Below are 57,671 nucleotides of genomic sequence, written 5' to 3'. Positions count from 1 at the left end.
TCGTTGAGGCTGCCGATCGAAAAGGTGGGTTCTATGCTTCTACAAATAGAGGCGCAAGTTGGCGAAAGCGCAGTTCGCATGTGACCAGCGGAAATTATTATCAGGAGATTATTGCAGACCCAGTTGATGAAAACACCGTGTATTCTATGGATACCTGGATGTCTGTTACACACGACGGTGGAAAGACTTTTAACAAGGTTGGAGAAGATACTAAGCATGTAGATAATCACTGTATGTGGATCAATCCTCATAATAATAAACATTGGGTTGTAGGTTGTGACGGTGGAATTTACGAAACCTTTGACGCTGCCAAAACATGGGATTTTAAAAAGAATCTTCCAGTAACACAATTTTATAAGGTAGCTGTAGATAATGATTATCCATTTTATAATATTTACGGAGGAACGCAAGACAACTTTAGTTTAGGCGGTCCTTCGAGAGTATTAACCAATCATGGCATTCGAAATTCAGAATGGTTTATTACCAATGGTGGTGATGGTTTTGAATCCCAGATCGATCCTAATAATCCGAACATAGTTTATGCTCAATCACAATATGGAGGGTTGGTACGATTCGACAAAAAGAGTGGTGAAACTGTTGGGATTAAACCAAAAGCAAGAAAAGGTGAAAATGCATACCGCTTTAATTGGGACGCACCGCTTGTAGTGAGTAGACATGTACCTGGGCGACTCTACTTTTCGGCAAATAAAGTATTCAGGTCAGATGATTATGGTAATAGTTGGAATGTTATAAGTGAGGATCTTTCACAACAAATTGATAGAAATAGTCTAAAGGTCTACGACCGAATTGTAAGTATAGATGCCGTTATGAAAAATGGGTCAACATCACTGTACGGAAGTATTGTCGCATTTTCTGAATCACCACTAAACAGAGATTTATTAGCGGCAGGTACCGATGACGGTTTAGTGCATATCTCTGAAGACGGTGGACAAACATGGCAGAAAATTTCGAATATTGACGGCGCTCCTAAGCAATCTTATGTCAACAGCGTACATCTGTCTAAACACAACGAAAATGTAATATATGTAGCATTTAATCACCATAAATACGGTGATTTCAAACCTTATATTTTTAAATCATCTGATAAGGGTGCGAGTTGGACTCCAATTCAATCAAATCTTCCAGAAAGAGGAAGTGTTTACGCCATAGAAGAAGATCATGTAGATGATAATCTCATCTTTGTAGGAACAGAGTTCGGTGCTTTCTTTTCGCCAAATCAAGGTAAAAACTGGAAACAACTTAAAAATGGTTTACCTACAATTGCGGTGAGAGATATTGCTATACAAGAGCGAGAAAATGATCTTGTACTAGGTACATTTGGGCGAGGGTTCTATGTGATGGATGATTATTCAGTTTTAAGAGACATAGAAAATTCTGAACCAAAGGATGAAGCAAAAATTTATCCTGTAAGAACAGCTTTGATGTGGGAATTTAGTAGCCCTTTAGGTTTGCCAGGCAAATCCTTTCAGGGAGATAATTTTTACACTGCGGAGAATTTAGGACCTGAAGCCGTTATAACGTATTACTACAATTCTGATTTTAAATCGCTAAAGGATAAACGACAAAAAGAGGAGAAAGAATTAATTAAAGCGAATAAAGATACACCGTACCCAAGTTACGATGCTTTAAAAGCTGAATCTGAAGAGTCTAAAGAAGAATTGGTGTTTACCATCAAAGATTCCGATGGTCAGGTCGTAAAGAAAGAATTCAGACCAGCGAAGAAGGGCGTTCAGCGCTTTCACTGGAATTTAAGATACACCCTTCAAAACCCAATTAATCTCAGCAAACCAAAATTTTATAATCCATTTGGTGGTAGAGATGAAGGAACCCTAGTAGCACCGGGGACTTACACGGTTGAAATGGCCGTAATGAAGGATGGTAATTTAAAGTCAGTTTCAAGTCCGGTGGCATTTGAAGTCAAAGCCTTAGATAATGTTGAAATGCCAGCTGAAAATAGAGCTGAGAAAGTAGCTTTCCAAAGAGAATTGGCGCAACTTCAAGCGGATATGGGCATCACTCAAAAATTAATATCTGAGTCTAGAGATAAGCTGAAATACATGAAGGCTGCAGTTAAACGCGCGCAGCAACCAATGGCCGATTTATCTACTAAAATTAAGGCTATCGAAGATCAACTCGATGCAGTTCAGTTGGCTTTATTTGGCGACCCGGTTAAACGTCGATTAGATATAGATCAACCTTTATCGCCTGCAAGTCGATTAGGATCTATTGGATATGAACAAAAATATTCCACCGCCACACCAACGCAAACACATCGCGATAGCTATGCGATTGCAAAAGCTGAAATATCAGCTATAAAATCTAAGATGGAGGTGATCTTTAATTCAGATTTAAAAGCATTAGAACAATTGTTAATCGCGAAAGGTGCACCTTATACACCCGGGCGAGGTTATGACAATAAAAATTAAAAAAATTGACACTATGAGAACCTTAATAATTCTATTTTTCTTTACAATAATTTCTTCAGGTTTTGCACAGAAAAAAGTGATGCAAAATGATGATAAAGCACTGTGGAACAGTATTCGAAATGTGAATATTTCTAACTCTGGTGATTACGTACTTTATGCTTTAGAGAAGGGCGAAAAAGATCAGTCGATTCAACTATTAAATATTGAAGGAGAATCTATAATGTCTTACGAGCGAAGTGAGGGAGGACGATTTTCTTATAATTCTGAATATGCTGTATTTGCTGTTAATGCCTGGAAGGACAGTATACGAGAAATGAAGCGTAGAAAAGTGAAGAAAAAGGATCTTCCGAAAGATACTCTAATGATCTACAATATTGAATCGAAATCACTTCAGAAAATCCCCAATGTAAAATCTTATAGCATGCCCGAAAAGTGGTCTGGAATCGTAGCTTACATGCTCGAAGCACCGAAGCCAGCTAAAAAGGATACTGCAAAATCCAAAGTAAAGGATACTTCAAAAGTTAAGATGAAGAAGCCTAAGAAGGTATCAAAAGACAATGGTTTTCATTTAGTGATTAGACAATTGAAGAGTGGTGAGGAGGATACCTTAAAATTTGTTCTTAGTTACAAGATGGCTAAAGAAGGGCGATTTCTAACCTATACAACCACAGGCGAAGATGATAAATCAGAGGCAGGTGTTTACAGATATGATGTAACAAAGGGAACAAGTACGTTGTTGTTTCAAAGTCATGCGAAGACCAAATATCCGCAACTTGGAATTTCAGAATCTGGAAATAGAATAGGTTTTGTTGTAGATGCAGATTCAACAAAGAGCTTAATTAAGAAGCCAAAACTATATGCTTGGAATCAAGGAGAGGCTATGGCAAGTATAATCGTCAATTCTGATGATAATCCTTCAAACTTATTAGTTTCGGCTGATCAAGCTTTGCGTTTTTCAAAAAACGAAGAACGTTTATTTTTTGGATTGCGAACAACACCAATTGTACAAGATACAACCCTTCTCGACGAGGAGATCGTTAATGTTGAGGTTTGGACCTACGATGAGCCTAGATTATACACCGTTCAGGAGTTAGATGTAAAGGATGATAAGAAGAAGGCCTACTTAAGTCTCTATGATTTTAAGAGAAATCAAATGGTTCAAATTGCCGATCCAAATTATGATCTTGCCCGATATGGCGATGAGGGTAATTGCGCCTATGCCGTAGTAGGGAATGGAACACCGTACCAACTTCAAAGTCAGTGGACGGCTCAACTTCCGAGAGATTTGCAACGTGTTGATCTCAATACAGGTGAACGTACAAACTTAGCAAGTAAAGTCTACGGCGGTTCATCAATTAGCCCGAAGGGTAAATACCTTTATGGTTACAGCAGGAAGGATAGCACTTGGTTTACCTACAATCTCAAAACTCTTAAATATAAAGCGCTAACCAAAGGGCGACAGTTTTATAACGAGTTGCATGACTATCCGGATGATCCTTATAGTTATGGCTCAGCAGGATGGACAGAGGACGACTCGAAATTTTTAATTTATGATCGTTTTGATATATGGGCTTTCGACCCTGAAACAGGTACTTCAGAAAACTTGACAAACGGAAGAAACTCAAAAAAGAGGTATCGCTATGTTCGATTAGATAATGAAGAGCGCTCTATTCCGAATAACAAAAAGTGGATGTTAAGTACTTTCAATGAAGACAATAAATATGGAGGTACTGCGAGTTATGATCCAAAACGAAAAGCATTAAAACAACTAGTAGAAGGGCCTTATACCTATGGTCGATTTACGATGGCCCAAAACGATAAAAGTAATCGCATGCTTTTTTCTAGAGAGTCCTTTACAGATTACCCAAATATATGGTCTACAAATACCAGTTTCAAAACACCGAAGCAAATTACAGATGCCAATCCACAACAGAGTGACTACAATTGGGGTACTGCCGAAATGGTAGAATGGGTATCGCTCGATGGTAAACCTTTGAAGGGAATGCTTATTAAACCTGAAGATTTCGATCCAAATAAGAAGTATCCAATGATCGTTAATTTTTATGAGAAGAGCTCAAACGGATTGTATCGCCATCGTGCGCCATCATACGGCAGAAGTACGATCAATTATCCGTTCTATGCCAGTAGAGGCTATGTAATTTTTAATCCAGATGTTCATTATCGCGATGGTTATCCGGGTGAAAGCGCATTTAATTGTGTTATTCCTGGTGTTACCATGTTAATTGATAAAGGCTTTATTGATAAAGATAATATTGGTGTTCAGGGCCATAGTTGGGGAGGTTATCAAATTGCATATTTGGTGACTAAAACTGATATTTTCAAAGCGGCAGAATCGGGTGCACCAGTTCCGAATATGATCAGTGCATATGGTGGAATTAGATGGTGGACAGGCTTAAGCCGTCAATTTCAGTATGAACATACGCAAAGTAGAATTGGTGGAACACCATGGGAATATCCGCAGCGCTATATTGAAAACTCGCCAATTTTCAATATTGATAAAATTAATACACCATTGCTAATTATGCACAACGATGCTGATGGCCATGTGCCATGGTATCAAGGCATCGAGTTTTTTGTGAGTCTGAGACGTTTAGGAAAACCGTCATGGTTCTTAAATTACAACGACGAACCACATTGGCCTTTGAAATGGCAAAATCGAATAGACTTCAATATTAGGATGTCGCAATTTTTTGATCATTACTTGAAAGGCGCTCCAAAACCCATGTGGATGGAACGTGGTGTTCCGGCCTTAGAAAAAGGAATCATCCAAGGTTATGAATACACTGAAAGTGACAAAGACTAACTATTTCAAATTGAATAAAACCAAATTAATGATGAAACAGATCACCTATATTTTAGCAACTATTATTCTTATTCTTAGTGTGTCTTGCAAAGAGAATAAGGACCAAACTTCTGAAACTGAAAATGAACCATTACCCGTAAAGGTTAAAGGAATCGAAGTAACCTACGCAACGGATTCTACAAGTTTGAAAGGTTATATCGCCTATGATGAGAATCAGAAAGGAAAACGTCCGGCCATATTGATCGTTCATGAATGGTGGGGACATAACGATTATGTAAGAGAGCGTGCCGACATGCTGGCCAATTTAGGATATACAGCTATGGCTGTTGATATGTATGGCGACGGTAAACAAGCAGATCACCCTGATGATGCCGGAAAGTTCGCCATGAGTGTTTTTACAAACCTACCTGAAGCCAAAGCACGATTTAACGCAGCGGTAAGTTTGTTGGAAGCCCATGAGAGTGTAGATGCAGATAAAATGGCGGCGATAGGTTATTGTTTTGGAGGTAGTGTGGTTTTAACCATGGCAAATAGTGGTGCAGATCTCGATGCTGTTGCGGCATTTCATAGCGGCGTAGCACTACCTGTAATGCCTAACGATCAGCTGAAGGCTCGTGTTTTGGTTTGTAATGGTGCAGCGGACCCATTTATTAATCCTGAGTCGGTGACTTCTTATACTAAGGCTATGGATTCTATTGGAGCGAAATACGAGTATATTTCTTATCCAGATGTGAAACACAGTTTTACATCTAAGGCGGCAGATGCCAATGGCGAGAAATTTAATTTACCATTGGCTTACGATGCAGAAGCGGATGAAAAATCATGGAACAGTCTTCAGGTATTATTGGATGAGGTGTTTTAGACGCCCCCTCACTACCGCCACGCTAAAGCGTGGTGGTAAAGAATAATAAGATTAAACCACAGTATTTTGCTGTGGTTTTTTACTTCCGATAATTGAAAGATTTGAATATTTCAGATATTTAAAAACACATGCTAGCGCTAATCTGTGACATGTGACGGTAACAGTTTAAAAGAAATTCTATGTCGCATTGTCGATAATTTTCGTCAAATATTTAAAAATTCTAAAGGAGGTATTGGTCACAACAGACTAATTTTTTCTTTCAATTCTTTTTCAGGGACTAATTTAAACGAAAGCTTTTCTTTCGCCTTAGCATTTGTTGTAAAATTTGTTCGTGCGAAGTATATGTCGTCTTGATTTGCTCCTTTAAACAGACCAATAACAGATACTTTCATGCCAACTGGCACATTGCGAAAAACTAACTTATTGTCTTCCCTGTAACTGTAGGGGAGTACTGAGTTGATCTCAGTAAAAACAAGTGAAGCATCTGGCGAAAAATCACCATCGTATTCAACGATCAAATTCATTATGGGTTGATTACTACGATAAAACCGATCACAGTTGATCCAACCTAATTTGGGTGTAGATAATACCAGATCTTTCATTAATCGTTCACTCCTTACCGATAAGGTGTCATAGCGTTCAACACCATTTTCTTCAGAATACTCAATTTTGAAAGTTTCACCGTCAATATCTTCGTACCACCATTTCGACCTACTGATGGTGTCTGTTGCAATATAGGTTACCGACCAACCAGATTCACTAACTAAAAATGATTCCTCTCTTATGGAAGGTGTCCAAACCATTTCGTCATTAGTTCTTGTGCCAATAAATAGGCTAGTTTCGTCTCTAAGTTTTCGGTCTTTGAAAACGATATCTAGGGTTTTATCGTCCTTCAATTTTAATTCGGTATCATCCTGAAATACCTTAAGATCGATCATTCCACGCGACTCAAGTAATTCGCCGTCGAGCGTTAATGTACTTAAATTAGAAGCAACAAAATCAGACTTTTTGTAAAACTCTTTGACTTTAATGGTGAGCTCTGATTCATTGTTTTTAAGTTTGAAAAGATCGTCTTTAAAATCTAGAATTGTGCCTTGTTTACAAGTAATTAAAGTGTCTTTATTTGACGGAATCTTATAAATTTGATAATTACTTTTTAAGGCATCATAAACCATGTTCTCAGAGGTGAGGTTTAATATGATCTCAACCCTTCGATTCTTTGATTTTTCTATTTCTGTGAGGCTTTTATTTACTAATTCACTTTCACTTTTAGAAATAATGTGAAACCTGTTTTTTAGTCCCTTCGAACTTAAATATTCTTTTACGGCAATTGCGCGTTCGCGGGATAACGCTTTATTGTAGTCAAATGAGGCATCAGAGTCGGTATGCCCAATAATACCAATTTCATTAACAGATTTACTGTGTTTAATTTTTGCAGTCAGCACATCCAATTTTTGCTTTGCTGCGGATGATAAGTTGTGGCTATCAGATTCAAAATAAATTAAATTAGATTGTGCCAAGCCCATAAAGGTCGATAAGATAAGTGCTAGGGTTAAAAGTGAATTTTTCATAGAACGGGTTAATGCTAAAAAAATGAATATGCTGTGATAAGCACAAAAATGATTCCACTTTTTTTAAAGTCATTAATCGTCGTGAAATTATGTTCAGAATTGATCTTTTACTTTTGAATTCGGTCAGAATTACTTTTTGGTCGCAGTGCATATGAATATAATGCCATTCCTATTATAACAATGCTTACAAAGATAAATGGACCCCATAAAATATCCATAGACCAAAACAACATAAAAAATGTTCCAATAGCATAAATTACAGCCGTAAATGCCGACCAGAAACTTGCTCTTGAATGCAATAGCTTAGCTCTTTCGGGCATCGATTTTCCTTTAATGAAGCATATATAGTGTACCCAAAATAATATACATGTTAATCCCACAAAAACGATTAGGAATTGTTCCTCGCCCATAGCATCTATTCTGTCACTGCTAATCGTGATAATTGAAATAATATTTAGCACATGTAACAATGACAGTGCAGAGACAGCAGACCAAACGGGATTGAGCTTGTTTGTTCTAGCGTATGTGGAGTAGGTGCTAAGAAATATTTTTTCGTAGAAATTCATTTTATCTCATCAAAATTTTTCATCATCTCATTGCCATATTTGAAAATCGCCGGAAACCCACCAGTATGCCAAAACATTACATTAGATCGTAAAGGAATCTTCTTTTTTTCTAACATATCTAACATGCCATAAAAGGCTCTACCAGTATAAACCGGATCTAACAAAATCCCTTCAGACGAGGCAAGTTCCTTAATGGCTTTTACCTCATTTTTTGTGACATTCCCATAACCGTCATGGTCGTAGTTTCTATTAAGTTTAATGTCGGATAATGTAATGGTCTTGTTGATTTGTAATGTCTTTAAGCCTTGGTTAACGATATTGAGCACTACCTCTTCTAGGGCTATACCATTTGTTTCATCTTTATCAATATTGATCGGAATTAATTCAAACGGTAAGTCATAGATCAATTGGCCTAGTGTGAGTCCGGCTTGCATACCACCAGAGCTCGAAGCAAAAAATATATAATCGAGGGTGATGTCGTTTTGTAGTATTTGTGTTTTTAGCTCATTCACAGCATTTACAAATCCAAGAGCACCGATGAGGTTAGAGCCACCATAAGGAATGACATAACATTTTTTACCCTTGGCTTCAAGTTGGGTAGTAAGTATTGGTGTATCTTCTCCTTTTCTGTGCGCTCCTGTAAAATGAATTTTGGCTCCTAAGATCGAAGAGAGTAAAAGGTTGCCTTGATAATTTTTGGGTTGGTCACCACCTAAAAGTAAATGACATTCTAAACCTGCAATAGCACAGGCAGCCGCAGTTTGCCGGCAATGATTAGATTGTTGAGCACCAGCTGTAATAACAGTATCACATCCTGAATCAATGGCTTGTTGAATTAAATATTCAAGTTTTCTGGTTTTGTTACCGCCAGTGGCCAATCCGGTTTGGTCATCTCTTTTAATATAGATCTTATAATCAGGAAATTTGGCCGACAGGTTTTTCAATTCTGTTAAAGGCGTTGGAAAAAATCCAAGGCTAAATTTGTTATTGATCATTGAAGAATGCATTCTGAAATATTGATTGATCGTAGTATCACAGAATCAGTTAATCCAGATCGAAGGTTGGTGTCACACACGAAATTAGTTGATCATCAACCGTAGCGCCTACATAACCATGACCCTTGAAGTAATAAAATTTGAATGTTCCGTTTTTTAAGACGGCTTCAATTACCATTAGATCTTCATATTCACAAAAAGGCGTTTTTAAGGTGCCCTCATAGGTAACGATCTTGTATTCGCCTTCGCCGCTTGCCGTTTTCCAAGTATGTCCTTCTTCAAAATTTTCATCATAACGAATGGTCTCAGTTTCGCAGCATTCTTCGTATTGATAAATCACACCGTCTTGTTCACGCAAGTATAAAGTTGCTGTGGTGCCGCCTAACCATTCTTGTGAAAATTCAACATAGGTTTTTCCATTAAGTTCTTTGGTGCCTTTTTTGGTTTCTACATACCGCGTATCGGCCCAAAAGAATTTCTTTTTTTTGATCACTAGAGGAAAGTAGCTGCCATCTTCGGTCGGATCGCAAAAGTTTTGACCTTCTTTTAATTGTGCGAAGGAATTTGTAACAGTAAATAGGCTAAATAATACTATTAGGATTGGTCTCATTTTTAATAGCTGTAGAAATAGTTTGAACAAGTTGCATTAGAAATCATAACCGATTTCATTCTTAAAGATACATATTATTCGAACATACTGGGCTATATTTTGAATAATGGTAGACCTTTATTTATAACTAAGAATCTAACCACTGTTTAAAAGCTGCAGCCTTATTCTTACCGATAATAATGTCAATTTCTGAAGGCGGAGTTACTTCAATATTTAGTTTACTATTACCAAATTTAGTTATGGTTTTAATAGCCGATATAGCTACGATCACTTGACGATTTACTCTAAAAAAGGAACGTTCATCTAGGTAGGAATAAATAAGATCTAAACTTTCATTAGAAGTAGATCGCTTGCCGTCTTTACGAACTATATATGTAATGGTATGATCGACATAAATATATGCGATATCATCCGTGAAAACAGGTAACAGCTCATTTCTAACATAGGTAAGAATTCGCTTTTTGGAGGTTTCTTTGTTTAGGTCTACAGTTTGATTTGAAGTCGTATCTGTACTAAGATTTTGCTGGTACTGCGATAAGGATTCATTCAACTTAGACAAACTAACCACCTCATCCTTAAGATCGAACAGTTTGTTAGATAATTGTCCGTCGTAGAAATTACTGATTCGGCGAATAATGATAAAAACGAACAATAAAATACTGAGTCCAAGGAGGGTAAAAAATAAATATAGATTACGCTGCCATTGAGCAGTAAGTGCGTTTAGTTTTTCTGTATTAAAATGTCCAACAACGATCCAGTCTGTCTTTGGAACAGGCGCCATATAGGCAATTTGATTTGTGAGTCCGGCGTAGTCAGCCGAATATTCATAGATGGCTTCGGCAGATTGGGCGTTCTTTACGGAAGACGCATTCTGGGTACCTTCCATGGTATTATTGATCTTTATAGCTTCTGGATAACTGATGATTTTCCCAGACCAATCTATCACCGATAAAAAGTGCATATCGGTATGGCTGTTGGCCGTCCAGTTCTGAATGATAGTTTGCATTTTTCTCTTCGAATTATCATCGTCGCTATTGATGCTGGCTAATGCGGCTACCTGATCAACATTCTGTTTTAAGGCCGAAATTTCACTTTCAATAAGTGGTAATGCCATCGCTTTAATAATTAATGGTGAAGCGATTAATGTGAAGGCCATAAATACAACAACACAAGCTAATCCGCCATAGAGATAAAATCGGTTGGTCTTCATAAATTGAATTTGAATCACTCAAAAATACGACATTGTCTTAGATTTAAGCGACGCTTAATATTGAAGTATTCCGTTTTAAATCTAAAAATTCACTTTCAAGCAGAATACAGATGTTTTAGCTATCAATTTTAAGTTTAATAACTAATTTTGTTCAAGTTGAAATGCATCAGAGGATAATAATGACGAACAGAAAAATAGTAATTATAGGAATTGTTTTAGGAGGTCTTCTTTTAGGAGTTCTTGGCATTGGTATGTTTGGTGTTAAGGATACCAGTCGTATTAAAACAAAGGCTAAACTTTCTACAAACGAATTATTGGATAGAACAACCAACAGCGACAGTTTACTATTAAATGACTATATTGAAAAAGCCATTGAAGTTACAGGGCCAATCAAGGACATTACAACCAAAGACAACAAAACTACTATACTCTTACATGGCGGACATGCGAGTAAATTAGTGATTTGCGAAATGCAAACCAACCAAAATAAATACATGGATCAATTATCTAAAGGCGACGTTGTGAATATCAAGGGTGTATTCAAAGGTGTATTGTTAGATGCTATTCTTTTAAATTGCATATTAATCGAAAAAAATAACAATGGTTAAACAGCTACTCTTCGGTTTCGCTTTTCTTTTGTTATCGTTTACAGCACCTGAGGAATATATTACTCGTCAGGGTACGGTGACCTTTTTTTCGTATACCAATGTTGAAAATATTCAAGCGACCAATAATCAGGTTTTGAGTTTATTCAAACCAAATGATTCTGCTATTGCTGTAAGTATTTTGATGCGAGCATTCGTTTTTGAAAAGTCTCTGATGCAAGAGCACTTTAATGAAAGTTATATTGAATCAGACCTCTATCCAAAGGCCACTTTTGAAGGATCTATCATTGATTTTGATCCTAGTTTTGAAGGCGAGCAAACGCGCATTGTTAAAGGTGATTTTACTTTAAAGGATGTAACAATGGAACGCGAGATCAAAGTGAAAATTACCAAATCCGAGACCGGCTATACTATTGAAGGCGATTTTAATGTATCTATTAAAGACCACAATATAAAAGTGCCGGGCTTATTATCTCCCAATATTGCAGAAACTATTAATGTATCGTTTAACTTTCAATATGAACCCTATGAAAACTAAAGTCTTTTATCTTTTAGCATTCACATTAGGTTGCATATCTCAGATACACAGCCAGAATCTTCTTGACCAATTGAATCGTGTAGAAACAGATTCGGTTTTTGAGGTTGCTGCAACCTTTAAAGCTACTCGAATTTCAATTGGCCATTCCGTAGAAACCCGAAAGAAAAATGTATTGGAAATTTCGGCAATGACGCGCTATTGGAACACATCTGCGGAAACAAGTAATTCATTTGTTGCTGATAAAATGTCGGCACGATTTGGATTAGATTATGGCATATCAGATCGATTGACTTTTGGACTCGGCTGGAGTACACAAGGTAATGTTTGGGACGGTTTCTTAAAATACAGATTGTTAAGACAACAAAACAAAGGTAATTTCGCCAGTATAACTTTATTGCAAACTGCTACGCATCGCGATATTGATGTGGCTTCAAGCAATATCTATAACGATGGTTCGGGTTCTTTAAATTTTGGTGATAAACTTGCCTTTACTACACAAGTGCTGATCGCTAGAAAATTTTCAAGAAACTTTTCATTACAGATCGCACCTACTTATGTGCATCGTAATACGTCTATTTTTCAAGGTGACCGCGACCAATATGCACTGGGCATCGGTGGAAGGTATAAAGTTGGGCGTCATGTCTCAGTAGTTTCAGAATATTATTATGTGATAAATCCTGTAGATAACCCAAATACTAACGGACCATTTTCACTTGGGGTAAATTGGGAATTAAGTGATCTCATGCTTCAATTTAAAATGACTAATAATGGTGCATTTGTAGAAGATACGTTTATCACTAAAACTCGAAATAATTTCAACTTTAGAGATGGTAATTTCTACTTCGGATTTCATGCAACCTTCTTTCTTCAGCTATAATTAATACTGAAGATCCATTTCCTATGAAATTATTAGTAATTCTTGGTTAAAGCTTTTCAAACCTACAATTTTAAAGGGCTTACTGCAATTCCTTTTTAAAGCCGTTTTTTCCGCTTCACTTCAATTTAGTTGTTAGAAGGTCCATTTGCACCCTTTATTTGCATTATCAAAATTTAAACAAATAAAACCATGAAAAAGATTTTTTTATTACTTCTAATTAGCTTAGGATTTTTCAGCTGTAGTACAGATGATGATTCTTACAATAATGATCCAACTCCAGAATCGAGTGTGGTTCGATTATTAAGTGTTAATGCTATTACTAATCAGATTGAATTATTAAACCTTGGTAATTCAACAGTTAATGTTGCGGACTATTATTTATGCCTCGGACCTGGTAGATATCCTCGTGTAGGTGATATTGCTGTGGGTTCAACTAATTTAGCACCAAATCAACGCGTCATTTTAAATTATGAATTAAATGAAGCGGCCGAAGGAATTTTACTTTTTACCACTAATACCTTTACATCAACAGATCCTGAGGTTTTATTAGATTATATTCAATATGGTGCGCCAAATCAGGTGCGTGTTGAAAATGCAGTAATTGCTGGTCGTTGGGACAATGAAGCTAACTTTATAGATGGAGGTTCGCCCTACACCTTTACAGGTACAGCCGATCAGTTTGGATCGGGTTTTTGGGAATCTACATTTATCGAATCGAGAGTAGTGCGCATTACTGAAGTTAATACAACGACCAATGAAATTGAATTGTCTAACTTCGGAAATGTGAGTGTAAATGTTGGAAACTACTGGTTATGTCTTGGTCCGGGTAATTATGAGCAAATATCAAATATTGCTAGCGGTACTACAGATCTTGCGCCAAATCAGACGGTGAGTATTACCTATAATTTAGGTACGGCTGAAGGCGTTGGAATATTCGCAACAAATACTTTCGGTTCTACAGATCCTGAGGTTTTACTAGACTATATGCAATACGGAGGAGCAAATCAGGATAGAGTAAATCAGGCTGTACAAGCGGGGCGCTGGGATAGTGAAACTAACTTTGTGCAAGGCGCATCGCCTTACCGCTTTAATGGAAATGCTGCAGATATAGGGGTGACATTTTGGGAATAAATTGCTGTGAAAAACTATTGCTTAGAAATGGAGCCCCTTTTCTCAAATCTGCAATAAACAACCTACTTATTCAATGTAAATGATTTAGAAATAAATCTTAGCTAATCATTTAGGGGATTAGTTAGCTAGAGTCTGCCCGACATGCTAGTGTCGGGCAGTACTTAACCAATATAAATTAACCATAATACATAAAACAATGAAATGTAAAATTACTTTAAATCGAGGATTGAAAACGGTACTAGGAATTGTCTTTAGTACAATGATCGGCATTGCTGCGAACGCACAAGCAGTTATTAGAGTTGAAAGCGTAAATACAGCTACTGACGAAATTTCGTTAATTAATCTGGGCGATGCTACACTAGATATAGGCTCTTATTGGCTTTGCCTCGGTCCGGGAAGTTATGTGCAGGTAAGCAATGCAGCTGTAGGTTCGACCAATCTTGCTCCTGGTGAGAATGTTTCCGTAGCCTATAATGTAGATCCTGTTGCCGATGGCTTTAGCTTATTTACAACTAATAGTTTTAGTTCTTCCGATCCAAATATCTTAATCGATTATGTGCAATGGGGTGCAGGCAATCAACCTAGAGTCGGACAAGCAGTAACTGCTGGTCGATGGGATAGTGCAAGTAATTTTGTTTCGGGTGAATCTCCTTATACCTTCACAGGTACAGCTACCGATTTTGGTTCGGCTTTTTGGGCCTCTACCCAAGATATTATTAGAATTTTATCTGTAAATACAGGAACGGATGAAATTGTACTTTCAAATTTTGGAACCACAACCGTAGATATAGGATCTTACTGGTTATGTCTTGGCCCAGGTAGTTATGTGCAAGTAAGTAATGCAGCTGTAGGCTCAACAAATCTTGCTCCTGGTGAGGATGTTTCAGTAGCTTATAATGTAGATCCTGTAGCCGACGGCTTTAGTTTGTTTACAACAAATAGTTTTGGTTCATCAGATCCTGATATATTAATCGATTATATACAATGGGGTGCTGGTAATCAACCTAGAGTTGGACAAGCAGTAACTGCAGGTCGATGGGATAATGTGAATAGTTTTGTCTCGGGGGATTCGCCTTATACATTCGCTGGAACCGCTACCGATTTCGGATCTGCTTTCTGGAATTCAACCTTAGGTATTGATGATTTCTTCGAGTCGAGCGTGAATATTTATCCAAATCCGGTAAATACAGAATTGAACATCAATATTCAAGATGAATCGATTTCAGAATTAGATTTAGACATTTACGATCTTTCAGGACGAAAAGTGATTTCTCAAGTCATTAATGGAGGATTAATCAATTCTATTGATCTTGTTTCGCTTCGAAATGGACTATATATGCTCACAATTTCAGACGGAACAAATGTTGTCCTATCTGAAAAGATTCTGAAGCGCTAATCATAAGAAACGTAATATTAGATTATGAGAAATAGTAAGCAAAATTTGATCTATACTATAGCTTGGCTTCTAATTGTTATCGTACCAATCATAATTTTTGGGTTTTTGATGAATTACTTTTTTAGCTAGTAATTCGATTAAAAAGGCTACAATTAAGTAGCCTTTTTTCTATATTTCAGTCTATAGCTGAAACTTTGAAAACTAATAAATTTCAAAGCAATAGCAATCTAGAGCCTCCTGATTTCGGGAGGTTTTTTATTTTTGAATATATGAATGATAATTTCACGAACGAATTCTTCGGAATTGGTATTCAGAACGGAAAAACACCAGAAAATCTAGGAGTACTATGGCGCTCGGCGCAAAACCTAGGTGCTAGTTTTATTTTTACCATTGGTAATCGCTATGCTAAGCAGGCCTCAGATACTCATAATGCGGTTAAAGCAATGCCTTATTTTCATTACGATACCTTTGATGAATTCTTCAATAATCTTCCTAAAGGGGCAAGGATAGTCGGTGTTGAACTTACTGATGAAGCAGAAGATCTCGAGACTTTTCATCATCCTAGACGTTGCGTGTATTTATTGGGAGCAGAAGATCACGGATTGTCAAAACAAGCCATAGAAAAAAGTCATTTCTTGGTAAAATTTAAATCGCAACTAAGCCTTAATGTGTCTGTCGCAGGCAGTATCGTAATGTACGATCGAGGTATTAATAAACCTCGTGTTTAATCTATTTACGCTTTCTAATTACTAGCATCACGGCTGCTACTGCAATTATACCTAACAGTAACCACAACCACACGTTTTTACCCGAATTTATAGCTATTGGAGCCGTATCACCAATTAATACTAAACCGGCCCAATATTGTGGTGAAGCAGTTCGCCCTTCGGCTTCAGATAAATACTTCAGTTTAGCAGCTTTAAGTGCCTTATCTTTATTTAATCCTTTAGAAATATTATCGTAAAAATGCTCCAAAATTTTTGCGCTAGACTGCTCATCGATCTTCCAAAGACTAGTTAAGATGCTTTCGCTTCCTGCATAATTAAAAGCATGCGCCAATGAGATCATACCTTCACCTGGTTGATAGCTTGGTTTGCCTGTTTCGCATGCAGTTAGTATGGCCAAATTAGAGGCTAAATTCTGATTGTAAATCTCGTAAGTATAAAGCGAATTATTCTCATCTTCTGCGCTTTTAGCGAAAATCAATCTTGAAAACTCTGGTGTGATATTATCAGATTCAGCATGGGTACCGATGTGAATAATTTTGTGCTCCTTGGCATTTTGAGTAAACACACTTTTGGAAGCATTTTCATTAAGGAATGAATTACCGTTAAACAACTTCGAATAACTCTGCGTCAATTGTTTGGCAAAGGGCTGTGGTAATAATTTCAAATAAGTGTAATCCATATCTACAGAATCTTTTATTGCGATTTTGTAGCTGGTTTTCATTTCATCACTAAATTCAGGAGCAAATCCAATGAAGTTAGAGTCGTAGCCTATTGGCTGGCTATTTTTATCAATTAGGAATAAGCTATAATTATAGGAAATATTATACTTCGATAGAAGACTATTGCTACCCATTTCTTTAAAATCGCTACAGACTTTATCCGTTAGTAATTCAAAACTAAGATTGAATAGTTCCTTGTCTGGTATAATTATAAGGTGTTCATTGGTTATGAGCGCTTCTATGGGTTTCCAAAGTTGATTATAAATGTCGGATTGAAGCTTAAATGTAGGTGTAATAAGCTCTGTTTTATTGTTGAGTTCGGCAATTCTAGTGGCAAGATTCTCGGTGTTGATCTCAACCATTTTGATGGATTTAGCATCTATAACGAAAGCATGCAGCGCCTCGTTAATGTACAAGTATCTAACCAAAGTTGAAGAAGCTGGTATTTTACGCTTTAGATCTTTTAACGATTGCGATATTGAAGCATATCGGAGCTCGTAATAGTTGGGATGGTTTCGTTTTAATTCTTCAAGAAAGTCTAACCATTTTTTTTCATTTTCAATGTAAATTTCAAAATTCGAATCTTCCTCGAGGTAAGCATTAAGTTGATCTTTTAGCGCCTTTTCTCTATCTAAAATCTCCTGAGGTAAATTGGCAGTTAATTCAGAAGATTTTGAATTAAGTCGACTACGAATTTTATGATAGATCATCGACTCATGATAACCGAGTAAATCGCTAAGAAAGTCTTCTTTATTTGTAAGTTTGAATAGCTCTAGGTTTAATTCTTTTGCAACCTTGAAAACACCAATGTTATCCTGAATTATTATCGCAGTTGAATTATCATTTGCAATAACAGATTTCTGATTTTCAAGTAACTTAATCGCATCGTCAAGTTCTTTAAGTTGCGCTTTTAAGAATGCCTCATTTCTGGTGGTAGTCAGTTTCAGATTTGTTTTTACTTTCAGAAGTATAGCACTTACTTTATTACTTTCAACACGAAGTGAATTTAATTGACTCTTCTCAATAAATTCGTTTGAATTAATCAATTCTATAGCTCTGTCACAGTATTTCAGGGCGTTTTGGTAGTCTCCATTCTGATAATAAATGTCCGCTAAATTCAATTCCTGATAGTATTCAAGAAGGGTCTTTTCACCTTGGTTTGCTTTTATATAATTTAAGGCATCATTTGCCATTGAAAGCGCCTTGTCTTTATCACCAGTTTCAGAATAAAAGTTTGAGGCGTTAACTGTGAAGTCTAGATACAGCTCATCATAATAGTTGCCAAGCGACGCTTTATAGTAGGCCTCGGCCTTTGCATAGTTAGATTTGGCTAAATCGAGATTGCCTAAATCGGAATGCACTAAGGCTTTATTGTAATAGGCGTCTGCCAGCCAATAACCATAATCACCATTTTTATTTTCAAAGTCTTTAATGCCTTCATTCAAAAGACTATCGGCCAGTGCGTAATTTCTCAGAGAAACTTCAATTTGACCAAGTAAAACCTTTCCTTTTGCAATTTCCGGACTTTCAGGTGCTAGATTCTTATTTTTTAGTTGGAAGGCATAGCTCAGCAATTGTTTTGCTTTTTTATAATCACCGATGTCTTTATAGAGTCCGGCATAATTTTCTATAGCCTGAAACAAAAATTCCTGAGCATAGGTGCGCCTAACATCACTAATATCTTCTTTTAAAAAGGCATTAAGGTTTTTAACCGTCGTTTGCATGGCGTCTATTGAGGCATCAACATCGCCTTGAATACTATAAATACCCGCAATATTATTGTTTAAGGATGCACATCTATAGAATTTATTCCAAGGTGTTTGTTCAAGCGATTTTAGCGTTTTATCAGCTTTCTTGTAATAATAAATAGCACTGTCGAACTTCGACGAATACCACATCATTCCGCCTAAAGAATTATAAGAAATATAATAACTATCTGCAGTTGAGGTTGTATCACTCTGCAAGGATTTAAGTCCTTGTTTATGATATTTTATTGCGGTAGTTATATCACCTAAGCGCGAATAGAATACACCGAGATTACTTTCAATTAGGGCTCGGTCTTTCCCCGTAGCTTCAGGCATTTGCTTCGTAATTTCTAAAGCTTTCAGGTTATAGTTTTTTGCCGTTTCAGAATCGCCGATAGACTCATAAAATGATCCTGTTTCTAAGGCTAATTGCCTAAGCGCTTTTTTATTTGTAGTAAGCGATTCAAACTTTTTTTCGAAAGCTTGGATGACATTTATTGCTGAACTCGTGTTGTTAACTTTTGATTCGATTTGGCCGAGATAATAAACATAATCGGTCACCTCATAGTATTTTTCTATTGCTATAAGCGAATCTATTTGCGCTTTGGCAAATTGCTGAGCTTTAGTATAATTTTTATCCTTGAGGTAACCATCTAATGTTTTGAGATTTGCCTCATTGGTGTTTTGAGAAAACAAAACATTAGTTGTACTCACTAATACTAAGAGTAAAAGTGCTATAATTCTAGACGTTTGCATGGTTAATCTAGTTTGTTGAGTAGGTCTTTTGCCTGGGTAGCATTAGATTTTTTAAGGTATTCGATAGCCTTTTCTTTATTATCTGACTTTAAATACGCCAGCCCGAGATAGTAAAGTGCTTCGTTTTTAAATGTTGAATGGTCTTGTTTAGTAACTTCTAACAAGTATGACAGTGCCTCTTTCTCTTGTTTTGAGGCCAATAAAGCAGACCCAACAAAGTAATTTAAGGTATCGTTTTTAGTTTTTGTATTGAGCTGATCTTTCCAAGTTTTAAGTGCGTCCTTATAATTACCTTGTTTGTAAGAAACCATTGCTTCATAAAACTCATAGTTGTCGGTATCACCCATCGTTGTTGGTAATCCTGGATCTGGTGAATAGTATTTTGCATACAGTCGCTCGTTTGAATTACCAGTTAAAAACCAAAAACTACCCGCAGCAATAATTAAGGCAGCTGCAACGGCAATTCTTCTTAAATTCAGTGACCTTACTTTGGTTTCTGAGTTGGACGCATTGGTTGAATTGTTTATCGCCTCGTCATGAAAGCGATCTAACTGCGCTTTCAGCGACTGTGTTTCAATTCCGATGAGAACAGTTTTAATGTCTTCAACTTTTGAAGCAAAACCTTCTTCGTTTTTAAGTTGGACTTCAAATGAAGAAAGGTCTTCTTCCGATAGTGATCCATTGAGATAAGCCTCGATCCTCTCGAATTCTTCTTGTGATATGTGATGTAAGTCGTCCATTGCTATTAATTTTTTTTAAGGGCTAATTGTCTTAACTTTTGCATACATCTGTATTTTTTGTTTCGAGTTGAAGCCGAATCTAAATTTAATTCCTCAGCAATGAGATTCATCGACATCTTTTCAAAATAAAACATACGCAGTAAGCGTTGGCATGCGTCGCCCAGATTCTTAAAGGCTAGCATTACATCTTCTAATCGTTCATCTTTTAAAATGTCATCATCAATACCATTATTTTCTTCATCTTTTATTTCAAAATGAGCTAATTGGGTAGCAGTGATGGTTTTTTTAAAGCCCTGTGAGCGCAACACATCCATCCACTTATTTTTTGCAATAGTGTACAGATAACCATTTATTGAGGATTCGCTCTGCGGAATAAACTTATCTTGTTTTACATTTTGCCAAACGGCTAGAAAGGCTTCTTGGAAAATATCTTTTGCATGATCTTTGGTGCCACTATTTTTGAGAATGAGCGCCTCTACCTTTGGATAATTACCAGAATATATCCGTTGAAGCGTGGCAGAATCATTTCGCTTGATGGCACCAACAATCTGTAGTCTGTGATCAACTTTGTATACTTCCCTCATGTTAATAGCTAAACATCAGAAAGATACAATTAATTCAAATGACTACCAATTCTTACATTTTATAATTTGAATTTTACGTTCAAAGGTTGCAATGATTACTTTTTTAATAAGTCTTTTCCTGCCAATCCACCGCCAATAACGATAAGGAAAATACCGGCCCATCGCATGAAATTAAATCCTGAAGAAGGCGCGTCCATATCAAATTCAAAAACAGATTTGCCATAAGCATCTTTATCTATTTTAATTCCTTTAGCATCCTTCGGTAATTCAATAATAAAGGTCTGTTGTAAGTTTCCGCCGTATTCTGGCGGACTGCTGACAAGCATGTATTTATGATCTGTTAATTCTGTTAATTGTGCATTTTTCTGGTCAGTGTCAACGATCCACTTTCCACGCTTATTGATCTCACATACACCATAAGCGTTAAGGCTTAAATTGAAAGAGCGATTCATATCATCTTTTTCTAGTTTGAAATCATCCAGGAAATAAGCCGGCATGGAACGTTCGATATCACGTTTCAATGCCGAAGGATTATTTCCGTAGTTACTATTCCATACTTGCCATTGTTGGGCGTTCATGTTCATGGATACCGTAAGTTTTGCATTGCCAATAGAATCTATTCGCATTTCTATTTTTTGTTGGGATTGAGCACCGATATTAAAGCATAACATAAGTGCGCATGCGGCTATGAGTGTTTTTATAGTTTTCATTTTTTTAATTTTATCTGATACTGTTATAGACTTGATTTATTATTCCTGAATTCTGATTGTACAAATAATCTGGTGCGCCGACCGCAACTATTCGTATTTCGCCCTGACGCCTGATGGCTTTGCCAATCCAGTTGAAAGTACCATTAGCAGAATAGGTTTGTCCTGCTACAGCGTTGCCATTAACTTGATATTGCATTTGCATTCCGAAACCAGAAAAGTATTGATTGATGGTTGCCATTCCTTGTTCGGCATTAGATACAGGAATATCATAAATAGTTACCGTAGTCATTTGATCTGGCGCTATAACCTGTGCAGTTACTATTGGCATTTGAGGAACCGGACTCATCATCGTTGACCATCCGGAAGGGATAGTGAATGATAATGGATTTCCAGTACGAAGGTTATTTTCAGGAATTCTAATGTTATTTCCACCGCCTTGGTTAGGTGATACTTGGCGTCCACCAGACCATGACGCAACAATATCATCTACTTTCTTTCGCATAAAATCATTGTCTTTCAGGTCCATTGAAGTTACACCTTGAGAATTCACATTATGAATATCTACAATAGTATATCTTGGGTCTCCTGCTTGAGATCGCTCAATAAATTCTTGTAACTGTTTCTGCCCCTGTTGAAAAGCTTCTTCTGCACTCATAATATTTCCTAATCCTTCGCCGCCAATTCCAGTAGCTTCAATGGCATAGTATTGACCATTCATTCTAAATCCAGGGTAAGCATGTCCAGGAACCATGTAAATGATCGGGTCTATACCGGCAGCAGAAAGCACGCTGGCGTAAAGAACACTAAGTTCTATACAAAGACCAGTATTTCCGGTGATGACTTCACGAGGCAATCGCACCTGCTGTACAATACTCTGTACGTCTTCAGTTGATTTCGGAATTCCTTTGGTACCGCTATATACCATGTGCGATTTACGAGTTGCTTCGTAAATACCACCTAAAAAACGAACGGCATCTTCGGGTTTACGAGTCACCGAAGCAGCTTCACCCTTTAATAATTTCTCCTGTAGATTTTGTGTGTAGTATTTTACCACAGGATCGTTTGGAGTAACAAAGCAAGCAATAAGTGCATCGTTATCGTACATATCTGCCCAAGAGCTGATCTCTTCAGATTTAATTCCTGTGTAGACATATTCATTTCTGTTGGTTAGTTTAAATGTGAAGTCCTCTTCAATGATATCGTCTTCTTCAGCATCATCCCATGAGATCTCAATTTCTGCCTTTTCTACAGATTCGGTAGTTTTTTCAGTAATATCATTTTCAAACTTAGGATAACATGGTACTACTAAAGTCTGACCAGGAAACATTTCACCAGAAACCGTTAATTCGGTCCAGTCAATATAATCAGGGACGCGATATTTAACGGTGACGTCCTCGAGAGTTTTTGAAGAATTATTGGTGATTTTAGCTTTGAACAAATAGTATTTTCCATCTAAAGCATCAGGGTTAGAATACACCCTGTGAGCAGCTGGCATTATGAATGCCGATTTTTCGATACTTATATCAATGTCTTCTGCACTACCACTTTTCGATCCTAAAAAGCTAACTGCAGTTAGAATAAGTCCGACAATACAAATTCCTATGGGAATGGCTAGTTTTTTCATTTTATAAATTATTTGATTCGTTTTCTTCTTATCGTCATTTTGAAAAATTGTCATCATATTAATACTACCTTTGCAATAAATTTTTGAGAATGCATAAAGCAGGTTTTGTAAATATTATTGGAAATCCCAACGTTGGTAAATCCACATTAATGAATGCATTTGTGGGTGAAAAGTTATCGATCATTACTTCTAAAGCGCAGACTACGAGGCATCGTATTCTGGGCATTGTTAATGGTGAAGATTTCCAAGTGATTCTAAGTGATACTCCAGGAATCATTAAGCCTGCCTATGAGCTTCAAGAGTCCATGATGGATTTTGTAAAATCTGCTTTTGAGGATGCTGATGTTTTGATTTACATGGTGGAGATAGGTGAGAAGGAACTTAAAGATGAAGCCTTTTTCAAAAAGATAACCAATTCAAAAATCCCTGTGATTTTATTGCTTAATAAAATTGATAATTCTAATCAAGAGCAACTTGAAGAACAAGCAGAATTATGGCAAAAAAAGGTGCCTAATGCAGAGTTTTATCCAATTTCTGCATTAAATGGATTCAATGTTCAGAATGTATTTCAAAGAATTATTGAGTTATTACCAGAGTCGCCACCTTTCTATCCGAAGGATCAACTTACTGATAAACCAGAACGCTTTTTTGTAAATGAAGCTATTCGCGAAAAGATCTTGATGCATTACAAAAAAGAAATTCCATATGCTGTTGAAGTTGATACTGAAGAGTTTCATGAGGATGAAAAGATCATTAGAATTCGTTCAGTAATTATGGTTGAACGAGATACGCAAAAAGGCATCATAATAGGTCATAAAGGTTTAGCCTTAAAACGCGTTGGTGTTGAAGCTAGAAAAGATCTAGAACGATTTTTCGACAAGCAAATTCATCTTGAATTATACGTAAAAGTGAATAAAAACTGGCGAAGTAATCAGAACCAGTTGAGGCGGTTTGGTTATAATCAGAAGTAATTAATTCATGGCGTGAATATCTTGACTGCGCAAGGTATCTCGCATAAAATGGTGCAGTTCGTGCATTTGATCGTTACCTGCACTTTTTCCGAGTCTACCACTAAAATATAAAGCAAACCACAGAACGACCATTAAAAAGGTTACAAATAACTGTATGGCATAGCTTTCGTCTAACGACCAATTCACATAGGTCCATATAGCAAAGCCAATAAAAAAACCGGCAACAACAAAGTGTAAGAACATAAACATGGTCCAGACCGTTGGGTTTGGCCCAAAGAGTCCATAAATAGTACTAATGTTTTTATCATCATAGTCTTCGTTGATCTCGAGATGTAACTGTGGCGACCAGAAGTGTTGTTTTGCTTTCGGAATCTTAATAAACACATGGTCGTCAACCCGTGTTACAATGAAGTCGGATTGTTTTTTGCCTTCAGATTCAAAGAGCGACAATAAACTTTCATGTTTGCGATCAACATTGAATTTAAATCGTGGCCTTAAGATAACTTCGTTCGAAAGTTCCATAGTTAATTTAATTGTCTTCAATTTACATATTTTCTATTAATCGGTTTCTAAGATTATATGCTACCTTTGCGGCAATAATTTAATTATGGGAAACATAGTAGCTATAGTAGGAAGACCAAATGTGGGCAAATCAACTTTTTTCAATCGACTCATACAAAGACGTGAGGCCATTGTTGATGCTGTTAGTGGTGTAACCAGAGACCGCCATTATGGTAAAACCGATTGGAATGGTAAGGAGTTTTCTTTAATTGATACAGGCGGTTATGTCGTTGGAAGTGATGATATCTTTGAAGCCGAAATCGATAAACAGGTAGAACTTGCTATTGATGAAGCCGATGCGATCATATTTATGGTAGATGTTGAGTCTGGTGTTACCGGAATGGATGAAGATGTTGCCAACCTTTTAAGAAAAGTTGAAAAGCCTGTGTTTTTAGTGGTTAATAAGGTTGACAATAATAAACGTGCCGAAGACGCTGTGGAGTTTTATTCGCTCGGTTTAGGAGATTATTTTACCATTGCAAGTATAAATGGAAGTGGTACAGGTGATTTATTAGATGCTGTTGTAGAAGCCTTACCCGAAAAGGAAGATGTAGAGGAGGAGCAACTACCACGATTTGCGGTAGTCGGACGCCCAAATGCTGGTAAATCGTCTTTCATTAATGCATTAATCGGCGAGGAGCGTTATATCGTAACTGATATCGCTGGAACCACAAGAGATGCCATCGACACGAAATACAATAGATTTGGATTTGAATTCAATCTTGTAGATACAGCCGGCATAAGAAGAAAATCCAAGGTTAAAGAAGATCTTGAATTTTACTCGGTAATGCGAAGTATCAGAGCCATCGAACACTGTGATGTTTGTTTATTAGTCTTAGATGCGACGCGTGGGTTTGATGGGCAGGTTCAAAATATATTTTGGTTAGCAGAGCGCAATAGAAAAGGCATTGTGATCTTGGTTAATAAATGGGACCTTGTTGAAAAGGACAATAAAACGGCAAAGGAGTTTGAAAAATACATTCGAAAGGAAATTGCACCTTTTACGGATGTTCCAATCGTATTTATTTCAGTGCTTAATAAGCAACGAATTTTTAAAGCTATTGAAACGGCTGTTGAAGTTTATAAGAACAGAACAAAACGTATTAAGACAAGTGTTTTAAATGAAGTTTTATTACCTATTATTGAGCATAATCCGCCACCAGCTTATAAAGGTAAGTACGTGAAGATCAAATATATCATGCAATTACCAACACCTCAACCGCAATTTGCATTCTTCTGTAATTTACCGCAATACGTAAAAGATCCCTACAAACGATTTTTAGAAAATCAGCTTAGAGATCATTTTGATTTTCATGGCGTTCCTGTTAGTGTGTACATGCGCAAAAAATAGTATCTTAGCTTTGCTATGTTGAAGTTAGGGCCATACTTAATCTTTCTATTCTATTTCGTTGCTTTTTTACCATGTAGCGGACAAGCACCTCCGCAGGTCGATGTTGTTGGTGAACAAATCTACTGTGGTGAGTCGCCTATGCCTATTGCTACTGAAGTAAGTATCTCTGATGGTTCTGGAGATCTCGAGTTTATTTATGTGCAAATTGTAACTGGTTATACCATTGGTGCAGATGTACTAACTTTAACAGGTAATCACCCAAATATTACATCGACTTGGTCTATTGAAACGGGACGACTTACATTAAATGGGCCGGCAAGTTATACCGAATTTGAAAATGCCATCCTCGATGTGAGATTTCAAACTTCGGAAGGCAACTTTACTGAAGACAAAATTTTCTCGGTGAACTTAGGTGAAGCCAATTTTCTTCCTGCCACAGGTCATTACTATCTTTATGTACCCGATATAGGAATCACCTGGTCAGATGCGAGAGATACTGCGGCGAGTCAGACTTATTTTGGTTTACAAGGCTATTTAGCGACCATTACTACACCTGAAGAAGTACAATTAACAGGTGAGCAAACACTAGGAACGGGATGGATTGGTGGTACAGATAGTGGTGTGGAAGGTACCTGGCGCTGGGAAACTGGTCCTGAAGCCGGACAAGTATTTTGGAATGGTGCCGTGAGCGGAAGTGCACCCGATGGCGTTTTTTCATATTGGAATCTCGGTGAACCCAACAATTTAGGTGATGAAGATTATGCGCATATCACAGACCCAGATATTGGTATTTTGGGTTCTTGGAATGATCTGCCAAATACCGGTTCTGAAGATCCCGACAGTCCCTACCATCCACAAGGTTATATTATAGAATTTGGGGGCATGGAAGGTGATCCTGATAATATAAATGTATCTGGTAGCACACGGATTGTTATGCCGCAGACTACTATTAATACAGTCGATGTGTGTGATGAAGGATTTGCTCAGATCAATCTTACGACCAATGTCGATGAGGTTTTATGGTTCGAAACAGAAACATCAACTGAAGTGTTCCACACCGGGTTAAATTATCAGGAGTATATAGATAGCAATACGACGTATTATATTTTGCCACTTTTTGAAGGGTGCACAGAAGGAAATAGAATTCCGATCACGGTAAATGCTTATATGCTGCCCATTGCAAATGATATCACCATAATTCAATGTGATGATGAAGTGGACGATGGCATTTCAAGTTTTAATTTGAATACCTATACCGATGATATCGTCCGAAACGAATTCGGTCAGGTAGTGCCCATTTGGGATATTAGTTTTTATGAGAATGAAATGCTAACCATACCTATTGATGGTAATAATTACATGAACAGCTTCAATAATCAAGTCATCTACGCAAAAGTATTAGATGAATCATCAGGTTGTTTCAGCAGTTCAGAAGTGACATTGCAGGTTAATTCTTCAAACGGTATTACGGCTAATCTCGAAGTTTGTGATGATTTCATTGTCGATGGCTTTGCATTTTTCGATCTTACAGAAGCAGACAGTCAAATACTAGCAAGTTCTCCAGTTAACGCCTCTCTTGGGTATTATGCTACCTATAACGAAGCCTTATTGAAGATCAATGAGATCGCCGAACCGTATTTTAACGAGGTCGCTTTTGAACATACCGTTTATGCCAGAGTAGATATTGACGACGTTTGTTATGCTATTAACGAAGTTCATCTAAGGGTGAAAGAATTACCAAATGTTAATCAGTATGAGGAAGTTTATTATTGTTTGAATACCTTCCCCGAAACTATTACATTAAGCGGTGGAATTTTAGACGATATTCCAAATAATTATGCCTACGAATGGTCTACTGGTGAAACCACAATTAATATTGAAATTAATCAAATCGGAGTTTACGATGTCTTTGTAACCCGACCAGCAGGATGTACAAATCGCCGAAGTATACGTGTTTTGCCTTCGAGTACCGCAACAATCGAAACCATAGAGGTTAGTGATGTTTCAGACAATAATACCATTACTGTTTTAGTGACAGGAGATGGAGAATATATCTACGCGCTTAACGACGAAAATGGTGTTTATCAAGAATCAAATGTCTTTGAAAATGTCCCCGCCGGCATTCATAATATCTATGTGAAAGACATTAAAGCCAATTGCGGTATTGTGTCAGAAGAGGTTTCGGTTTTAGGATTTCCGAAGTACTTCACACCCAATGGCGATACGGTTAATGACACTTGGCAAATCAAAGGCTTTTCTTCTCGTTTTCCTAATACAGCTTCAGTTAAAATATTTGATAGATATGGTAAACTATTAACTGTTTTAAATGAACAAAATCCGAGTTGGGATGGCGTTTATAATGGTCATTTACAACCTAATGATGACTATTGGTTTTTAGCTGAGTTAGTTGATGGAAGAACTTTCAGAGGCCATTTCAGCTTGAAGCGATAATCTTTTATTTCAGGGTCTAATCCCAGAGTATAAACAGCGAATCGAGTGCTCTTTCTACACCTTCAAAGTAGTTATTTCTCTTAAATTGTGGTATCATCAGATTATCAATAATTCGTTGACAATCGTCATCTGAAATTAATTGTTCAGTTCCTAAACCTGTAGAAATAGCTATTTTCTTTTCAAATTTTGAAATCGTTATTAGCAGGCCATTGTCTTTATCTTTTAAGCCTATTCCCCAAGCATTGGCAACAGCTTTACCAAATTGTTGAATTTCCATTTTTGAAGGTATCGAATCAATAGATAATACGGCAGCCTGATTCGTTGAGGTTTGTTCATATCGAATGATCTTTTCACTGAGGATTTGTTCTTCTACCGTGGTAAACAGATCTGAGGAATCGAATACGACTTTTTGATTAGGATTTTCAGGAATGTAAGATTTATTGATATCAGTTGAAGCAGGCTCATCCTTGCAGCCTAAAAAAAGAAATGCAGTAACTATGAAGACAATAAAAGATTTGTTTCGCATAAGATTATTTTACCATCCACCCGACGCACCGCCGCCACCAAAACTACCACCGCCGAAGCCGCCGCTAAAACCTCCACCAAAACTACCTCCGCTAGAGCCTCCACCAAAACCACCAATGCCACCAGATGAACCTTTTCGGTAACTGCCGCGTCCCATGTTACTTAGTATTATGGCTTCGAGAATACTTCTGCTATCATTATCTCTATTGCCTCCATTACCTCCTCGACCTCCGCCACGCCGTTTTGAGATGGCAATAATAAAAATGATAAAAAATATGAACAGAACAAAGAAAACTACAAATGGAAAGTCGCTATTATTATTTTGAGAATTCAATTGATATTCACCGCTCATCACTTCAAAAATAACGTCTGTAGCCCTTTCGAGACCACCATAGTAATCATTACGTTTGAAATGCGGAATGATCTCCCGATCTATTATCCGCCTGCTCATTGCATCGGTAAGTAAATGCTCTGTGCCTTTCCCTGTATTAATGCCAATCTTCCGATCATCTTTTGCCAGGAGAATTAAGATGCCATTGTCTTCCTTTTCCCGACCAATACCCCATTTTTCACCCCATTGGGCGCCCAGATAATTTATGTACTCACCTTCAGTAGAACTAATAATAGCAATTACAATCTCTGTTGATGTGGTATCGGCATATCGAATTAATTTTTGACGAAGATTTTCTTTTTCATTAGGACTGAGCAAATTGATCTCATCATAGACAATAAAATTTTCTTTTATTTCTTCTGGATCGGTTGGTAGAGGAGGAATTTCATATTGCGCAAAACCCTGCAATGAACTCAGCATGAAAATACCATGACATATTGAAAATACTATGTGTTTAAGCTTCTTCATTAGCCTTTAGATATGGTATTATCTAATTCGTTTCTATCACCGTGTTCCCAAGGGAAATGAGCTGATAGTACTTTTCCGGCTTCAGATATTCCCTCAATGAGACCTTGCTTAAAGTTTCCTGATTTGAAATATGTTGCAATTTTATCTCGAGTAGAATTCCAGAAATTTGAGTCTACATTTTTATTAATTCCTTCATCGCCAAAAATGACAAATGCTTTGTTGTCGACGGCCACATAAATAAGCACACCATTTCTTTGAATGGTATTGTCCATTTTCAAAAGGTGAAAAACATCTAACGCACGTTCATAAACATCAGCGTCGCACCCTTGTTCAATATGAACTCGGATCTCACCAGAAGTTTCGCGCTCTGCTACACGAATAGCTTCAATGATCTCCTGTTCTTCTTGTGCGCTAAGGAAATCTTCAATGTAGGGCATGTTTAATAATTAATCGTTCTTGAATTGAATATCGGGTACTTTGTCTGCACCAGGGTCGGCTTTAAATCTTGCCATTTCCTTGAATCCAAAGATTCCAGCTAATATCTTATTTGGGAATTTAGTGGTATAGATATCGTATTTATTAACGGCTTCGTTATAACGATCTCTTGCGATATTTATTCGGTTTTCGGTACCTTCTTGTTGTGCCTGAAAATCTCTAAATTGTTGTGTCGCCTTCAAATCTGGATAACGCTCAAATGTTGCTATTAGTCGACTGAAAGAGCCTTTTAATTGACTTTGAGCTTGTTGGAATTTCTCTAAATTTTCTGGAGTGAGATCACTAACATCAACATTAATTGAGGTGGCTTTAGAGCGCGCTTCAATTACCTCGTTTAAGACGTTTCTTTCAAAATCTGCAGCACCTTGAACAGTTTTAACTACTGTGCTATATAAATCGCTTCGTCTTTGGTAGGTGCTTTCTACATTAGACCACGCCGTTTTAGCATTAGCTTCTAATTCTACTGAAGTATTATTTATACCAACCGCCCATTGATAGATTCCAAATCCTACAATCGCAAGAACGACTAAAGGGATTAACCATTTTTTCATAATTGATTGAGTTTTAGTTTAAAGTTGTGTTTTTATTTTGATTAATTGTGCTTTAATACTTTCAAGCTTTTCGATAATCTCAAACTTCTCAAGCGATTTTTTCTTTTCCTCTTTTAAATGAATTTTAGCGCCTTCAAGTGTAAATCCTCTTTCTTTAACGAGGTGGTAGATAAACTTTAAATTTTTGATATCCTCAGGCGTAAACTTGCGATTGCCTTTAGCATTTTTCTTTGGTTTGATGATATCGAATTCCTTTTCCCAAAAACGAATTAATGAGGCATTAACATTGAATGCTTTGGCCACTTCACCAATGCCGTAATAGCGTTTTTCTGGTAATTCTATATGCATATTTTAATCGAGAGATTGGTTTTCTAATGATGCCTTTCTTAATAACTCATTAAACTCCTTAGCAGAAAGATTACCATAGTAGAAGTTTATTGGATTAATACGTTCACCGTCTTTAAATACTTCGTAATGAAGGTGTGGTGCTTCTGATCTACCGGTGCTTCCAACATATCCAATAAGGTCACCACGTTTTACACGTTGGTTAACCCGAACATTATATTTATATAAATGCGCATATAGTGAAACATAGCCATAGCCATGATCTATACGTATGTGCTTTCCATAACCCGACGAACTATTATCGGCTCGTTTTACGATACCATCACCGGTAGCATAAACTGGCGTACCACGAGGCGCTGTAAAATCCATTCCGAAGTGAAATTTACGGGCTTTGGTAAATGGATCAGTTCTATATCCGTAACCCGATGCCATTCGAGTTAAGCTTTCATTATTCACAGGTTGAATAGCTGGTATGGCTTGTAAAAACTTCTCTTTATCCTCAGCGAGCTTAGCGATCTCATCTAATGATCTTGATTGTACAACTATTGCTTTTTCAAGAATATCTAGTCGCTTGTTGCTTTCCGCAATGAGTTGGGAGTTGTCAAAACCTTCAAACTTTTTGTAGCGATTGATACCACCAAAACCGGCTCTTCTTTGTTCGGCTGGAATCGGATTAGCCTCAAAATAAAGTCTATAGATAGCATTATCGCGTTCTTCAACATTTTCTAAAGCAGCAATAGCGTCGTCCATACGCTTATTAAGTAATTCATACTGAAGTTCCATATTTTGGAGCTCTCTTGCTAACTGTCGCTCTTTAGGTGATTGAACATAACTACTAATAATAGCAAAAGATAAGAAGCCAAATAAACCTGCTGCCGTCAGAAAAACTGCAGCGTATTTAATTGTAGTTGCTTTTTTACGCTCTATTTTGCGGTAAGAAAGCGTATCAGCATCATAATAATATTTTACCTTAGCCATGTTCTAATTTATACTATTTTTGCAGGAAATATGCACTAATTGTGTTCCGCAAAAATTGCTTAACCTTCAAATATAAAGATTGTTTTGCAAATGTGGTAATAATAACGATACTGGCTATAATATAAGTATATGACGTCTCAAGAAATTCGTACTAAGTTTTTAGAGTTTTTTAAATCTAAATCGCACCTTATTGTTCCTTCGGCTCCGATGGTAACTAAAGATGATCCTACCTTGATGTTTGTAAACTCAGGGATGGCACCATTTAAAGAATATTTCTTGGGCAATAGTGAGCCTAAAAGTAATCGAATTGCTGATACACAAAAATGCCTAAGAGTCTCTGGGAAACACAATGATCTTGAAGAAGTCGGGTATGATACTTATCATCATACGTTGTTTGAGATGCTAGGTAACTGGAGTTTTGGCGATTACTTTAAAAAGGAGGCTATTGCTTGGGCTTGGGAGTTGCTTACTGAAGTTTACGGAATTGACAAGGATATTTTATACGTCACAGTATTTGAAGGCAGCGATGATGCAGATAATCTTCCGATGGATCAAGAAGCTTACGATCTTTGGAAAGCGATCATTCCTGAGGATCGAATCCTTATGGGGAATAAGAACGACAACTTCTGGGAAATGGGCGATCAAGGTCCATGCGGTCCATGTAGTGAAATTCATGTAGATATTCGTTCTGAAGAAGAAAAGGCTAAAGTAGATGGTAAGGACCTTGTAAATATGGATCACCCTCAAGTGGTTGAGATCTGGAATTTAGTTTTCATGCAGTACAATCGCAAGGCTGATAAATCCTTAGAAAACCTGCCAAATAAACATATCGATACTGGTATGGGCTTTGAGCGTTTATGTATGGTGCTTCAAGGGGTAAAGTCTAATTACGATACGGATGTATTTACACCTTTGATCAGAGAGATCGAAGCTATCACTAATAAAGATTATGGCAATGATGAGAAGGTAGATGTTGCAATTAGGGTTATTGCAGATCATGTTAGAGCAGTGGCTTTCTCTATTGCTGATGGTCAATTACCAAGTAGCACAACACGAGGCTATGTTATTAGACGGATTTTACGACGTGCGGTGCGTTATGGTTTTACCTTTTTGGATAAAAAAGACCCATTTATTTATCGCCTAGTCGATATTTTAACTAAGAAAATGGGTAAGGCCTTCCCTGAACTTAAAACGCAAAAACAACTCATTGAGAATGTTATTAAGGAGGAAGAACAGTCTTTCCTAAGAAAATTAGATCAAGGTTTAATCCTCTTAAATAGAATTATAGAAAACGCCTCTTCAAAGGAGATTTCAGGTGCCAAAGTATTTGAACTTAAAGACACCTATGGTTTTCCTGAAGACCTAACAGAATTGATTTTAAGAGAACAAGGTTACACCTACAATAAAGCCCAATTTGATCAAAAATTAAAAGAACAACAAGGCCGAGGACGCGAGGCTTCCGAATTAATTTCTGATGACTGGACGGTGCTGATCGAAGATGAAGAGCAAGAATTTATTGGTTACGATTCATTAGAGGCTGAAGTTAAAATTGTGCGTTACCGAAAGGTGACTACAAAGAAGGACGGCGAGATGTATCAATTGGTATTCAATTTAACACCATTCTATGCTGAAGGTGGTGGACAAGTTGGAGATAAGGGATATTTACAAGACGTCAACGGTGATGTTGTTTATATTTTAGACACTAAAAAAGAGAATAATGTCATTATACATTTCACAAAAAACCTTCCTGAGAATTTAGAAGACAGATTTCAGGCGGTAGTTGATGAGAAACAACGTTTTAGAACTGAATGTAACCACACAGCAACACATTTATTACACCAGGCGTTGAGAGAAGTTTTAGGAACCCATGTAGAACAAAAAGGTTCTGCTGTGCACTCTAAACATTTGCGATTCGATTTTTCGCATTTTTCAAAATTGACGACGGAAGAACTGCGAGACGTTGAGGATTTTGTCAATGCACGAATTGACGGAAAATTACCTTTGGAAGAGAAACGCAGCGTACCTAAAGATCAGGCTATTGCAGATGGCGCTATATCACTTTTTGGTGAAAAATATGGTGATACGGTAAGAACGATCCGTTTTGGTCAGTCTATAGAACTTTGCGGTGGAACTCATGTAAATAATACAGGTGATATTTGGCATTTTAAAATTGTATCTGAAGGTGCTGTTGCTGCTGGTATACGTCGAATTGAAGCTATTACCTATGATGCCGTAAAGGACTTTTATTTTGAAAATAACAGAGCTTATTTTGAAATAAGAGATTTACTAAAAACTAAAGATCCTCTAAAGGCAATAGAAAAATTAAAGGATGAAAATTTAACTCTCAAAAGTCAACTTTCTAGAATGGAAAATGAGTTATTGAGACATTGCGTGAATTTTTATTCAAATAGGTTCGAACATATTGATGGTGTTATGTTTTTAGCGCAAAAGATCAGCTCAACATATAATATGTTGAAATTAAAGGATATAGCCTACCGCTTAGGTGAAGTGTCTTCAAACACTTTCGTAGTGGTAGCGAATCAAAATAATGGTAAGGTTCAAATTGCCTGTTTCGTATCAAAATATATTGTAGAAAACAATAATTTAAATGCTGGTAAAATTATAAAGGAATTAAGTAGTTTAATTGGTGGTAATGGAGGTGGGCATGCAACATATGCTATGGCATCTGGAAAAAATCCAGATGGGATAGATGAGGCACTCGATCAGGCCAAAGCTTATATTTAATTGGATCTTCAAACACAAATACCATTACAACCTCAGAAATATGATCAGATCGATTATAATTCTGAAGTTGTTTTATTAGGATCGTGTTTTTCAGAAAATATAGGCGCTAAATTCTCCTATTTTAAGTTTCGAACCCGTATAAATCCATTCGGAATATTATTTAATCCCTTAGCTATCGAACGCTTCATTACGCGGGCAATAAATTCAGACTATTATTCTGAAGATGAATTACTTTTCAATAATGAGCAATGGTTGTGTTTAGATGCCCATTCAAAATTAAATAGCTCTAGTAAAGATGGGTTATTAAGTAAGCTGAATTCAAATTTAGACGATTCGTTGCAAAAACTCACCAATGCTACTCATGTCATCATCACCCTTGGTACTAGCTGGGTCTATCGACATATCGAAACGGATCGCATTGTCTCCAACTGTCATAAAATTCCGCAGAAACATTTTTTGAAGGAATTATTATCAGTTGACACTATTTCACAATCGCTCGATGCGATCATTAGTTTAGTTCGAAGTGTGAACCCGAAGGTAAATGTAATATTTACAGTTTCGCCGGTGAGACATTTGAAAGATGGATTTGTTGAAAATACACAGAGTAAAGCACATCTTATTTCTGCTGTGCATAACATGATCGATCATAGATTGCATCAGTATTATTTCCCGTCGTACGAGCTTATGATGGATGAGTTAAGAGATTATCGCTTTTATAAGTCGGATATGATTCATCCCAATGGAATTGCCATAGATTACATCTGGAACAAGTTCAAAATGGTCTGGGTAGCTGAAGGTGCTCATGCCATGATGGATGAAGTTGAAAGTATTCAAAAGGGTTTAAATCACAAACCTTTTAATCCAAATTCTGAGGCGCATCAGCAATTTTTGAAATCACTTGAAACCAGAATTAATCAGTTACAAGGAGCGTTTCCATTTATTAAATTTTGAACATTTAGTATCTTCATCGCAACTTTAATCATAAAAGTTCTAATTAAAGTATGCTAAAAAGTGTTTTCATTCCAAATAAAACCAATGCTTTTGCGTGGGGCAATGTACTATTCTTAATGCTTTTAGTAGCTCTAGGCAAAATTGAAGCTTACGCCGTGTTATTTGGTTATTTTTTAGAGACTATTGTGATTGGCGTATTTAATTGCTTCAAAATGTATACCTGCCATAAGCATAATGGTAAAGGTGAATCTGTAATGAAGTACATTTTATTTTTTATAGTTCATTATGGTTTCTTTATTGCGGTGCAATCTGTTTTTGTGTTCGCATTCTTCAGTTTTGATAATGATGGTTTTGTTAAGGAGCCCTTCCATCTCATCACAAATTTTAAGGCGGTATTTCAACTAGAAGGGATGCCTCTGATATTGACCTTTCTAACAGTTACTCAACTTGTAAAATATATTTTTGATTTCCTTCTACCAAAGAAATATTTAAAATATGAGGTTAAAGAAATCATGTTTAAACCCTACTTAAGAATCGTAATCCAGCAATTTACAGTAATACTTGCAGGATTCTTTATTATTATATCTAGTGGTTCAATAGCAGCAGCAATGTTACTCATTTTGATGAGAGGTATCGTAGATTTCATATTAGTAGGTATTAGAGAAAATAGCGAAATATTAGAGTATTTTGTAGAGAAGTCCTATGACGGTAAGACTCCAAAATCTGAATTGCGCAAACAAATATTACTTTTTACAGAATAGTCGATTATTTTTTTGAATTCGAATTTTTCAATTTAAGAAAGTGACTACTCCATTCGGCGTTTCACCTTTTAAAAAAACGATTTATCGAAAAAATCGGAAATAAACTTACAATAGTTTTAAATTAATGTGCTATTAATCAATTTTAAAACATCATTTGTTGACTTATTTCAAGAGACAGGTGATGTTTTTTTATGCCTAAGATTCAGATTTAATCTTCCGAAATTTTCACACTATCTGGTACTAGCACGGAGTAATCGCCATTATTTCTTATAACATCTCGCACAATCGACGAGGAAATAAAAGATGTTTTAGATGCCGTTAATAAGAAGACTGTTTCAATTTTAGAGAGCTTGCGATTTGTATGAGCAATGGCCTTTTCAAATTCAAAATCTGCTGGATTTCTCAGTCCGCGTAAAATAAATTTTGCATCGACTTCTTTACAATAGTCTACGGTGAGTCCGCTATAGGTGGTAACCTTTACTTTTGGTTGATGCTTAAACGCGTCTTCAATGAATTTTTTACGTTCTTCAAGAGTGAACATATATTTTTTGTCGGCATTAATGCCAATGGCAACAATGACTTCATCAAATAGTTTTACACCTCGCTTAATAATATCGTAGTGTCCTAAAGTTATAGGATCAAAGGATCCGGGAAATATAGCTCGTTTCATCTGTTGTATTTCCGAATGAACGGTTTATTATATCAAAGATAGTAATTCTAAAATCGTTAATTATTTAATGCTTCAGAGATCGCATTGTCAAAAAGATCCGCCATACTTATACCTGCCTCTGCGGCTTGTTGAGGTAATATACTCTCTTTTGTTAACCCAGGAACGGTGTTCATTTCCAAAAGATAGGGTTCGTCATCCTTGAAGATAAATTCGCTACGTGAAAAGCCTGTCATTCCGAGTATGCTATAAATCTGTTTGGCAACTTTTCTGGTCTTTTCTTCATAATCTTTTGAAATTCGGGCAGGAGTAATTTCCTGAGATTTGCCTTCATATTTTGCCGCGTAATCAAAGAAGTCGTTTTCAGAAACAATCTCCGTAATAGGTAAAACCGTTATTTCACCTTTATAAGATATCACACCAACCGATACTTCTACACCATCTAAAAACTGTTCAATGATGATCTCGTTGTCCTCTTTAAATGAATGATCTATGGCCGTTTGTAGGTCTTCCTTTTTATAAACCTTAGAAATACCAAAACTACTTCCAGAGCGATTCGCCTTAACAAAACATGGTAGTCCTACCTTGCTGATAATGGCATCTTCATTGATGGTGTCTCCTAGATTTAAATAAAAGCTCTCTGCAGTTTTTATACCATATGGTTTTAAAGTAGCAAGCAAATCTCGTTTATTAAAAGTTAGTGCTGCCTGATACATACTACAACTGGTATGCGGGATATTGAGCATTTCAAAATACGCTTGCATAAAACCATCCTCGCCCGGAGAACCATGAATAGCATTAAAAACACAATCGAATTTAATGCTTTCATCAGATAATAGAACCGAAAAGTCATTTTTGTCGATCGGATACTCATTATTGTCATCATCTACATAAACCCATTTCTCTTTGAAAATATGAACACGGTAAGCATTGTATTTATCTTTATTCAATGTTTCATATACCACTTTACCACTCTTAAGTGAAATTTCATATTCACTCGAGTAGCCTCCCATAATAATAGCTATGTTTTTCTTCATACCTAAGGTCTAATCCTTTTATGTAAAAGTATCATTTATTTTGAACAATCTAAATCTACTGTTCAATACGTATATTAATTTTATCGCGTTAGATTATTTATTAGATTTGTCCACAAGAAAACAGCCTATGAGTTTAGTTAAGTTTTTAACCAGTAAAGTGTTTTTCAAGCAAGTAGCTTTGGCCGTAGTTGCGGTTGTTGTACTTAGCTTTTTTATTTTGAAGTGGTTAGATGTAACTACAAACCATGGCGAATTTGTTACAGTTCCTGATCTGAAAGGGAAGTCATTAGAGACTGTTAAGATCGAATTAGATGACAATAATCTTGAAATGAAAATTCAGGATTCTGCTAATTTCAATCCCAAATATCCCAAGTATTCTGTGATTGAGCAAAATCCGGCCGCAGGAGCTCAGGTTAAGGAAAACCGTAAGATCTACTTAATTCTAAATCCATCTGGCTACCGTAAGGTTGAGGTGCCTAACATCTTAAAACGAACCTTCCGTCAGGCTAAACCACAACTTCAAGCTCTAGAATTCAAAATAGGCAATATTACTTATGTTGATAATATTGGTAAAGATGTGGTTTTGGGTATGAAGCATAAAGGCGAAACTTTAGAGCCGGGAACTTTATTACCGCTAACGTCTACAATAGATCTAGTCTTAGGGAACGGAAAGCGCTAGAACAATGACTGATATTCGTGATATTTCTGAAGAGGATGAACTCTACGAACATTATGCCTTCAAAGTAGAGAAAGGTCAGCAGCCCTTGCGTATTGATAAATATCTAATGAGCTTTGTTGAAAATGCTACGCGCAATAAGATTCAGCAAGCAGCAAAAGATGGGAGCATATTTGTTAACGGAAAGACTGTAAAGTCGAACTACAAGGTAAAACCAAACGATCACATCACCGTAAAGTTTGAACATCCACCACATGAATATTTATTGGTTGCCGAAGATATTCCTATTGATATCGTGTACGAAGATGACGAGCTACTTGTGGTGAATAAGCCCGCAGGCATGGTAGTACATCCAGGTCATGGAAACTACTCAGGGACTTTGATTAACGGACTAATTTTTCATTTTGAAAACCTCCCGAATAACTCAAGTGATCGGCCAGGTCTAGTTCACCGTATCGACAAGGATACAAGTGGATTATTAGTAGTTGCCAAGACCGAAAATGCTATGGCACATTTATCAAACCAATTTGCTGAAAAGACCAGTGAACGTGAGTATTTAGCCTTGGTTTGGGGGAATGTAGATGAAGACGAAGGTACCGTCGAAGGACATATAGGGCGTCATCCAAAAAATAGGTTGCAGAATACAGTTTATGAAGGCGATGAAGCCTATAAAGGAAAACCGGCTGTTACGCATTATAAGGTTATTGAGCGATTTGGATATGTTACGCTGGTAAGTTGTAAACTCGAAACCGGGCGTACCCATCAGATTCGCGTGCACATGAAGCATATAGGACATACATTATTCAATGATGAGCGCTACGGAGGCGAAAAGATATTGAAGGGAACTACCTTCACCAAATACAAACAGTTTGTCGAGAACTGTTTCAAAATTTTACCCAGACAAGCACTTCATGCAAAGACGCTAGGTTTTGAACACCCTTCCACTGGAAAATGGCTGAGTTTTTCTACAGAGCTTCCAGAAGACATGGAGCAATGCATTGAGAAGTGGCGCGGTTACGCCAAGCATCAAGATAATTAATAGTACTATTAGTTTTATTTGTTAAAGGTGGTTGAACAACTAACTACTTGTTTGTACCTTTGAAAGAGAATAAAAAAACTGATTATGAAACTCGTATTATCACCAGCGAAATCTTTAAATTTTGAAAGCGAAGTGCCAACGACCAAAACCACTGAAGGTTGTTTTTTAACCGAAGCTCAGCGTTTAAATAAGTTGTTAAAAAAGAAGTCAGCTCGAAGTTTATCTAAGCTGATGAATATCTCTGCAGATCTTGGTCAATTGAATTACGAGCGTAATCAGTCTTGGGAATTACCATTTACTGCCGACAATGCCCGACAAGCATTATACGCATTCAACGGTGATGTTTACCGTGGACTAGATGCCTACACTATAGATACTGAGAAGCTAGAACAAGTACAAGATACCGTAAGAATACTATCAGGATTATATGGTGTATTGAAACCTTTAGATCTCATTCAACCTTACCGATTAGAAATGGGTACTAGAATGGCCGTAGGTCGTAACAAAAACCTCTATGATTTCTGGAAAAAGAAGGTGACTCAATCCTTAAACGAGGAGTTGGAGGACGGTGAGTTATTTTTGAATTTAGCCAGTAACGAATATTTTAAAGCCATAGACAAAAAAGTCTTGAAGGTGCCAGTAATCACTGCCAGCTTTAAAGAATTCAAAAATGGTGAGTATAAAATGATCGGTTTCTTCGCAAAGTATGCACGCGGTTTAATGACGCGTTATATTATAGAAACTAATGCCCAAACCATTGAAGATATTAAAGGCTTTGATTACGAAGGTTACGGCTTTAGCGACGAGTTATCTACTGAAAAAGAATTGGTATTTGTGAGATAGTTGTTATCTTTAAAAAGTTAACAAATCTTTCATGATTCGATATTACTTGATTATTGCCCTCCAAGGGTATTGCCTGTATCATATTTATAAAAATCGAAAACCCTATTATTGGTATTTTCTGGTATTCTTCATTCCAGTCGTTGGTCCAATTATCTATTTCATCACCAATATTTATAATAAGCGCGATGCGGAAAAAATTCAAGGTGAAATTACGGCAATTATTAATCCAACGAAGAAAATACGGGACCTCGAAAAGGCTTTAGAATTTTCAGATTCTTATACTAACAGAATTGCTTTAGCCGATGCTCATGTTGAAAATGGTGATATGCCAAACGCCATAGTGAACTACAAACATACGCTTCAAGATACGGATCAAAATGAACTTTATGCCAGGCAGCAAATGGTCTTATGTTATTTTCAAATTGAAGATTATCAGGGCGTTTTAGAGCAAGCTGAAAAAATTGTGAATACCTCTGAGTTCAAAGGATCGAAGCAACAATTTTGCTACGGATTGGCCTTAAAAGAATTAGGTCGAATCGATGATGCCGAAATTCAATTAAAACAGATAGATAGGCCGTATTCAAATTATCATGAGCGTTTAGAATTAGCTAAGTTTTACATTGAAAATAATAGAACTTCCGAAGGCAAAGAACTACTGGAAGAAATTTCTTCGGAAGCAGCCCATATGACAAAACCTAACAGACGAATTTATAGGTCTACCATTATCGAAGTTGAGCGTATTCTGAAGTCCTTGTAATGTTCTTTCACAAGCATCCTTATGAACCATTTATTCAGGCAGATACCAAAAAACTAATCGTTGGTACTTTGCCACCTCCGCGATTTTCAACAGGAGATTTGTTAGAAAAGGATGTTGATTTCTGCTATGGCAGCTATTACAATTCACTGTGGTTGTTTATAGATAAAATCCACAATCTTAAATTGCGATTCGATAATTCTCAAGAAGCAGTTGAACAGCGTAAACAGTTTTTGATTGAACATAAAATTGGGGTTTGCGATATTGTACAAAGTGCTGAGCGCGAAAAGATTGATGCATCCGATCTCGGGATGAAAAATATTCAACTTAGAGACGTGATTGGTTATTTAAAACAGTATCAAAATATTGAAACGATATTATTCACTGGTGGAAATAGCAAAAACGGACCAGAATATTTTTTCAGAAGGCATTTGAAGGAATACAATTTGAAATTGGAAGTAATCAATAACGAAGTTCCGAGAATTCACCAGTTTCTTTTGAATGAACGAATCATAAAAACAGTGTCGTTAACTTCAGGATCTGGAGCAGCTAATATTTCAATAAGCAGGCTGCCTTTATACAAGCAAATGAAAGCTAAAAATCCCGACTTTAATACCTTCGATTTTAGGGTGATGCAGTATCGCGAGTATTTGTGACTTTTGGAATTACCTTATTCTTTTTCTTATCTAAGTAATGTCTTAATACGCCACCTTTTACAGTATTCACGTCAAACTCTACGATAAAGGCTTTTTCGTCAATTCGGTTAACAATGCGATACATTTTCTTAATATCAATACGGTTGATGATGGTATGAATGATATCAAAATCTTCCTGTTTACCAGAACTTCCTACGCCACGAGTACCTTTGTAAAGTGTCATGCCTGTACCGAGTTCTTCCATAATAGCCAATTCTATAGCCTCATATTTTTTTGACACTATAGTAACTCCAATAAAATCTTCAAATCCTTCAATAATGAGGTCGGTTACTTTTGCAGTAACGATGTAAGTAAGAATAGAGTAGAGGGCGACTTCAACGGAGAGAACCAAAGCGGTAATACTGAACAATATTATATTGAAGACCAAGATGATCTGACCAATACTTATCCCAAATTTATCGTTGAGGTACACACCCAATATTTCGGAGCCATCGAGTACAGAACCATTCCTAATGGAAATACCGATACCAGAACCTAGAAAGAGCCCACCAAAAATAGAGATCAATAATTTATCATCGGTAATGGTCTCAAAGTTTTCAAAATAGATGAATAATGCTAGACCTAGAATACTTATTATAGACTTAATTACAATCCGTTTAGATACTGTGTAGTAACCTAAAATTAAAAACGGAATACTAAATATAATGAGTAAATAAGATATGTTGATATCAACCTGAGTACGCACCAGTAGAGCAATTCCGGTGACACCGCCGTCTAAAAATCCATTGGGTAATAAGAAGGCTTTTAAGCCTATACTAGCCAGAACAATACCTAATAATAATTGGCCGTATTCTGAAATCTGTTTGAAGGTTTTCGAACTTTTCAAGTGTTGGTTTTGTTTCCAAAAAGATACAAAACCAAAATCGTATAATGTAACTCAAGCAAAAAAAATCCTCTGAGAACATCAGAGGATTATTAATATTAGTCGTCTTTGTGAGATTTACGACGCTTGTGTTTCATTCGTCGACCTTCATAACTTTCAACAAAAGCAGTATATTCTGCAATATCAATAGTTCCGTTGCCATCAGCATCCATCACATCAAATCGTTTTTGAATGCGTTCTTCTTTTGAAACTTCTTTTCGTGTCGTAAATTCTTCTAAAGATACAGTTCCATTAGCATCAGAATCTAAAGCCTTAAAGCGTTCGTCCATAACTTCTTGTTTTAGATCTTCGCGCTGGCGTTGATCTTTAAACTCTTCAGATGAAAGTTCGCCATCACCATTAGCATCTAGTTTTTGAAAAATCTTCTCAGGGTTTCCTCTTTTCTTGCCACCGCGATCTTGTGCATTCGTAAAGCTAATAGCACATAATGCCACAAGGCATAAACTCATTTTTAATGTTTTTGAAATCATAATATATCGTGTTTTTAATTAATGAACACTACTAGGACTTCAAGGTTTGAAAAAGGTTTAATTCAAGTTCTATTTTAGTTGTCTCAAACCTTCATACACAATAATACTTACCGCATTTGCTAGGTTGAGACTTCTAATATGTTCACTATACATAGGAATTTTGAAGAGTTTGTCTTCATGTTTTTTGATAAGTGGTTTGGTCAATCCAACCGACTCCTTTCCGAAGACTAAAAACATATTATCTTTATAAGTGATATCCCAATGCGATTGGGTGCCATGACTCGATAAAAAGACCATTTCAGCATTCGCATTTTTTGAAAAAAATTCTTCCGTAGACTCGTAATAAATCACTTCTAAGTGTTGCCAATAGTCTAATCCGGCACGCTTTAGTCGTTTATCATCTATTTCAAATCCGAAGGGCTTTACTAAGTGCAATCGAGAACCTGTAGCTAAGGCCAACCGACCGATATTTCCGGTATTATTTGGGATTTCGGGTTCTATAAGAACAATGTTCAGTGCCATACTTAGAAAATGAAATTAATCTTAGTTTAATATGGTTTTTATAAAATCATCAATCTTATCCGTACCGTTATTAGTAACATGCTTTATAAAGGCACTTCCAATAATTGCACCTTTTGCATGAGTTGTTGCCTGAGTAAAGGTTTCATTGTTTGAAATGCCAAAACCAACGATTTGCGGATTTTTAAGTTTCATGGCATCAATGCGTTTAAAATAATTAGCTTGTTCGTCTCCAAAACCACTTTTAGCACCAGTAGTACTGGCTGAACTCACCATATAAATGAATCCGTTGGAAATAGAATCTATATACTGAATACGTTCGTCTGAAGTTTGAGGCGTTATCAAGAACACATTGATAAGACCGTGTTTTTCAAAGATGGCTTTGTAATGCTCATCATATACATCAGCCGGAAGATCAGGAAGGATAAGCCCATCGATTCCGATGTCTTCACATTTCTTACAAAAAGCTTCTACACCGTATTGTAATACTGGGTTAAAGTAACCCATTATGATTAAAGGAATTGATACTGTATCTCTAATGTCTTTGATCTGATCAAAAAGTTTTTCAGTAGTCATTCCGTTTTTGAGCGCAGCCGTAGAACTCTCCTGAATGGTTGGCCCATCAGCAAGAGGATCACTAAAAGGCAGACCAATTTCAATCATGTCGACACCGCTTTTTTCAAGGTCTTGTATAATACCTACCGTATCATCGATGCTTGGGTAACCGGCTGTAAAATATATAGATAAGAGTTTTTTGTCTTCGTTTAGTTTCTTATTAATTCTGTTCATTTTCAAATTCTTTTTTCATCTTAACAAAAATCGCTTTTTGTTCATCATTCAGATTGTCTGCTGTAAATATTGAAATGCCTTTGGCACCTTTCACTTTTGATAATCGTATGGCTTTTTCTAAATCTTCAGGTTTTTGCAAGGCAGGGCTATATAAACCTGCATAAATTGGGAAATCAACTTTATTGACACCTTGCTCAATGGCAAAGCCAATCCAGTTCACATTTTCACGATAAAAATTATTGTAAACCATAGGGTAGGCTGCATCCAAATTAAAATCGTCCCAGGGTTGCCTTACCATTTGCCTTGACATTTCAGGAAATGGAAATACTGCGGCAGTCATTTTGTGATTTTTTGCATGTGCTATTTCTACCAATTCGTTAACCAATGACGACACAGCGTTCAATCGGTATTGGCGCCATTCGGTACTTAATTCAGGGTGTTCAAAATCTATGGGGTCCTTGCCGAAAATTTCTTTGAATCCTTCTCTTGCAATGGGATGGTAGCCATAATCAAATTGTGGCAATTCTGTAGTTTGAACCAAACCGTATTTCGGTTGTAGATCAGCGCCAAGAATAACGTCTACATAGCGAACGTAATCCAAATGTATTGAGGCCAATCCTTCTACTTCTGCTAGCTTTCGAACATTATTTTTTATATGTGCTCTTGCTTCAGGGTGAAATGGACTTAACCACTGGTAATAATCAACATAAGCTCTATATTCCAAGGAATTTTTGCCTTTTCTATTTACGGCATACCATTCAGGATGTTTGTTGGCAATAGTATCACCAGGTCGGTTTAAGGTCCACATCCAAGCATGAACTTTTATATTTTTTGAATTTGCGAGCGGAATCAATTCACGATAAAATTCAGGAGAACCACCAACCAAGATTTCTGAAATCCCTAGGGAGTCGTATGTGTTTAATTTGCGTTCCCATTTTTCACTATCAAATTCGCCGCCAGGATTTGTCCATGTGGCAAAAGTGAAACGCTGAGATACTGCAGGTTCTAATTCTTCCTGTTGTTTATTATTACAGGAAGTGAAAAAGACTAATCCTAAAATGATGATGACATATTTCATAATTCTTTTAGTTTTCCTTCCTGATTAATATAATAAACCTTTTCAGTTTTTGGTGATCTAAGTTCGTATTCAAATCCGAAATTGGTCTTAAAAAATGTTGCTTCAAGAGTTTCTGTTTCGGTAAACTTAGCAGTGACATTTCGGGCATTTCCTTGAGGAATATCTAGCAAGTACTTTAAGTCGCCATATCTTGTCTTTCGGAATAAGGCAAATGCTACTTGTTTTACTTCAAGATCTTCGTCATTTATAAATGAAACGTCTTCAACGTTATTTGATTCCGTGAATTGAAGAAATCCCCACTTCTCAGGTTCGTGCATATTAATCACCTTTTGATTGCTCCAAACCCAGTTATACTCTCGAAGGTATTTGCCGTCCTCTTTTTTACGATAATATTTACCATCGATAATATCATGGTCCCATTGCACTCTAGAAAAATTAACACGCCACTGTTCTCCTTCCTTCGGAATAGTTTTAGGTCGGTTTTTGAGTGCAATAAATGGTTTTAACGGAATGGCCATTTCAACCGTCCATGAGAAATCCGTATCGTTGGGATTATTCAAAGTGCCAAAACAATACACCTCAGTTTTGAGGTCATTTAAATTCCATTCAAAATTAGCATTTCCACCAACTCTGTAGGGTTTATTTAAATAAAGATCCCACACTGTATTGAGTGCATTGATCTCAATTTCGCCATAACCATAACCCGTTCCAGAAGGATCAATAAATACTTCAAAATCGTTGTTGTAATATATAATGGCATCGCGTTCTGTCAATGTTCCCCATATATGAGGTTCTTCTAATTGCGCATAAATGTAGAGGTAGTTATCGTCCCAAAGCATTTTTACTTGTGTATCGTATTTTGGGATTTTTTCGCCTTCAATATCAATAAATTTATCAGTGAATTCAGCTTTTGTCCAGCTAGGCTCACTCGCTTTCCCATCAATTATTATTGAATCTGTTGTTTTAGTGACAATGTAATGTTTAGGTATAACAATGTCATCACTCAGCGCTATTTCTATAACTTCTGACTGGGATGTTTGGCACGAAACACAAACCATGAAACTAAAAATATAGATCCAATATTTCATTTACAGTTTGAAATAATCAATATAATTCTGAAGATCTTTATCGCCTCGACCAGATAGACTGATCACAACAATATCTTCAGGTTTAAATGTTTTATACTCGAAAATTGCTAGAGCATGACTCGTTTCAATAGCAGGAATGATACCTTCAAGCTGTGCTAATTCTAAACCAGCAGTCATGGCCTCGTCATCTGTAGCCGAGTAAAATTCTCCACGCCCCGATTTATACAAATGGGAATGAAGAGGACCAACACCCGGATAATCTAATCCGGCCGAAATAGAATACGGCTCTGTTATTTGTCCGTCGTTGGTTTGCATCAATAAGGTTTTACAACCGTGAATAATACCTTCTTTACCTAGCACAGACGTAGCAGCGCTTTCACCTGAGTGAATGCCCTTACCAGCAGCTTCTACAGCGATAATACCTACATCTTCATTATCCAGGAAATGGTAATAGGTCCCAGCAGCATTACTTCCTCCTCCAATACATGCCACAACATAATCTGGTGCTTCGCGGCCTTCTTTTTCTAGGAGTTGCCATTTGATTTCTTCGGAAATTATAGACTGAAAACGAGTCACCATATCCGGATAAGGATGTGGCCCAATGGCAGAACCAATAATATAATGGGTGTCTACCGGATTATTGATCCAATCTCTGATGGCTTCATTGGTTGCATCTTTAAGTGTTCGGCTACCCGATAGCGCCGGACGAACTTCAGCGCCGAGCATTTTCATGCGCGCTACATTTGGCGCCTGACGCGCAATATCAATTTCACCCATATAAACTACACAATCAATTCCCATTAACGCGCACACAGTAGCCGTAGCCACACCGTGTTGTCCTGCGCCTGTTTCAGCAATGATTCGGTTTTTACCAAGACGCTTTGCCATTAATATTTGTCCGATCGTATTATTTACTTTGTGCGCACCAGTATGATTTAGATCTTCGCGTTTAAGGTAAACCTTGGTATTGTATTTTTCTGAAAGTCGCTTGGCATAATATAGTGGTGAAGGTCTGCCCACGTAATCTTTCAGAAGTTGATTAAACTCCTCCTGAAAAGAAGGTTCTGCCATAATCTTCAAATAATTCTGTCGTAGTTCTTCTACATTAGGATAGAGCATTTCAGGAATGAACGCCCCGCCGAACTCGCCGTAGTATCCTTTTTCGTTAATGTTGTAACTCATTTTTAAATTTTTCTAATTCATTAATATGTTTTAAGCCTGGTTCGATTTCAAATTTACTATTGACATCGATGGCATAGCAATATTCTGACTCTTGTTTACTGAGGAAAGATTGAACACTTTTTAATTCGTTCAGTCCAATTCCACCGCTTAAAAAATAGGGTTTAGTAGATGGGTATGCTTGCAATACATTCCAATTGAAGGTGTAGCCGTTACCGCCAGGGTGTTTTCCTTTAGTGTCAAAAAGGAAATAATCTACTATAGATTCGAAAGGCTTTAATACACTAAAATCAAATTCATCTTTTATAGAAAAAACTTTGATGATCTGAGGAAATATGATTCCTGAATCAACAAATAATCTTCTTAGATCATTGATGTATTCTGGTGTTTCTTCTCCGTGTAATTGTATCAAATCTAGTTGATATGCATTGACTTTTTCCAAAACCTTGTCTGGTGTTTCATTAACGAAAACACCAACCTTTTTAACGGATTTGGGGATCTCAGGAATTTCACCTTTAAAATTCCGTGGTGATTGCTCATAAAATATAAAGCCTAGGTAGTCGGGTTGCAATTGAGCCACCTGAGCAGTATTATATTTCATTCCACAGACTTTTAATTTCATTTTACTTTTGTTCTAGTTGGTTGATAAATGCCTTGGCACTTTGCCCAGGGTTATCAGTTTTCATAAAATTTTCACCAATCAAAAACCCTTTGTAACCATAAGTTTGTAATTCTTTAATTGCACGCACCGAGCTTATTCCACTCTCTGAAACCTTTACAAAGTCGTCTGGAATTATTGAACTCAATTGTTTGCTGGTATCTAGACTTACTTCAAAAGTTTTCAGATTTCTGTTATTTACACCAAGCATGTCTAATGAAGGCATAATAGACTTATGTAATTCTTCCTCATTATGAACTTCAAGTAAGACATCAAGATTTAAACTTTTTGCCAATTCTGAAAATTCTTTGATTTCCGATCTGCTTAAAATTGCAGCGATCAAAAGAATAACATCCGCACCATATGCTTTAGCCTCAATAATTTGGTAGGGGTCAATTATAAATTCTTTTCGTAGTAACGGTAGTTTTAAACTAGCTCGAGCTAGTAACAAATCGTCCAAAGCACCACCAAAATATTTACCATCTGTTAAGACCGACATCCCACAAACACCTGCTGCTTCATAACCCGATGCTACATCCTGAACATTTAAATTTTGGTTGATCACCGATTTTGAAGGTGAGCGCCTTTTGTGTTCTGCTATGATTCCGGAAGTGCTGTTTTTTAGCGCATTCGACAAAGAATACGTTTCTCGATGGAATAGTATTGACGCCTCAAGTTGATTGGTTGGAATCAAGGATTTCCTCAAGGCAACTTCATTACGCTTATCTGCAACTATTTTGTCTAAAATATTCATTGACTTAAGGCTATTAATTGATTCAAACTCTGTTTTGCTTTTCCTCCTAATAAAGAGGCTTTAGCTAATTCAAAACCTTCCTTGTGCGATATTTGATTAACAGTGGCGATGGCCAAGCCAGCATTGGCGCAAACAACATTGTTTTGGGCTTTTGTGCCTTTACCATTAATAATTTTGTTAAATAGCCTTGCAGCTTGCTTTACCGTGTTACCACCAAATATTTCCGATTGTTCTATCTGATCTACACCGAGATCCTTAGGCGAGAATAAAACTTCAGAAGTATTTGAAATGACTTTAGTTTTTCCTGTTAGTGAAATTTCATCATAACCATCGAGTGCATGAACCACAGCATAGTTTTTATCAGTTTCCTGATATAGATAACCGTAAAGTCGAAGTAATTCAAGATTGAAAACACCAACCATTTGATTCTTTGGGAAGGCAGGATTTACCATGGGTCCCAACATATTGAAAAAAGTTTTAACACCTAATTCGCGTCTGATCGGTGCAACATTTTTCATCGCAGGATGAAATAAAGGAGCGTGTAGAACACAAATCCCAGCTTCATCAATACTTCGTTTTAGGAAGTCTATATCATTTGAAAATTTTATCCCTAATTCTTCCATTACATTTGAAGATCCACAAGCTGAAGATACGCCGTAATTACCGTGTTTGGTGACTTTTATGCCTGCGCCTGCAGCTACAAAGGAAGAAAGGGTAGAAATATTGAATGTGTCTTTGCCGTCTCCTCCGGTTCCGCAAAGATCAATGGTATTATAGCCATCGAGATCAACAGGAATACACAATTCTAAAAGGGCATCTCTAAAGCCACGAAGTTCATCGATTGTAATACTTCGCATCATATACACTGTTAAAAAAGAAGCGATCTGACTTTGGTTGTATTCACCGTTTGAAATGTTAACCAACACGTTTTTAGCCTCTTCGCTAGAAATGCTTTCTTGATTTATAAGTCTGTTTAATATCTCTTTCATTTAAAAGATAAAAGATTTAAGATTATAGATTTGAGAATTTGTTAATTAATGAAAATAACATCTTCTGAACTTCTTCAATCTGATTAAAAATTATGATTGTATCCTCTTTTTTTAAGTAGCCAACTCTTTGAGAAATCAAAAGTTGTGTGTTTAATTCATTACTAGAACCATAGGCTATACTTAAAAAGTTTTTAAATTCTTTGTCGGAATTTCGTCCTGCACCTTCAGCAATATTAGATGGAATTGAAACGGCACTTCTCTGAATTTGACTCAGCAAACCGTACTTTTCTTCAGAAGGAAACATGGTACCTATTTTGTAAATATTCTCAACCAATTCCATTGACCTTTGCCAGACCTTTAATTCCTTATAATTATTCACTCTATGCTACTTTATCTAATTTGTCTCTGATCTCTAATCTCTTATCTCTCATCTCCTATCTCTTGTCTCATCAAATCAGAAACTAACTATTCACCCAGTTCTCTAATATTTTTTTTCCATTGGGCGTTAAAACCGACTCCGGATGGTATTGAACACCTTTCACATCGTACACTTTATGACGTAAGGACATTATTTGTCCATTAGTATCATAGGAGGTGGCTTCTAAACTTTCAGGGAGGTCATTACTTACTACCCACGAATGGTACCGACCAACTTCGAACGTTTTATCTAATCCGTTGAAAAGATTTTCATCCTCAACAGATAGCGTTACGTTAGTAGCTACACCATGATATACATTATCTAAATTTACCAGTGAACCTCCAAAAACTTCACCAATCGCTTGTTGCCCCAAACAAACTCCTAGGATACTTTTAGTTGGGGCGTAAGTGGCAATGATTTCTTTTAATAAGCCTGCCTCATCCGGAATTCCAGGTCCTGGTGACAGTACAATTTTTTCAAATGGCTCTACGTCTTCAATTGTGAGTTTATCGTTTCGTTTTACAGTTACCTCGCAATAGAGATCCTCGAGATAGTGTACCAAATTGTAGGTGAAACTGTCGTAATTATCAATAACTAATATCTTTTTCATATTAAATATCTTTTGCTAATTCTATGGCCTTAGTTAAAGCACCTAGCTTATTATATACTTCTTGTAATTCATTTTCAGGATTTGATTTGGCTACCAAACCAGCTCCAGCTTGCCAGAACAATTGGTGGTTTTTACTAAGGAAAGTTCTAATCATAATGGCATGGTTAAAATTCCCTTCAAAATCCATAAATCCTATAGCGCCGCCATAAAATCCTCTGCTTGTTTTTTCGTAACGTTCTATCAATTGCATCGCCATATGTTTTGGCGCACCACTAAGTGTTCCTGCAGGAAAAGTATCAGCAACCACTTGCATGGTGTCTGCATTTTTATGCTTTATTCCGGTCACCTTACTTACCAAATGGATGACATGCGAGAAGAATTGAACTTCCCTGTAATTTTCCACTGTGACATCATGGCTATGTCTACTAAGATCATTTCTGGCCAAGTCAACTAGCATCACATGTTCGCTATTTTCTTTGTCGTCATTGATCAGTTTTTCGGCGAGTTCAGCATCTTGAAGATCATTTCCGGTTCGCTTGAAAGTACCAGCGATTGGGTGAATTTCTGCTTTGTTGTCTTTCACAATCAGTTGCGCTTCAGGCGAACTGCCGAATATTTTGAAATTCCCGTAATCAAAATAGAATAAATATGGCGAAGGATTAATACTTCTAAGGGCGCGGTACACGTTGAATTCATCGCCACTAAATTTTTGTGAGAATTGTTTCGAAAGTACAAGTTGAAACACATCGCCTCTGGCACAGTGCTTTTTGGCAAGTTCCACCTGTTCCTTGTATTCCTCATCAGAAAGGTTAGAACTTATGTCGCCTTCATCATTGAAGCTGTAGGAAGCATATTGTCTGGTTTGAATGAGTTGATGAATCTCATCAATATTATTTTCGGTATCAAAACAGTGAGCAAAAATATAGGCTTCATTTTTGAAATGATTAATGGCAATAATATTTTGGTAAACCGCATAGTAAATATCTGGAATATCAATTGCATGCTCCTTTTTGGAGATATCAATGTCTTCGAAATATTTAACAGCGTCATAAGCAGTGTATCCAAAGATGCCATTATTTATAAATTTAAATTCTTTGTTAGAATCGACTTTAAAGCGCTGGGTAAATTTGTGAATTTCTTCAACTACACCTACAGTATCTACAAAGTTGTTTTTTGAACTCCCGTCAGGATAAGTTTGAGAAATGATTCCTTCATTAACCTGAATGGAGGCAATTGGATTACAACAGATGTAAGAAAAACTATTATCGTTAGCATGGTAGTCACTACTTTCAAGTAAGATACTATTTGGAAATTTGTCTCTTATCTTAAGGTAGATACTAACTGGCGTTATCGTATCCGCAAGAATTTTTTTGTAATGTGTATATAAACTAAATGTTTTCATTCACTTTTGAATTAAAAAAGGCTTGTCGTGAATGACAAGCCTCTTTTTATATTATAGATACCAAGGATTATTTCACGAACATAAGTTTGAGAAATTCCACCACCAAGTATTGTTTATTATCGTTTTCATTTGAATGTCAAATATAGAAATGAAAATATTTAAATTCAAGCAAATCAATTAATTTTTTGTTAATTATTAAATCGACTGCAAATGGATTAATAACTTTATAGCATGAAGCGAATATTATTCATTGTTCTGGTGAGCTTGTTGTCTTGTAAAAATGAGACGGCCAAGGTAGAAAAGGATTCGGCTGCGGTTGTAGAAGAAGACGTCGTTAATCTTAATGCGCAGTCTGAAATCGATTTGAGAATTTATGATTACGATGGTTTAGAACCTCTGATCAATAAGTCTGATGACAATGTTCATGTTGTAAATTTCTGGGCCACTTGGTGTGCACCTTGTGTAAAGGAGTTACCTTATTTTGAAACGATCAATGAAAAATATGCAGATCAAAATGTAGAAGTACTGCTGGTAAGCCTAGATTTTCCTCGAAACTACGATTCAAAGTTGAAGCCTTTTATGATAAAGCATGGATTAAAATCTGAGGTTGTAGCTTTTGACGATGTCGATCAGAATAGATGGATTCCGGCGATAAATGAAAACTGGACTGGTGCATTACCAGCAACTATTATTTACAAGGGTGATAAGCGTAATTTTTACGAACAGTCCTTTACATTAGAAGAACTTGAAACCGAATTACAGCAATTTTTAACTCCTTAGTTGAGCAATTAACATAAAACACAAAACCTAAATTTAAAAACAATGAGAACATTAAAATTACTAGTAGTATTGGTGGTAGCAATTACGACGACGGCCTTTACAATTAAATCTGATGGAACCGGTTATAAGGTTGGAGATGTAGCTACAGATTTTAGCCTAATGAATATTGATGGTAAAATGGTATCACTTGCAGATTTTACAGATGCAAGAGGATTTATCGTCATATTTACCTGTAACACTTGTCCATACGCAGTAGCATACGAGGATAGAATTGAGGCTTTAAACAAAAAGTATGCAGATAAAGGATATCCTGTTGTTGCCATAATGCCAAATGATACAGATATTAAGCCTGGAGATAATATGGAAGCCATGAAAGCGAGAGCCAAAGCCAAAGGGTTTACATTTCCTTATTTAATGGATGAGGGTCAGGAGATCTATCCGCAATATGGTGCAACAAAAACACCACATGTTTATATACTACAAAAAGAAAAAGAAGGCAATGTAGTGAAGTACATCGGAGCGATTGACGATAATTATAAAGATGCTGCACAAGTGAACACTAAATACGTAGAAAATGCTGTTGACGCTTTATTAGATGGCAAGTCGATCGAAGTTGACCAAACAAGAGCAATTGGTTGTTCAATCAAGGTGAAATCATAGCAAACAGAGCTATTTCAAAGAAATAATGTTAAATATTGAACCCGGAGTGTAACACTTCGGGTTTTTTTTCGTCTATTTCACAAGGAAATGTTAATTTTGTTTAATAAAAATGCTAGGAAAAGTGGATTTATTGCAAAATGATTGGACAAAACAGCTCGAAGAAGACAATAATTCGGTTGTTTTAGATGTTAGAACCCAAGAAGAGATCGATTTAGGCGTTATACCTGGAGCAATTCACATTGACATTTATAAAGGTCAAGGATTTATTGAAGAGGTAGAGGCTTTAGATAAAACCAAAAATTATTATGTGTATTGCAAAGCAGGTGGCCGAAGTGCTCAAGCTTGTGCAGTAATGAATCAGTTAGGGTTTCAAAATACTTATAATTTGGTAGGCGGTTTTAGTGAATGGCAAGGTGAGGTTGCTTTCAACGAATAAAACATTAAATCAAAAAATGAAAAAATTAGCTATTGTTGGCTGTCTTATTTTGGCAGTAAGTTTTGTAACAAGTTGTCTAGACAGTAAAATTAACGATACTGAAGTTAAACTTGTCACTGCAGAAGAAATGCAATCCATTTTAGAGATGGAGGATGTGCAATTGGTAGATGTACGCACTGAAAAAGAATATGAAAAGGAGCATATTGTGAATTCACAAAACATTGATTTTAATTCACCAACCTTTGATGAGGATATAGCGAAGCTCGATAAAGAGAAGCCAGTGATCTTGTATTGTAAAGGTGGTAATAGAAGCGCAAAATGTGCCAAGAAGCTGCAAGATGCAGGATTTGAAAAAATATACGATCTCGAAGGCGGTATTTCCAAATGGCGACATTCAGATAAAATAGAGATCGAAGTAAAGTCTTAATAAACCAACCGAACGAAAGTTCGGTTTTTTTATGCCAATTTATCTTCATTTTTTAATTCTTAAGGTTTTTATAAATTAGACGACTCTTAAAGAATAATAGAGACGCAACACTTACATTTGCGCTATAAGGTTTTTAATATGATTATTAAGAAAGCACTTCTTTACTGCATCTTGGCAGTTTGTTTTTCACTCAATTTGAATGCACAGATTTTGGAGCCAGTAAAGTGGGAATCTGAGGTCGAAAAGATTTCAGATACTGAATATAAACTGGTTTTCACAGCAAATATTGATAAAGGATGGTATATCTATTCTCAAAATAGGCAAGAAGAAGATGGCTTTGCCCCAGAAACTTACTTTGAATTTAGAGGACAGGATGATAACTATCAGCTTGATGGCAAGACTTCGGAACCCGAAGTAGAACCAATTTATGATAAGATCTTTGAAGAGAACGTAGTTAAATTCAAAGATCGGGCAATATTTGAACAGCGTATATCGCTTATTAATTCAAGTTTGAATCAGATTGAAGTATTTGTAGAGTACCAGACCTGTGATAATGCAAAATGTATTCCGGGTGATTTCACGTTTTATTTATCACTTGATGGTTCTGCCATAGAAAAGAAAGCTGTAGAAATTGATGAAAGGAGTAAGCAGCTAAGTGAAGGGTTAAATATGAATGTCACAGGATGGGAGAAATACGAAAAACAAACTGTTGAAGAGAAAAGTAATTTTACCATTTTTCTCCTTGGATTTTTAGGCGGTCTAATTGCCTTGCTTACACCTTGTGTATTCCCAATGATTCCGTTAACTGTTTCGTTTTTTACCAAGAGTTCTGGTGAGAATAAGAAAGGATTATTCAATTCTATTTTGTATGGGCTATTTATCTTTTTAATCTACGCCTTATTGAGTATTCCTTTTCATGTTCTAGATTCTGTTGACCCTGGAATATTAAATAATATTTCTACCAACGTAACGCTTAACATCATTTTCTTTATCATATTCATCGTTTTTGCCTTTTCATTTTTCGGCTATTATGAACTGACATTACCACAGTCTTGGAGTGCGGCTATGGATGATCGTGCTAATAAGATTGGCGGTTTTGTTGGAATCTTTTTTATGGCACTCACACTAGCCATTGTGTCCTTTTCATGTACCGGTCCAATTTTAGGAACACTATTAGGAAGTTCATTAACCGCTGATGGCGGAGCCATGCAACTTACTATGGGTATGAGTGGTTTTGGGTTAGCATTAGCTTTACCATTTACTCTGTTTGCTATGTTCCCGAAGTGGCTGAATACACTGCCTAAATCGGGTGGTTGGCTAAATACAGTAAAGGTGGTATTAGGCTTTATTGAATTGGCTTTAGCACTTAAGTTTTTATCTAATGCCGACCTTGTTGAACAATGGGGACTTTTAAAGCGTGAAGTGTTTATAGGACTCTGGATTATAATTGGCATCGGACTCGTATTATATTTATTCGGAAAAATCAAATTTCCACATGACGGTCCGTTGCAAAAACTCGGTAAGGGACGAATTACTACAGGTATTTTATTTGTGGCTTTTGTGATTTATTTGATACCTGGATTGACGAATTCGAAATGGGCAAACCTCAAATTACTTAGTGGTTTTCCACCACCAATGTTCTACAGTATTTATGAAAAAGCTTCAGAATGTCCTCTCGATCTGAATTGTAGAAAAGACCTTGATGAAGGTATTGAATTAGCAAAGGCTGAAAATAAGCCCATACTTTTAGATTTTACAGGTTGGGCCTGTGTGAATTGCAGGCAGATGGAAGAGCAGGTGTGGAGCAAATCAGAAGTATATGATATGCTTAAAGATAACTATGTTATTATTTCATTATACGTAGATGATCGAAGGGAACTTTCGGCTGATAAACAATTCGATTATATCAGATCGAATGGAACAGTAAAGACGATTGAAACCAAAGGTGATAAATGGACTGCCTTGCAAACCACAAATTTTGAGGATAACTCACAGCCATATTATGTGCTTTTGAATT

The 57,671-nt window shown here is 36.6% G+C and carries 57 protein-coding genes (2 of these 57 running past the window's edge); 25 read left to right on the top strand and 32 right to left on the bottom strand.

Annotated elements, in window-relative coordinates; genetic code table 11:
- The 3 genes in view from DDY94_RS12490 to DDY94_RS12480 are tightly spaced (at most 28 nt apart) and all read left to right on the top strand, a layout consistent with a single transcriptional unit that may run on beyond the window.
- Positions 1 to 2,447, top strand: the 3' portion of a protein-coding gene (locus tag DDY94_RS12490; RefSeq protein ID WP_111684459.1) for a glycosyl hydrolase. It extends 844 nt beyond the left edge of the window; only the last 2,447 of its 3,291 coding nucleotides appear in the window; the start codon falls outside the window, past its left edge; the stop codon is at positions 2,445 to 2,447.
- A 13-nt stretch (positions 2,448 to 2,460) separates the two neighbouring features.
- Complete coding sequence (locus DDY94_RS12485) at positions 2,461 to 5,271, top strand: S9 family peptidase (RefSeq protein ID WP_157957318.1); 2,811 nt, start codon at positions 2,461 to 2,463, stop codon at positions 5,269 to 5,271.
- Between the two features lie 28 nt (positions 5,272 to 5,299).
- Entirely contained in the window at positions 5,300 to 6,133 is an 834-nt protein-coding gene (locus DDY94_RS12480; RefSeq protein WP_232817870.1) for a dienelactone hydrolase family protein, read from the top strand.
- A 236-nt stretch (positions 6,134 to 6,369) separates the two neighbouring features.
- On the opposite strand, the gene DDY94_RS12475 is transcribed toward DDY94_RS12480, so the two are convergent.
- From DDY94_RS12475 to DDY94_RS12455, 5 genes are all read right to left on the bottom strand, one after another.
- Complete coding sequence (locus DDY94_RS12475) at positions 6,370 to 7,704, bottom strand: OmpA family protein (RefSeq protein ID WP_111684455.1); 1,335 nt, start codon at positions 7,702 to 7,704, stop codon at positions 6,370 to 6,372.
- Between the two features lie 107 nt (positions 7,705 to 7,811).
- Positions 7,812 to 8,270 (bottom strand): hypothetical protein, encoded by a 459-nt coding sequence (locus DDY94_RS12470; protein ID WP_111684453.1) that lies wholly within the window; start codon positions 8,268 to 8,270, stop codon positions 7,812 to 7,814.
- Positions 8,267 to 9,265, bottom strand: coding sequence for a D-cysteine desulfhydrase family protein (locus DDY94_RS12465; protein ID WP_111684629.1), 999 nt, complete (start codon positions 9,263 to 9,265; stop codon positions 8,267 to 8,269). Before DDY94_RS12465 ends, DDY94_RS12470 begins: the two co-directional genes overlap by 4 nt.
- A gap of 49 nt (positions 9,266 to 9,314) precedes the next feature.
- Entirely contained in the window at positions 9,315 to 9,875 is a 561-nt protein-coding gene (locus tag DDY94_RS12460; RefSeq protein WP_111684451.1) for a hypothetical protein, read from the bottom strand.
- Positions 9,876 to 10,002: 127 nt separating this feature from the next.
- Positions 10,003 to 11,085, bottom strand: coding sequence for a LytR/AlgR family response regulator transcription factor (locus DDY94_RS12455; protein WP_111684450.1), 1,083 nt, complete (start codon positions 11,083 to 11,085; stop codon positions 10,003 to 10,005).
- 179 nt (positions 11,086 to 11,264) lie between these two features.
- On the opposite strand from DDY94_RS12455, the gene DDY94_RS12450 reads away from it, so the two are divergent.
- The 6 genes from DDY94_RS12450 to DDY94_RS12425 all read left to right on the top strand — a co-directional run bounded on the left by DDY94_RS12450 (position 11,265) and on the right by DDY94_RS12425 (position 16,360).
- The gene (locus tag DDY94_RS12450) at positions 11,265 to 11,693 is read left to right on the top strand and encodes an OB-fold protein (protein WP_157957317.1); all 429 of its coding nucleotides are present in this window, start codon (positions 11,265 to 11,267) and stop codon (positions 11,691 to 11,693) included.
- Positions 11,686 to 12,228, top strand: coding sequence for a YceI family protein (locus tag DDY94_RS12445; protein WP_111684448.1), 543 nt, complete (start codon positions 11,686 to 11,688; stop codon positions 12,226 to 12,228). The genes DDY94_RS12450 and DDY94_RS12445 overlap by 8 nt, the downstream gene beginning before the upstream one ends.
- Complete coding sequence (locus tag DDY94_RS12440) at positions 12,218 to 13,105, top strand: DUF5777 family beta-barrel protein (RefSeq protein ID WP_111684627.1); 888 nt, start codon at positions 12,218 to 12,220, stop codon at positions 13,103 to 13,105. The genes DDY94_RS12445 and DDY94_RS12440 overlap by 11 nt, the downstream gene beginning before the upstream one ends.
- Positions 13,106 to 13,294: 189 nt before the next feature.
- Complete coding sequence (locus DDY94_RS12435; RefSeq protein WP_111684447.1) at positions 13,295 to 14,236, top strand: hypothetical protein; 942 nt, start codon at positions 13,295 to 13,297, stop codon at positions 14,234 to 14,236.
- A 196-nt stretch (positions 14,237 to 14,432) separates the two neighbouring features.
- Complete coding sequence (locus DDY94_RS12430) at positions 14,433 to 15,632, top strand: T9SS type A sorting domain-containing protein (protein ID WP_111684446.1); 1,200 nt, start codon at positions 14,433 to 14,435, stop codon at positions 15,630 to 15,632.
- 269 nt (positions 15,633 to 15,901) lie between these two features.
- Entirely contained in the window at positions 15,902 to 16,360 is a 459-nt protein-coding gene (locus DDY94_RS12425; protein ID WP_111684445.1) for an RNA methyltransferase, read from the top strand.
- A 1-nt stretch (position 16,361) separates the two neighbouring features.
- On the opposite strand, the gene DDY94_RS12420 is transcribed toward DDY94_RS12425, so the two are convergent.
- From DDY94_RS12420 to DDY94_RS12400, 5 genes are all read right to left on the bottom strand, one after another.
- On the bottom strand, positions 16,362 to 19,580 hold the full coding sequence (locus tag DDY94_RS12420; protein ID WP_111684444.1) for a CHAT domain-containing protein: 3,219 nt from the start codon (positions 19,578 to 19,580) through the stop codon (positions 16,362 to 16,364).
- Positions 19,581 to 19,582: 2 nt separating this feature from the next.
- Positions 19,583 to 20,320, bottom strand: coding sequence for a tetratricopeptide repeat protein (locus DDY94_RS12415; RefSeq protein ID WP_111684443.1), 738 nt, complete (start codon positions 20,318 to 20,320; stop codon positions 19,583 to 19,585).
- Positions 20,321 to 20,325: 5 nt separating this feature from the next.
- Positions 20,326 to 20,904, bottom strand: a complete 579-nt coding sequence (locus DDY94_RS12410; protein WP_111684442.1) for an RNA polymerase sigma factor — start codon at positions 20,902 to 20,904, stop codon at positions 20,326 to 20,328.
- A gap of 95 nt (positions 20,905 to 20,999) precedes the next feature.
- A complete protein-coding gene (locus tag DDY94_RS12405) occupies positions 21,000 to 21,614 on the bottom strand; it encodes a hypothetical protein (protein ID WP_157957316.1) in 615 nt (204 codons plus the stop codon).
- Between the two features lie 10 nt (positions 21,615 to 21,624).
- Positions 21,625 to 23,238 carry a hypothetical protein gene (locus DDY94_RS12400; RefSeq protein WP_157957315.1) on the bottom strand — a complete coding sequence of 538 codons (1,614 nt, stop codon included), beginning with the start codon at positions 23,236 to 23,238 and terminating at the stop codon, positions 21,625 to 21,627.
- Positions 23,239 to 23,327: 89 nt separating this feature from the next.
- On the opposite strand from DDY94_RS12400, the gene era reads away from it, so the two are divergent.
- Positions 23,328 to 24,209, top strand: a complete 882-nt coding sequence (era, locus tag DDY94_RS12395) for a GTPase Era (protein ID WP_111684439.1) — start codon at positions 23,328 to 23,330, stop codon at positions 24,207 to 24,209.
- On the opposite strand, the gene DDY94_RS12390 is transcribed toward era, so the two are convergent.
- Entirely contained in the window at positions 24,210 to 24,752 is a 543-nt protein-coding gene (locus tag DDY94_RS12390) for a GTP-binding protein (RefSeq protein ID WP_317047185.1), read from the bottom strand.
- Between the two features lie 64 nt (positions 24,753 to 24,816).
- Here DDY94_RS12390 and der point away from each other — a divergent pair, with 64 nt between their 5' ends.
- A complete protein-coding gene (gene der, locus DDY94_RS12385) occupies positions 24,817 to 26,121 on the top strand; it encodes a ribosome biogenesis GTPase Der (RefSeq protein ID WP_111684438.1) in 1,305 nt (434 codons plus the stop codon).
- A gap of 15 nt (positions 26,122 to 26,136) precedes the next feature.
- Positions 26,137 to 28,572, top strand: coding sequence for a T9SS type B sorting domain-containing protein (locus tag DDY94_RS12380; protein ID WP_111684437.1), 2,436 nt, complete (start codon positions 26,137 to 26,139; stop codon positions 28,570 to 28,572).
- 16 nt (positions 28,573 to 28,588) lie between these two features.
- Here the strand turns inward: DDY94_RS12380 and DDY94_RS12375 are convergent, their stop codons facing one another.
- The 6 genes from DDY94_RS12375 to DDY94_RS12350 are packed head-to-tail and all read right to left on the bottom strand — an operon-like array spanning position 28,589 to position 32,325.
- Positions 28,589 to 29,098, bottom strand: coding sequence for a TPM domain-containing protein (locus DDY94_RS12375; protein WP_111684436.1), 510 nt, complete (start codon positions 29,096 to 29,098; stop codon positions 28,589 to 28,591).
- A 9-nt stretch (positions 29,099 to 29,107) separates the two neighbouring features.
- On the bottom strand, positions 29,108 to 29,956 hold the full coding sequence (locus DDY94_RS12370; RefSeq protein WP_111684435.1) for a TPM domain-containing protein: 849 nt from the start codon (positions 29,954 to 29,956) through the stop codon (positions 29,108 to 29,110).
- Positions 29,956 to 30,393 (bottom strand): TPM domain-containing protein, encoded by a 438-nt coding sequence (locus DDY94_RS12365; RefSeq protein ID WP_111684434.1) that lies wholly within the window; start codon positions 30,391 to 30,393, stop codon positions 29,956 to 29,958. The genes DDY94_RS12370 and DDY94_RS12365 overlap by 1 nt, the downstream gene beginning before the upstream one ends.
- A 9-nt stretch (positions 30,394 to 30,402) precedes the next feature.
- A complete protein-coding gene (locus DDY94_RS12360; protein WP_111684433.1) occupies positions 30,403 to 31,002 on the bottom strand; it encodes a LemA family protein in 600 nt (199 codons plus the stop codon).
- A gap of 18 nt (positions 31,003 to 31,020) precedes the next feature.
- Positions 31,021 to 31,350 carry a MerR family transcriptional regulator gene (locus DDY94_RS12355; RefSeq protein WP_111684432.1) on the bottom strand — a complete coding sequence of 110 codons (330 nt, stop codon included), beginning with the start codon at positions 31,348 to 31,350 and terminating at the stop codon, positions 31,021 to 31,023.
- Between the two features lie 3 nt (positions 31,351 to 31,353).
- The gene (locus DDY94_RS12350) at positions 31,354 to 32,325 is read right to left on the bottom strand and encodes a M23 family metallopeptidase (RefSeq protein WP_111684431.1); all 972 of its coding nucleotides are present in this window, start codon (positions 32,323 to 32,325) and stop codon (positions 31,354 to 31,356) included.
- Positions 32,326 to 32,454: 129 nt separating this feature from the next.
- Here DDY94_RS12350 and alaS point away from each other — a divergent pair, with 129 nt between their 5' ends.
- Genes alaS through DDY94_RS12335 form a run of 3 tightly spaced genes read left to right on the top strand, consistent with a single transcriptional unit; the run spans position 32,455 to position 36,782 of the window.
- Positions 32,455 to 35,070: an alanine--tRNA ligase gene (gene alaS / locus DDY94_RS12345; protein ID WP_111684430.1), complete on the top strand. Its 2,616-nt coding sequence runs from the start codon at positions 32,455 to 32,457 to the stop codon at positions 35,068 to 35,070.
- Positions 35,071 to 36,021 carry a GSCFA domain-containing protein gene (locus tag DDY94_RS12340; protein ID WP_111684429.1) on the top strand — a complete coding sequence of 317 codons (951 nt, stop codon included), beginning with the start codon at positions 35,071 to 35,073 and terminating at the stop codon, positions 36,019 to 36,021.
- Positions 36,022 to 36,071: 50 nt separating this feature from the next.
- A complete protein-coding gene (locus DDY94_RS12335) occupies positions 36,072 to 36,782 on the top strand; it encodes a DUF6498-containing protein (protein ID WP_111684428.1) in 711 nt (236 codons plus the stop codon).
- A gap of 208 nt (positions 36,783 to 36,990) precedes the next feature.
- On the opposite strand, the gene coaD is transcribed toward DDY94_RS12335, so the two are convergent.
- Together coaD and DDY94_RS12325 are read right to left on the bottom strand one after the other, a co-directional pair.
- Positions 36,991 to 37,452, bottom strand: coding sequence for a pantetheine-phosphate adenylyltransferase (gene coaD / locus DDY94_RS12330; protein ID WP_111684427.1), 462 nt, complete (start codon positions 37,450 to 37,452; stop codon positions 36,991 to 36,993).
- Between the two features lie 56 nt (positions 37,453 to 37,508).
- The gene (locus tag DDY94_RS12325) at positions 37,509 to 38,486 is read right to left on the bottom strand and encodes a D-alanine--D-alanine ligase (RefSeq protein ID WP_111684426.1); all 978 of its coding nucleotides are present in this window, start codon (positions 38,484 to 38,486) and stop codon (positions 37,509 to 37,511) included.
- 127 nt (positions 38,487 to 38,613) lie between these two features.
- Between DDY94_RS12325 and DDY94_RS12320 the strand changes: the two genes are divergently transcribed.
- From DDY94_RS12320 to DDY94_RS12300, 5 genes are all read left to right on the top strand, one after another.
- Positions 38,614 to 39,165 (top strand): PASTA domain-containing protein, encoded by a 552-nt coding sequence (locus DDY94_RS12320; protein WP_111684425.1) that lies wholly within the window; start codon positions 38,614 to 38,616, stop codon positions 39,163 to 39,165.
- Positions 39,166 to 39,169: 4 nt separating this feature from the next.
- A complete protein-coding gene (locus DDY94_RS12315) occupies positions 39,170 to 40,201 on the top strand; it encodes an RluA family pseudouridine synthase (protein ID WP_111684424.1) in 1,032 nt (343 codons plus the stop codon).
- Positions 40,202 to 40,285: 84 nt separating this feature from the next.
- Positions 40,286 to 41,044: a peroxide stress protein YaaA gene (gene yaaA, locus DDY94_RS12310; RefSeq protein WP_111684423.1), complete on the top strand. Its 759-nt coding sequence runs from the start codon at positions 40,286 to 40,288 to the stop codon at positions 41,042 to 41,044.
- A gap of 31 nt (positions 41,045 to 41,075) precedes the next feature.
- Entirely contained in the window at positions 41,076 to 41,801 is a 726-nt protein-coding gene (locus DDY94_RS12305; RefSeq protein WP_111684422.1) for a hypothetical protein, read from the top strand.
- Positions 41,801 to 42,454, top strand: coding sequence for a uracil-DNA glycosylase family protein (locus tag DDY94_RS12300; protein ID WP_111684421.1), 654 nt, complete (start codon positions 41,801 to 41,803; stop codon positions 42,452 to 42,454). Before DDY94_RS12305 ends, DDY94_RS12300 begins: the two co-directional genes overlap by 1 nt.
- Here DDY94_RS12300 and DDY94_RS12295 read toward each other — a convergent pair.
- From DDY94_RS12295 to DDY94_RS12235, 13 genes are all read right to left on the bottom strand, one after another.
- Positions 42,423 to 43,340: a YitT family protein gene (locus DDY94_RS12295; RefSeq protein WP_111684420.1), complete on the bottom strand. Its 918-nt coding sequence runs from the start codon at positions 43,338 to 43,340 to the stop codon at positions 42,423 to 42,425. The two genes, DDY94_RS12300 and DDY94_RS12295, sit on opposite strands and share 32 nt — an antisense overlap.
- A gap of 95 nt (positions 43,341 to 43,435) precedes the next feature.
- Positions 43,436 to 43,846 (bottom strand): EF-hand domain-containing protein, encoded by a 411-nt coding sequence (locus DDY94_RS12290; RefSeq protein WP_198658953.1) that lies wholly within the window; start codon positions 43,844 to 43,846, stop codon positions 43,436 to 43,438.
- A 90-nt stretch (positions 43,847 to 43,936) separates the two neighbouring features.
- The gene (locus DDY94_RS12285; protein WP_111684418.1) at positions 43,937 to 44,389 is read right to left on the bottom strand and encodes a tRNA (cytidine(34)-2'-O)-methyltransferase; all 453 of its coding nucleotides are present in this window, start codon (positions 44,387 to 44,389) and stop codon (positions 43,937 to 43,939) included.
- 21 nt (positions 44,390 to 44,410) lie between these two features.
- Complete coding sequence (gene trpA, locus DDY94_RS12280) at positions 44,411 to 45,175, bottom strand: tryptophan synthase subunit alpha (protein WP_111684417.1); 765 nt, start codon at positions 45,173 to 45,175, stop codon at positions 44,411 to 44,413.
- A complete protein-coding gene (locus tag DDY94_RS12275; protein ID WP_111684416.1) occupies positions 45,162 to 46,253 on the bottom strand; it encodes a family 10 glycosylhydrolase in 1,092 nt (363 codons plus the stop codon). The genes trpA and DDY94_RS12275 overlap by 14 nt, the downstream gene beginning before the upstream one ends.
- A complete protein-coding gene (locus DDY94_RS12270; RefSeq protein WP_111684415.1) occupies positions 46,250 to 47,341 on the bottom strand; it encodes a carbohydrate-binding family 9-like protein in 1,092 nt (363 codons plus the stop codon). The genes DDY94_RS12275 and DDY94_RS12270 overlap by 4 nt, the downstream gene beginning before the upstream one ends.
- Positions 47,342 to 48,523, bottom strand: a complete 1,182-nt coding sequence (trpB, locus tag DDY94_RS12265; protein WP_111684414.1) for a tryptophan synthase subunit beta — start codon at positions 48,521 to 48,523, stop codon at positions 47,342 to 47,344.
- A complete protein-coding gene (locus tag DDY94_RS12260; protein ID WP_232817869.1) occupies positions 48,507 to 49,121 on the bottom strand; it encodes a phosphoribosylanthranilate isomerase in 615 nt (204 codons plus the stop codon). The genes trpB and DDY94_RS12260 overlap by 17 nt, the downstream gene beginning before the upstream one ends.
- Before the next feature lie 22 nt (positions 49,122 to 49,143).
- The gene (gene trpC, locus DDY94_RS12255) at positions 49,144 to 49,932 is read right to left on the bottom strand and encodes an indole-3-glycerol phosphate synthase TrpC (protein ID WP_111684412.1); all 789 of its coding nucleotides are present in this window, start codon (positions 49,930 to 49,932) and stop codon (positions 49,144 to 49,146) included.
- Positions 49,929 to 50,921, bottom strand: coding sequence for an anthranilate phosphoribosyltransferase (trpD, locus tag DDY94_RS12250; protein ID WP_111684411.1), 993 nt, complete (start codon positions 50,919 to 50,921; stop codon positions 49,929 to 49,931). Before trpD ends, trpC begins: the two co-directional genes overlap by 4 nt.
- 22 nt (positions 50,922 to 50,943) lie before the next feature.
- On the bottom strand, positions 50,944 to 51,300 hold the full coding sequence (locus DDY94_RS12245) for a four helix bundle protein (RefSeq protein ID WP_111684410.1): 357 nt from the start codon (positions 51,298 to 51,300) through the stop codon (positions 50,944 to 50,946).
- Positions 51,301 to 51,382: 82 nt separating this feature from the next.
- Positions 51,383 to 51,949 carry an anthranilate synthase component II gene (locus DDY94_RS12240; RefSeq protein ID WP_111684409.1) on the bottom strand — a complete coding sequence of 189 codons (567 nt, stop codon included), beginning with the start codon at positions 51,947 to 51,949 and terminating at the stop codon, positions 51,383 to 51,385.
- 1 nt (position 51,950) lies between these two features.
- Complete coding sequence (locus DDY94_RS12235; RefSeq protein WP_111684408.1) at positions 51,951 to 53,351, bottom strand: anthranilate synthase component I family protein; 1,401 nt, start codon at positions 53,349 to 53,351, stop codon at positions 51,951 to 51,953.
- Between the two features lie 231 nt (positions 53,352 to 53,582).
- Here DDY94_RS12235 and DDY94_RS12230 point away from each other — a divergent pair, with 231 nt between their 5' ends.
- The 5 genes from DDY94_RS12230 to DDY94_RS12210 form a co-directional block, all read left to right on the top strand.
- Positions 53,583 to 54,131, top strand: a complete 549-nt coding sequence (locus tag DDY94_RS12230; protein ID WP_111684407.1) for a TlpA disulfide reductase family protein — start codon at positions 53,583 to 53,585, stop codon at positions 54,129 to 54,131.
- 42 nt (positions 54,132 to 54,173) lie between these two features.
- The gene (locus DDY94_RS12225; protein ID WP_111684406.1) at positions 54,174 to 54,791 is read left to right on the top strand and encodes a thioredoxin family protein; all 618 of its coding nucleotides are present in this window, start codon (positions 54,174 to 54,176) and stop codon (positions 54,789 to 54,791) included.
- 109 nt (positions 54,792 to 54,900) lie between these two features.
- Entirely contained in the window at positions 54,901 to 55,227 is a 327-nt protein-coding gene (locus DDY94_RS12220; protein WP_111684405.1) for a rhodanese-like domain-containing protein, read from the top strand.
- Positions 55,228 to 55,243: 16 nt separating this feature from the next.
- Positions 55,244 to 55,654 (top strand): rhodanese-like domain-containing protein, encoded by a 411-nt coding sequence (locus tag DDY94_RS12215; RefSeq protein WP_111684622.1) that lies wholly within the window; start codon positions 55,244 to 55,246, stop codon positions 55,652 to 55,654.
- Positions 55,655 to 55,792: 138 nt separating this feature from the next.
- Positions 55,793 to 57,671, top strand: partial view of a protein-disulfide reductase DsbD family protein gene (locus tag DDY94_RS12210; RefSeq protein WP_111684404.1) — the 5' portion only. 98 nt of this gene lie beyond the right edge of the window; only the first 1,879 of its 1,977 coding nucleotides appear in the window; the start codon lies at positions 55,793 to 55,795; its stop codon lies beyond the right edge, outside the window.

Origin of the sequence: Winogradskyella tangerina (assembly GCF_003260205.1) — a bacterium.
GTDB classification, from domain to species: domain Bacteria; phylum Bacteroidota; class Bacteroidia; order Flavobacteriales; family Flavobacteriaceae; genus Winogradskyella; species Winogradskyella tangerina.
This window is presented reverse-complemented; position numbering and strand designations above follow the sequence as displayed.

What these genes read in the sequence shown, in the direction of transcription:
- DDY94_RS12275 (WP_111684416.1), bottom strand. Translation starts at nt 46,253, where the DNA reads ATGAAATATGTCATCATCATTTTAGGATTAGTCTTTTTCACTTCCTGT.
- DDY94_RS12380 (WP_111684437.1), top strand. Translation starts at nt 26,137, where the DNA reads ATGTTGAAGTTAGGGCCATACTTAATCTTTCTATTCTATTTCGTTGCT.
- DDY94_RS12360 (WP_111684433.1), bottom strand. Translation starts at nt 31,002, where the DNA reads ATGAAAAAATGGTTAATCCCTTTAGTCGTTCTTGCGATTGTAGGATTT.
- trpC (WP_111684412.1), bottom strand. Translation starts at nt 49,932, where the DNA reads ATGAATATTTTAGACAAAATAGTTGCAGATAAGCGTAATGAAGTTGCC.
- alaS (WP_111684430.1), top strand. Translation starts at nt 32,455, where the DNA reads ATGACGTCTCAAGAAATTCGTACTAAGTTTTTAGAGTTTTTTAAATCT.
- DDY94_RS12270 (WP_111684415.1), bottom strand. Translation starts at nt 47,341, where the DNA reads ATGAAATATTGGATCTATATTTTTAGTTTCATGGTTTGTGTTTCGTGC.
- DDY94_RS12375 (WP_111684436.1), bottom strand. Translation starts at nt 29,098, where the DNA reads ATGCGAAACAAATCTTTTATTGTCTTCATAGTTACTGCATTTCTTTTT.
- coaD (WP_111684427.1), bottom strand. Translation starts at nt 37,452, where the DNA reads ATGAAACGAGCTATATTTCCCGGATCCTTTGATCCTATAACTTTAGGA.
- DDY94_RS12260 (WP_232817869.1), bottom strand. Translation starts at nt 49,121, where the DNA reads ATGAAATATAATACTGCTCAGGTGGCTCAATTGCAACCCGACTACCTA.
- DDY94_RS12445 (WP_111684448.1), top strand. Translation starts at nt 11,686, where the DNA reads ATGGTTAAACAGCTACTCTTCGGTTTCGCTTTTCTTTTGTTATCGTTT.
- DDY94_RS12315 (WP_111684424.1), top strand. Translation starts at nt 39,170, where the DNA reads ATGACTGATATTCGTGATATTTCTGAAGAGGATGAACTCTACGAACAT.
- DDY94_RS12410 (WP_111684442.1), bottom strand. Translation starts at nt 20,904, where the DNA reads ATGAGGGAAGTATACAAAGTTGATCACAGACTACAGATTGTTGGTGCC.
- DDY94_RS12225 (WP_111684406.1), top strand. Translation starts at nt 54,174, where the DNA reads ATGAGAACATTAAAATTACTAGTAGTATTGGTGGTAGCAATTACGACG.
- DDY94_RS12355 (WP_111684432.1), bottom strand. Translation starts at nt 31,350, where the DNA reads ATGCATATAGAATTACCAGAAAAACGCTATTACGGCATTGGTGAAGTG.
- DDY94_RS12290 (WP_198658953.1), bottom strand. Translation starts at nt 43,846, where the DNA reads ATGAGTTTATGCCTTGTGGCATTATGTGCTATTAGCTTTACGAATGCA.
- DDY94_RS12400 (WP_157957315.1), bottom strand. Translation starts at nt 23,238, where the DNA reads ATGAAAAAACTAGCCATTCCCATAGGAATTTGTATTGTCGGACTTATT.
- era (WP_111684439.1), top strand. Translation starts at nt 23,328, where the DNA reads ATGCATAAAGCAGGTTTTGTAAATATTATTGGAAATCCCAACGTTGGT.
- DDY94_RS12405 (WP_157957316.1), bottom strand. Translation starts at nt 21,614, where the DNA reads ATGAAAACTATAAAAACACTCATAGCCGCATGCGCACTTATGTTATGC.
- yaaA (WP_111684423.1), top strand. Translation starts at nt 40,286, where the DNA reads ATGAAACTCGTATTATCACCAGCGAAATCTTTAAATTTTGAAAGCGAA.
- DDY94_RS12425 (WP_111684445.1), top strand. Translation starts at nt 15,902, where the DNA reads ATGAATGATAATTTCACGAACGAATTCTTCGGAATTGGTATTCAGAAC.
- DDY94_RS12465 (WP_111684629.1), bottom strand. Translation starts at nt 9,265, where the DNA reads ATGATCAATAACAAATTTAGCCTTGGATTTTTTCCAACGCCTTTAACA.
- DDY94_RS12460 (WP_111684451.1), bottom strand. Translation starts at nt 9,875, where the DNA reads ATGAGACCAATCCTAATAGTATTATTTAGCCTATTTACTGTTACAAAT.
- DDY94_RS12240 (WP_111684409.1), bottom strand. Translation starts at nt 51,949, where the DNA reads ATGAAAAAGATATTAGTTATTGATAATTACGACAGTTTCACCTACAAT.
- DDY94_RS12450 (WP_157957317.1), top strand. Translation starts at nt 11,265, where the DNA reads ATGACGAACAGAAAAATAGTAATTATAGGAATTGTTTTAGGAGGTCTT.
- DDY94_RS12365 (WP_111684434.1), bottom strand. Translation starts at nt 30,393, where the DNA reads ATGCCCTACATTGAAGATTTCCTTAGCGCACAAGAAGAACAGGAGATC.
- DDY94_RS12305 (WP_111684422.1), top strand. Translation starts at nt 41,076, where the DNA reads ATGATTCGATATTACTTGATTATTGCCCTCCAAGGGTATTGCCTGTAT.
- DDY94_RS12485 (WP_157957318.1), top strand. Translation starts at nt 2,461, where the DNA reads ATGAGAACCTTAATAATTCTATTTTTCTTTACAATAATTTCTTCAGGT.
- trpB (WP_111684414.1), bottom strand. Translation starts at nt 48,523, where the DNA reads ATGAGTTACAACATTAACGAAAAAGGATACTACGGCGAGTTCGGCGGG.
- DDY94_RS12235 (WP_111684408.1), bottom strand. Translation starts at nt 53,351, where the DNA reads ATGAAAACATTTAGTTTATATACACATTACAAAAAAATTCTTGCGGAT.
- DDY94_RS12420 (WP_111684444.1), bottom strand. Translation starts at nt 19,580, where the DNA reads ATGCAAACGTCTAGAATTATAGCACTTTTACTCTTAGTATTAGTGAGT.
- der (WP_111684438.1), top strand. Translation starts at nt 24,817, where the DNA reads ATGGGAAACATAGTAGCTATAGTAGGAAGACCAAATGTGGGCAAATCA.
- DDY94_RS12440 (WP_111684627.1), top strand. Translation starts at nt 12,218, where the DNA reads ATGAAAACTAAAGTCTTTTATCTTTTAGCATTCACATTAGGTTGCATA.
- DDY94_RS12335 (WP_111684428.1), top strand. Translation starts at nt 36,072, where the DNA reads ATGCTAAAAAGTGTTTTCATTCCAAATAAAACCAATGCTTTTGCGTGG.
- DDY94_RS12325 (WP_111684426.1), bottom strand. Translation starts at nt 38,486, where the DNA reads ATGAAGAAAAACATAGCTATTATTATGGGAGGCTACTCGAGTGAATAT.
- DDY94_RS12415 (WP_111684443.1), bottom strand. Translation starts at nt 20,320, where the DNA reads ATGGACGACTTACATCACATATCACAAGAAGAATTCGAGAGGATCGAG.
- DDY94_RS12300 (WP_111684421.1), top strand. Translation starts at nt 41,801, where the DNA reads ATGTTCTTTCACAAGCATCCTTATGAACCATTTATTCAGGCAGATACC.
- DDY94_RS12430 (WP_111684446.1), top strand. Translation starts at nt 14,433, where the DNA reads ATGAAATGTAAAATTACTTTAAATCGAGGATTGAAAACGGTACTAGGA.
- DDY94_RS12435 (WP_111684447.1), top strand. Translation starts at nt 13,295, where the DNA reads ATGAAAAAGATTTTTTTATTACTTCTAATTAGCTTAGGATTTTTCAGC.
- trpA (WP_111684417.1), bottom strand. Translation starts at nt 45,175, where the DNA reads ATGAACAGAATTAATAAGAAACTAAACGAAGACAAAAAACTCTTATCT.
- DDY94_RS12475 (WP_111684455.1), bottom strand. Translation starts at nt 7,704, where the DNA reads ATGAAAAATTCACTTTTAACCCTAGCACTTATCTTATCGACCTTTATG.
- DDY94_RS12480 (WP_232817870.1), top strand. Translation starts at nt 5,300, where the DNA reads ATGATGAAACAGATCACCTATATTTTAGCAACTATTATTCTTATTCTT.
- DDY94_RS12230 (WP_111684407.1), top strand. Translation starts at nt 53,583, where the DNA reads ATGAAGCGAATATTATTCATTGTTCTGGTGAGCTTGTTGTCTTGTAAA.
- DDY94_RS12285 (WP_111684418.1), bottom strand. Translation starts at nt 44,389, where the DNA reads ATGGCACTGAACATTGTTCTTATAGAACCCGAAATCCCAAATAATACC.
- DDY94_RS12320 (WP_111684425.1), top strand. Translation starts at nt 38,614, where the DNA reads ATGAGTTTAGTTAAGTTTTTAACCAGTAAAGTGTTTTTCAAGCAAGTA.
- DDY94_RS12220 (WP_111684405.1), top strand. Translation starts at nt 54,901, where the DNA reads ATGCTAGGAAAAGTGGATTTATTGCAAAATGATTGGACAAAACAGCTC.
- trpD (WP_111684411.1), bottom strand. Translation starts at nt 50,921, where the DNA reads ATGAAAGAGATATTAAACAGACTTATAAATCAAGAAAGCATTTCTAGC.
- DDY94_RS12455 (WP_111684450.1), bottom strand. Translation starts at nt 11,085, where the DNA reads ATGAAGACCAACCGATTTTATCTCTATGGCGGATTAGCTTGTGTTGTT.
- DDY94_RS12470 (WP_111684453.1), bottom strand. Translation starts at nt 8,270, where the DNA reads ATGAATTTCTACGAAAAAATATTTCTTAGCACCTACTCCACATACGCT.
- DDY94_RS12350 (WP_111684431.1), bottom strand. Translation starts at nt 32,325, where the DNA reads ATGGCTAAGGTAAAATATTATTATGATGCTGATACGCTTTCTTACCGC.
- DDY94_RS12370 (WP_111684435.1), bottom strand. Translation starts at nt 29,956, where the DNA reads ATGAAGAAGCTTAAACACATAGTATTTTCAATATGTCATGGTATTTTC.
- DDY94_RS12215 (WP_111684622.1), top strand. Translation starts at nt 55,244, where the DNA reads ATGAAAAAATTAGCTATTGTTGGCTGTCTTATTTTGGCAGTAAGTTTT.